Below are 57,671 nucleotides of genomic sequence, written 5' to 3'. Positions count from 1 at the left end.
TGATAGGGCCTAACACCAACCCATGTAGCCTAATAGACCATAATCCCGGTGAGCGCGGTACGGAAACAACCCGACCATCGCATTGGCTAGGGTAACTTACACCACTAAAGTCGTCTCTCGGCGCAAATCTGTCTTTACAGGGTTTTGCGTCTTTAAACTTACAACCGTTTAATTCCTCAGCCTTGGTTAGTCGTTCCTTATAGCTTAAGTTATGGAGGTAGTCTTTTGATAACGCATCATAAAAATTTCCCTCTCTAATATATTTTAACCTTCGTTCTGAGTACCTTTGCATTTCCTCCAATTCTTTTTTCTCAGCTTCACTAGCTTCTTCTTGATAATATCTCTCTCTTCTTTTGTCGCCTTCTTTGATGATTTCTTCAAGTTCTTCTTGAGTCATCTCTTCAATCTTTTTCATCACCAATTCCTTTTAGTCAACCACTAGAAAGCACTTGTAATGATTAACGCCCTACCACACTTCCATGCGATTAATTTGGCAGTCATCTGCATCAAAGTACTTTTTCATCACCTCTGGAAATGGGCCATTAAAGTGGGCATTCTTATCGAGCTTATAGTGATACTCCATGATTTCGTAGTAATATTCTTCTATCGGTTGGGTAGTGTCCATAAACCGATTTATCTGAGCCCAATCGTTTAGGTTTCCACCATCTCCGAGTCCAATCGCATGGCCAAACCAAAACTTTTCAGGATATTTTCTGCAACTTAGATAACCCGTTTGGAACGAGCCGCCACCTCTTGCGCTTTTCACCTCAACGCCCACCACATATTCAAGGTCTTCTATTGGGATATAAAATGGTTTTCTAAACAGGGTGTAAGGTGTTCTCACCAACCCGGTGTGACGATTAAACTCTATGTTATCAATAAACCGTAAAGCGTCAGAAAATTTAAACAACAAGAAAGGCGTGATGAAAAGACCTGCCAAACTCAAGTATAAATAGTCTACTGGAAATGTATGAACCAGTGTCAGTACAATCAACATAAACCCAGCAATTGCAGACAATATGGTTATTACCATTCGAAAAAGTATTAAGCTTGGGTGACGAACTACCGCAACTTTTTCACCGTCACAATTCCATGCACCAAAGAGACGTGCAGGACCATCAAAATCATCTCTCGGGGCAAACGCGTCTTTACAGGGTTTTGCGTCTTTAAACTTACAACCGTTTAATTCCTCAGCCTTGGTTAGTCGATCCTTATAGCTTAAGTTATGAAGATGATTTTTTGGTAGTTCTTCATAAAAAATACCGCTAAGACGGTAACCTGTTTCTCTATCTATATATGCGTCAGTTTTTGCAAAGTCTTCTTTTTCTTCTTCGGTAGCTTCTTCACGGTATTTTCTGTTTCTTTCTTTAGCCCTTTCTATTAAATAAATATCCCGCTCTTCTTGAGTCATCTCTTCAATCTTTTTCACTCTCCGTTTCCTTCTATCTTATTGGCGGCCTTTCAGGAAATCTGAACTTTTGATTTAATCTTGAAAGTTCTTTAATGTATCTAACCCCTTTAGTGATCAAATAACCATCGTCTTTTTTAGTCACTACCGTTGGTAAAGAGTACAACTCAGCTGCGCTCTCGATCACTTTTTTACCTTTACCATTGGGATAGCTTTCTACTTCAATGATTAACTCAATAGAGCTACCAACTTCTAGGTTTAACAGTTCACAGAGTTTTCCTTCAGTGAACTCAAAGTAATAACCGGTTCGATTAGGATATAGCTTCCAACCACTGCTAAGCTTGGCCAACTGATGATGATTTATCTCCTGTATTTTATCATCACCTTCTTTTGACCAATAGAAACGAGCAGAAAATCCTTCTAACTCATTGGTAAGGGGCGCGCTTACCTGCACTTTAAATACACTTAAAAATCTTTGAATGTTTATCGTAGGCGAGTACAACATACTATAAAAATCGGTTAACGCATTTTCCATTTTTTGCTGCCATGTTGACGCCCGTATAGCTGAAGACTTATTGCTATCGTCTTTATATTTTTGTTGGCGCTTTTTACTCCAAGGACAAGCATTTAGCCAAGCCTCAATTTCAGATTCATGAAAAATAAGCAGTAAACCAGCACCGATTAAAATTATTAGCAGACCCAATAACCCTAATACACTCGCGATCGCTCCAAGAGTTGCAATTGTACTCGCAGCCATGCCGAGAGTTAAAAAGGAGGCTAGAATTATAGAAGAAGACGCTGCAAGTGAAATAAAACCCACCATTAAAGTAATATTGGCGAAATATAGTTCTTTATCACCGCTTTCTTTTTCTGATAGTGCATCAGTAAAAGCTGCATATGCACTTACTGAGCTTGCAATTAAGGTAAGAGAGGTACCAGCAACAACTAACCAAGCGCGAGAAACTATTTTCGCCCCCACCCCTGCAGCCTTTTGAGTAGTAATTGAGTTAATTTGAACTGCCGTTGGCAGACCATGTTTTTTTTCCATAATATTTAAGCCAACATTAAAAATTATATCGGCAAGATCTAACACTGCTGATACTTTTGATAACCCACTAGCCTCAGCCTTAGCTAGCGTGCTAAAACAGTTATACACCTCAAGTACTGCAACAGTCCCTAATGTGCCATGTAGCGTAGTTTCAAACACTTTTGGGGGAACTTTAAATTTTGATAGTCGTTCCAAAGCATCCACTTCTTTTTTGAGACTATCCAGCTCCCAGGTATTTCTATTTATCCGTTTTGTATAATCTTGAACTTTTTTTCTTATATCCCCAACTTCGAAATTAAGTTTGGCAATCTTACTCGCATCCAACACCAATACTTTTTGTTGTAAGCGTTTTTGTGCAAATTCGGCTTTTATTTTTTGCCGCTCCAGTGTTTTTTCAATTTCACCCAAGGTACCATCCAGAGACAAAATATGATCTAACTGTTGCTGAACAATCTGTCCTCCACCTAACTCAGTTCTGACATAAGGGTGTGCTACAGGATTCTTCTGATGACTATCAGCAAACGCCTCTGCCGCTTTCTCCAGCTCATTCAGGCGCTTAGATGCTCGTTCAGCTTTTGACTGAAAGTCTAGTGGTAAAAATCCGTCAGGTAAATTGCCATCTAAATAGTCTGCAATAGACAGGTTAATCTCTTTTATCAAACCATTTGTCGAAACATCTACCAATTGCTTAAATCGACCAAAGAGATCCCCTCTGACACTGTTTTCAAATCTAGCTGATTTTGCATACTCTATCGAGCTTGACAATGCACTAAGCTCTCTCTTTGCATTCGTTAGTTGATATTGCACATTGGAGGCAGTTTTTTTGATATCACGTAATGCTTGCTCTTGGCGTTCTATTTGTAAGTCTAGCTGTGCCACTACTGAGTCTGGATTCATGCCTCCTGCAACAGCCGCACTTAAAATTTGGTTACGCGCTTTAATATAAGCACTAATTTCTGCTTGTTTAGCTTTAATAGAGCGCTCTAGTTCCACCTTTTCATCTTTTAGTGCATTTGTATCAAGCGCTAACGTTTCTGCTTTGGCTTTACGGTCTCCGTATACCGATTTGATATCCTGCCCTTGGGCTGCATTTAATCCAGTTGGCACCTCTAGACCAATCACCAAGAATCCCCACATCGCCTGTGAAGCTCTTCGGAGTACTTGTATTACCGCTTCTGTATATGATGAGTCTTGGTCATGCATGGGCTGCAAGTTATCTTGCATAAGCGTAAGATCAAAGCGCGTGTCAAATTCGTCGTTTGAACCTTTAAGACGGCACTCATACGCAGTCATCTCATCCTTTATCTTTTTAGGATAGAGCAGCTCAATTAATCTTAGCCTTTCAGTCGGATGCGTCCCCATCACTTTTAGCCAACACTCTTGCCCTACGTCATTCGCATCCAATTCATCTAACTTTTTGAAATCATCGTCTGACACCGCAAAATGACTGATCAGGGTAATGGTTAAGTCCTTTATTGGGCCGAGTACATCGGAGCATACTGCGTATAGTAAGCACCGGCGTATATCATCGTAGTAGGCATAGTCTTCAATGGAGTAATAAAAAGAATTGTTTTTTTGCTCGTCGCTCATAATCTCAAAGAGCTTCGCTTTTGATTGATTAATTTGCAGACCGAGTTCAAAGGCGCGGTCAGTGTGAAGATATTCTCTAAATTCAGTGGTGCTGAAGCTATCTTCTATATACTCCCGATACTGCTGTGCAAGATCCTCAGCGTCTTCATCAACTTCCACTCCGAGCGCCTTCTTCTTTTCTATTCCTTTTGGATAGTGAAAGAAAGTGCTCTGAATTGCAGTTGCTAACGAATGCTTTGCCAATTGGTTTGGACTAGGTTCGAAACGTTCAGTCTTAGACTCTGCTTTAAATTCAGGATCTTGTTGTATTGACGTTACGGGAAGGCTTAACAACTCCTTGCGATATATCGCAACCCTGGCGCTGGTGTCACGGGCTAACCCTATACTGTCGGCTAGTACCGGTACATACACACCTGACATATCTGGAACAGGTAAAACTAGGTGATCGGGTAATGTCGAATTATCGTAACCCTGCTTAAAACTTGCCAGTTTATCGAGTTTTTGCATTCTGTTGGCACGTCTGTTGGTCGCTTGGTCTCCGTTAAGACCGGGCTTTACACTTGGTCCATAATTTAAACGCGGATCCGTTTCAGCCATACCGCCAAATGCTTCAATTTGCTTCCAGCTCCATTGAGTTTCTGAATAAGCAATTTCAACACTACACTGTTGACCATACAACTTGTTTGGGACGATGATGGTACTGAGCTCTTCTGTAGTGGCTTTTCGCTCACCTTTGTCAACCATCTCAAGTGCTAATTCTGTATTGTCTACACTACACTCTTTGCCATAGTTATCTTTTTTATAAGAATATTCAGCAACACGAATAACTCTATGACCCTTTTGAAAGGCTAAATTGACATCTTTAAACGCGACACCTTCACCATTTTCCCTTGGAAGTACTTCCAGCTCTCGCCATAAGTGTCCGTCAACGTAAATATAGATAAATCCTTCTCTTAGCTGATCTTCTCCGTCTATCCCCATTCTCAACGGATAAATATGGACCAACTCCACTTCTGCATCTTGTGCAGTGTCATTCGCCGAAGAAGTACCAAGTGGTATTTTGTAGTATCCCGAGGTGCCAAGATCTGGGTTAGTATCAGCAACCATCAAAGACACTTTCTCTTGGTCGTTTGCTAGCCCTTCAAAAACTAGCTCTCTGTGAGCGGTTTCAAGATTCGTTAAGTCTGGTACTGTAAAATCACTCATCCTAGTTTCACTCCGTCCTTGTAATACTCTTTACCTGATACGCTTACTTTTAACTTTTTACTTCCTGATTTATCGGGGGTTGCATCTCTTTTCGCCACTGACAGTGAGCTAGGGGTCGCACCGCCCGGTTGATTCAAGGGAGAAGGTGGCGTGTTTTTACTGTTAGAGATCATAAGATCTCCTTGGCGCACGGCGGGTTTTCCTTCGATATACACATCAAAAGAGCTGGTAATAAACTCTGCTTTGCCTTTGATTGTGCCACTGGCAATGCCTTTCTTTTTACCGGGTTGGTCACCGGTGCTTTTTGAAAAGTTACTTTTGACGTTGGCTGCGGGATTGCCATTGATTTTTACTGAGCTTGCCGTGCTCGCTGCATCACCTGATTTGGCGAGATTGCTATAAGGAATTGGCACAACAACCTTACCAATCTTAGTCCAGCAAACATCTATGGTATTTAGCATGCCACCACTGTCTTTATGGACTGCGGTGCGACCATTAATTAATACGTTTTGGCCGCTCACGATGCCTACCTGCTGTGCTTCGCTATCTACATCTTTTTCAATTTGTTCCTCTGTGCCAGCTTGCCATCCTATTTTGCGCTCAACCAAATCTAAAAATGCCCGAGCGTTGTCAATGGGCATGTGCATATCCATGCCAGTCTCTGGCTCTTCATGAGGTAGAATTGGCTCGTTTTTTCCATCGTTCCACTTAGGCGGTGGGACAATATAGTCACTGGCAAACTCGGTTATCATTTCACCTAGCATCATATCGCCATATTTAGCGCGCGCAATCTCATCTATAAACGCGTTTTCACCGCTTGCTTTATCAGGAAATACGGCAATCCCATTTACACAGCCAATAGCACCATTATTTTTCGCTGCGATAGTAAGCTTTAGCAATGCGGGATTATTATGTCGCCACGACACACTCCCGCCTACTCGAAGCATTGCAGACATGGCATCTTGATCGTACTGAATTGAATCAGGCTCTTTTCCTTTTACTGCCGCGATAAAGCTCATAACACACTCCTTGTTACTGAGATTAATTGTGGTTTTTCTTGCTCTGTGATCAGCCACACTCTGTCAATATGGCGATTTAACGGGTTATGTAGATAACTACTAGCAACCGCAAGTCCTATTGCATTATGGCCAGCGCCAATATAACCAATGGTATTTGCCGTGTTGTTGAGTTCAATTAACGCGTCATGCTCTTGGTACAAGGCGCGGCTGGCATTAAGCCATTCTCTTTGCCACTGTTCACTGAGTAAGCGGGTTGAAATATAGGGCTCACTTACCTCTGCGTGCAGCTCTTTTAATAGCTCACCTAAGTCGCCCTGGTATGCTTTGGTTTGGCATGCATTTTTACTAGCGCTTGTACCAAGCAGTACGCAACCGCCTTCACTTAATATAACACCTTCGGGGCCGCCAACAACTTGTAGCTTGCCTACCCAGTTTGGTTTTGACGCTTCATCATAACCAACGCAACTATCTACAAATACATAGAGACTATTTGGCGAGAGCGAATCAATATCAAGCACTTGATACAACTGAATATAGTCAACGTTCAGATCAAGATGGTCACAAAGCGCCCTAACATCGGACAGTTCTATATATGGCTCTTCTGCTTTTGTGTTGGCAGTAACTAGATTAATGGTGCCATCCCACGCGTTGGCACTGCCATCAAACCGTTGCTTAGTCTGGCTTAATAAAGATTCTAGAATGGCTAAACAGCGGTCTTTACGCAGTGTGACCGAGATTTCTTCAATTTGTGCGCGCAAGTATGGTGCATCGAGGCTTCTATCGTATCTAACAATGGCTTTGCTTGGCGTGCAAAAGCGCATGTTGTTTGCGACCGCGGTATATAAAGCACTGGGGTGGTTACCGGCGGGGGTTTCTAGCGCGATTAATTCAAACTGCATGTGCCACTCCTTGCGCTTGCGCCTCTTCGACTAAGAACACACTGTTACTGCCTGTTTGGCTCTTTTTTACCCTTCCTCGCCAAATTAATGAAAACTGCTGTGTTTGCGAGTCAATTACCAGCGTATCACACTGCATATCAATAGGCGTGGCGTCTGGGCCATTAACTAAACGACAACGTGGCACAGCTCTTGGTAACGTCAGCTTCAGGCTTTGTCCATAAGGCAAATCTGGCGTCAAGCCCATCATATCAATCCACCAGCCATCACTAAATAGGTTTTGAGTTTGTTGGTCTTGCGGTGCGACTTGATAATGCGCAGCGGGGACTGCTGCTTTATATGGAAACTTGCCCGCTAAAGCTTGGGCTTCGTCAACCTCAGGAAGTTTATCCATCCTTGGCGACCAAAATGGCGGGATCGCTGCAAAGCTTGCAACCGCAGTGTCGTGGCTCGGCTTTTTTAATACCTGATTAGCATACTCCACTTGTGGCAATGGCTGGCCTTTCGCTTCTTTATTTTTGAGCTTATAACCACGACCAAGGGGATTTTGGGTAGAAACTTGTTCTTCATCCGACGGACTTGTGCCGCCATAGGCAAGTTGGTAATTTAATACACAGGACGATAATACTTGTGGATCGCTCGCCACAGGCCCGAATAGCGTTCGCTTCCACACACGCTCACCAGTAACTCGAAGTAATTTATCAACAAATACATTGTCGTTACAGCCGAGTTTTAGTCCAACTTCAATCACTCGCGCTTGCTTATCGGTTGGTGGAAAACAGGTCAATTCACCGTATACTTCAAAACCGGTTTTATAGGGCTGAACTTCGCTAACGGCGGTTAGGCAGGCTTCAAGCCCCTCACCGTCAAAGTCATCAGCAAGCACAACTGGCGCTCCAGTTGGATCGGGATACACATTACCCTTTACGTCGTATTCAAAGTTCTGCTTCACAGCGATGACTACGATGGGATCTTTTTCCTCATCCCAAGCCTCAACCGTGCTACTTTGCCACTCGGATTCATTCACTAGCATGGTTCAACTCCTGCTTTACTGATTGCCATTGAAGATAAGCCATCGGCATGTAAAAAAGCGCAGCGCCAAGTGCATACGAGGAAATTTTGGAAAGCTTGCGCTGTATAGCAAGGCCAGCCAATCCCTGTTGTAACCAAGCCGCTGGCTCAGAGACTTTACGCCCTGCGAGTTGATGTTGGATATTTGCTGTAATTAGGGCTTGGCGTTCGTATTCTGCTTGCTTAAAACTGGGTAATTTTTGCGATTTTTGAGACTTAACGCCAGTTTGTGCATCACTTATTGCAAATTCTTCAGGCAAGTCGAGAGCGGTGATTTGTTTCCACGCCTCGTAAGCTGGACGAGCGGTACTGGGGGCTTCGAGTAACTTAACTAGATTTTGTAACGAACGGGTATGAGAAAAGTACGGAAATACTTCTGCAATGTAGCTTGGATTATGCTGACAATAAAGTAAGCATGGTTCATCCCATTTTGGCTCATCGAGTAAACCTGCCAGCTGCAATAGTTTTGCTTTTAGCGCGGCATCATCGGTCATCGCAAACCGCTTAACTAAGTGCTCTGAAAGTTGCTCTGTATTACACAGCCACATATTCACCAATGCCGTGTAGGCAATTTCAGGGTTGCTATGTTCAAGTGCGGCCATGAGTTGGTGGCGCGACAAGTTAGCCGTACTAAATGCTAAATAGATAAGGCTCGTAGGCCAATTTTCATCTGTTGATAAAATTCGCTGTCTGAGTGCATCACCAAAATCAATGCGCCATGCTGACAAGTTATGAATGAGCAGCTCAGCAAGCGCAGGCTCGCTGTTAATCGCCGTGATGATCTCACTAGCTTGGGCTTCAAGCGCTCTTGTCCCAAAAAGATGGTTAATAAGTAACAACAGCTGTGGTGAATCAATCTCTTGGGTTAACGTAAATACATCGTCAATCGACCCATGCGCGATACAATCTAGTTGTGAGCGGTTTATCCAGTGTTCTTCGTCCGTCGCAGCTAAGGTATACACATGATTTAATAGTTGTTTTTCAAGGGCATGTAAACGCCCAGTCTCAACTACTTGGCATGCATTAAACTTTTGGTAATGACGCCAAAGCGACTTGAGTTGCTGACGGTGAACGGCCAATTTGGTTGCAGCTAAAAACATAGTCACACCGTATCAGCTTAATTTAATCGAATTGGCCAGCCTTGGAGGCTGAGATCTTGCTCAATATCGGCGTTTAGCAGTTTACCTTCAAGCTGTATCTCACCATTGCCGTTGATCGCAATGCTGCCATTTTTGGTTTTGACACAGACTTTTTGCTCGCCATTTAACACCACAGTGCCGTTGTTATTTGTCACCGACGCCGCCGGAAAGTCTTGCGGTGCAGCTAAGCGACCAATAACGATAGGCATTGCCACGCTATGTAGCAACACTTCGTCGTCAATACTTACGCGTGTCACACTGTCTAATTGACCTTTAACCTTCATTTCTACATTAGATCCGTCACACTTCACTCGTAACACTTTGCCTAATTTATCAATGGCAGATACACGCCATACGATGTTACTCAACGATGGTGGAAATTGTACGACATTAGTTTTCATAGACTTTGCTCCCTGCTTAGTTATGGCTAATTGCAGAGCCAGACACTGAAATGTTGCTGGCGCTTAAGTTCAAGTTGTTCGCATCAATGGTAATATTACCTGCCGCATCGATTTCTATTTTTCCGCCGCCTTGAGAGAGCTGAATTGAGCCGCTACCTTGGCCAACGATAGAAATGTTTCTATCGGCATTGATAGTGAAGTTACCATTATGCGCCGCAAGCTCGACGTTACCGTCAACACTGAAGTAACTGATGTCTTGCGCGGCCTCTAGATTAATGGATTGCTGCGCTTCGAATTGAATATTGCTATCAGCAGACTGAATTTTAATGTCGGTATCTGCGGTGAGTTGAATAGCCTCTTTGGCATTGATCTCAATATTGGACTCAATACTTTGGATATAAACAGCATCTTCTGCGCGAATGCTTATTTCTTTGTCGGCTTGTGCCACAATATTCGCTTGTGATTGCAACGTCATCGCTTCTTTCGATTTAATATCGATGTAACCTTTTTTGGTTTCAAGCTTGATAAATTCGCTACCTTCGGTGGCATTAAATTCGAGTATATTTTCTTGCGATTTGGTGAACAATTGGATTTTCTCTTCGCCTTCTTTGTCATCCATCAACAAAGTGTTTGACGCTCTTGTCACCAATTTGTTTTCGCTGGAATTCTCAAAAGTTACAGGGCTTAGTGCCTCCTCGTTAAATAGCGCACCGAGAATAATTGGCCTGTCTAAATCACCATTTTCACCCGCCACCATGACCTCAGTTCCTTTGTTTAAGGGAAAATGCATGCCGTATCCACCCGGTCCACCATAGTGCTGCATAAGTCGAGTCGGTTTACTCTCTTCCCCTTCACCATCTTGGTTAAATGGCAACTTGACTTTATACCGTCCTTTGTTATCCACTTCTTGTTCGATCGTGGCGTTAAACGATGCAAAGACCTTTTTGCGTTTTATGACAGGCGCTTTAAACTGCACATCAATTGGGATGATCGTCGCTTGGTTTTTATAGGTTAAGCCTTTTACCTTGGAGCCATATTCAACGCTGCCACCTTGACAGCCTTTATGGGCAACGGACACCACTAAGTAACGACCGCTGTAATTAGGGTGATCGGTTATGGTTAAAGCTACACCTGGACGAAGAGCTCGACAGTCGGTATCAATAACAAAAAGATTTCGCTGACAATCAATGCTTTGCTGGTGTACTTTGGTAAGCGCGTCGCCATCACCTTCAGTCATGAAGTTTTCAGCAAATATACTGTCTTCACCAAAGCCACCAACCTCTGTTTGATTGTTACTATTAACAGACAACGCACAGCATTTTTCATAGTCTTCGTCGTACAGCCTAAAGCCACTATTGAGTAGGCTCGCTTTTTTAGAAAAGGCAAAGACAGACTCACTTGGCCTAACTTGTCCGGTAGGTGACGCATAAGGCAAGGTGATCTCTTCCATCTCTGCAGAAAAATCACTGCTGCTGCCAAACACTGACAGATTGGCTTGACTGCCCGTTGACTCTGTGCTGCCGTAAACAAAACCGTAGCGGCGCATGAGACGCGTTACAAAGTCAAAATCACTTTCATCGTACTGCACAGTCATAGCAAGGGATGGTGATGATGCCTTTAGTTGCAATTTTCCTGACGGGAACCCTGCCTTGTCTAACACACTTTTAACGATGGCATCCGCAGACATGTCGGTAAAAACGCGATTAGATCGTTGATGTTTGAGTAACACCAAAAGTGATTGAAAGGATAAGGTATACACGTAGCCTTGATGACTGCGACCATGGCAAACATATTCGGTAATAATTCCCGAAACCGTTCTGTCAGACATCGCCCACGTAATGGAAAATGTAACATCCTTACCAATCACCAGATCAGGCTCAATTAGTTCCTCACTTAACACCTCAATATCAAAGCGATAGTCACTACATAAGCTGTCATTCTGTGATTCAAAACTCAATACTTTAAATAAACTCCCAGACAACCCCGCAATTTCGATTGCAAAGTGACTTTCGTTTGCCTTAGGCAGTTTATCGGCAAGTGATGCGAACATTTCCATTTTTGTCTCCTTACTCGTATCTACCGTTAACTTAAGTCGGCGAATACGGCTTCAATTTCACCATTTTCATCCAGTGTCAGCGTCAGCAGATCTGGCATATCTTCTTCGCTCATAAAGCCCAAAATGGAGCGAGCGATCCCAGGTAAAATTTGTTGTTCAATTGTTGCGTTAACCAATCGTGCGCCGCTATCAGACATAGCGCATTTATCGGCTAGATAATCTAGCGCCGTTTGATCTACGCGCAGTTGTATAGCGTGATTGTCACGAAGTCGCGCCGCGACCTTCTCAAGCTTTAGTGCCACGATATGTTTTAATACATCAGTATCAAGCGGGAAGAAAGGCACAACCTGCATCCGTGCTAAAAGCGCAGGTGCAAAATGCGCGAGCAAGTTTGGCTTAATTAAGCTGACTAGCTGCTGAAAGCTCGGTCTCTCAAACGGTGTTTCTTCTTCGTTGTTGTCTTGTGCTTCTTCGTCTTCAGGTACACCCTGCTGAATGATCCCATCCACCATTTGCTGCATGGCCTGTTGCTCGGTTTCCGGTGTACAAGCATTGATGATTTGCTCAGCCCCTAAATTAGAAGTCATGATGATAACCGTGTTTCTAAAATCGATTTCACGCCCTTCACCATCACGCATTACACCCATTTCAAACACTTGGTAGAACATATTCATGACATCTGCGTGGGCTTTTTCCACTTCGTCAAGTAACACCACAGAATATGGACGTTGGCGCACAGCTTCGGTTAACACCCCACCTTCACCATAACCCACATAACCCGGTGGTGAGCCTTTGAGTTGTGATACCGTGTGTGCTTCTTGATATTCACTCATGTTTATCGTGGTTAAGAACTTCTCGCCACCAAATAGTAGTTCGGCTATGTGTTTTGCAGTTTCGGTTTTACCAACCCCTGAAGGACCTGCTAATAAGAATACGCCCAGTGGGCCAGATGAGGCCGATACACCTGCTTTTGCTACCCGTAAGGTTTGTGCAATCGCAGTCAATCCAGCATTTTGCCCCACAACACTTTGTGCCAGTGATTGCTCAAGCTTAAGTAAGTTCTCCAGCTCGTCTTTCACCATGTTACCTACAGGGATCCCAGTCCAACTTGCGATCACTTGCGCTACCGTATCACTGGTCACTTCGGAGAAAATCGCATTGTCATCTTGATTTAATGCAGCAAGCGCTTGTCTAATCGCAGGTTTCTCTTCGTCACTTGCACCGTGTAGGGCATTATAAGTATCAATTTGCAGATCACGGCTTTGCTCAAGCTCAGCAAGCTGCTCTTGGGCTTGTGTAAGCGCATCGGTGAGACTTTGAATACAGGTTTGATCTGCAATCCCAAGTTTTGATTCGATTGCCAAGCGTTCAATTCTGCTTTGATAGTAACGGATCTGCTCTTTGGCTTTATCAATCACCACAGGCGACGTTGCCGGTCCCATTCTCACCATAGCAGCGGCGGTATCTAGTACATCAATGGCTTTGTCAGGCAATTGTCTACCTGTAATATATCGAGCAGACAACGTAACCGCGGCTTCAATTGCACTGTCTGTGATTTGAATTTGGTGGTGCTTTTCGTATTTATCTTTCAGCCCCGTGAGCATGAGCTTTGCGGCTTGCTCGGTTGGTTCATCGACTTTTATTAATTGAAAGCGGCGTTCAAGCGCAGCATCGCGCTCAAAATATTTTTTATATTCGCTCCATGTCGTTGCAGCAAGTGTTCTTACTTCTCCACGTGCAAGCGCTGGTTTTAGTAGGTTTGCGGCATCTCCCATGCCAGCGTCGCCACCAGCACCAATCAAGGTATGCGCTTCGTCAATAAACAAGATAACGGGGGTAGCTGAGCTCTTTACTTCATCAATGACTTGTTTAAGACGACGCTCAAATTCACCTTTTACACCTGCTCCGGCTTGTAGCAGACCCATATCCAATACGCAGATCTTAACTTCTTTAAGTTCTGGCGGAACTTGCCCTTCAACAACGCGCTGAGCAAGTCCTTCTACCACTGCCGTTTTACCAACACCAGGTTCACCGACAAAGATTGGATTATTTTTACGGCGACGACACAACACATCGATTGCGAGACGGATCTCCTCGTTACGCCCAAGGACTGGGTCAATTGCACCAGAACGTGCTTTTTCAGTGAGGTCTTCACAAAATGCTTCTAGCGCACTTTCACCTTGTGAGCGGCTATTCGACACAGTGTTGTCAGCATTTGGCTTACTGAATACTTGACGCTCAGTCGAGCCTTTACAGATCTTGTTTAAATTCTGCTTTAAGAAGTGCGTATCAATCTTGTCGAACTCGCGTGCCAGTCCAAATGCAGGGCTATATATCGCCATGTCTTTGAACGAGTCAATCAGCGCAGCGCCTGTGATCCAATCATTTTGATGGCGCATGTTTGCGCTGAGCCATGCTTTTTCTAACCACTCATAGAGGCGACGGGAGAAAACCGGCTTGCTCGGGTTACCAGCATCTTGTTGATTGATAAATTCGAGCGCACTATTCCACAATGCGTCTTGATCAACTTCGAAGAAAGGTAAAATCTTCGCAACATCGCCGTCATTGTGCTCTTCCATTAACTTTAATAAGTAATGCTCTGGTAGCACTTCAAAATGCTTTCGACTCGCTGCGAATCCAGCCGCGGCTTCTAACGCTGTCGCGCTGTGATGATTGAGTTTGTCTATGAGATTCTTTATGCCTGTTGCGTCCATCTTTTAATCCTTGCTATTCCCGTTCGCATTAAAACTGTGATTGTGAATATATTTTCTTCTCTACGCGTGCGTTAACTTTACCTATCGCACAACTTACCCCAAGCTTGCCAGCCCCTAACCGAGTGCCCTCGCGCGCTTGGCGATTGATCTGCACTAACAGTTGCCAATTCATTTTGGTTGAGGTGTGCCAATTTAATAATTGTGATAAACGTTTAGCCTTTACACCACCTGGCTCATATAGCTGCGCCTCAGCCTCGTCCATTGGACCAAGCTCAATGCAAATACGATTGCCGGTGACCAATACACGTTTACCCAATACGCCATTACCACCCAACGAAAAGCCGCTTTGTTTTGACCCTAACTTACCCGCTTCGGTAATTCCTTCCCACTCAACGATATTATCTTTAATCGTTAAGCTTTCGTCTTGTAGCGCTTGCTTTAATACTTGCTCAAGCCCAGCTGCGCTGGTTTGTTTGGCACTAATTAGGTTTAATTTGCTCTTATCTGACTGGTTATTTTCAAATACTGCAGCAACTATTTGATCAAATTGCTGCGCACCTATGCCCGCAAGGTTTATCTGAGATTTCTTCCAACTTTGAAATAACTGGCAATACAGCACATGATTAAAGAGATCTAAAAATGCACGTGTTCTTGCACCTATCTCCTCGTCTCCTACGGCTTGCTCTAACAAGTAGTGCGGCATCGCAGCATCAACGCCATACAAACCGAGGAATGAAGTTTCGAGCCTCAGCTTGCCTCGTTGCCTTACTTGTAATTCGCAGCGTCTAACATCCGATGCTGGAAATCCAAGTTCTTTATACGGTGCAATTTCAACGCGATGACTATGGCCACTTTGTAACTCGTTATTGCTAGCCCAGTGCTGTTCAATAAGCGTTAGCGCCTTGTACAAGCTAAAACGCCAAGGTGTGGCCATCAATTTAGCTATCGGCTCTGGCAATTTTGCCCAAATGGGTTGGTTTTGCTGCTCCATCAATTACACCTGATAACTGTCGCCTGCCGTCACATCCCATTCCCACTCGTGGTAACTTGGCAGCAGCGTCACTCGGGTTTTTAAACATTCGTTAATTGGCGCATATAATTTAAAGAACTGATGCAACACATCACAAAAATGATACGCATCAGCCGTACAAACAAAGCTCTTTTCGTTTAGGGTTAAATGGATCTCTATCCCTTTAACGAACACGCCCTTTTGTAGCAATGAGATAGGTTTAGATTCAGCGCCTTGGATACTCTCAATACGGTTTCGATTTTCAGAGCGCTCCGACCAATCAAACAGTGCCAATAGCTTTTTCAGCTGGGTTGGCTCCGCAAGCTGAGAAAAACGCATGTTCAACAAGCTAATGAGCTGCCAATGTAAAGCCAAATCAGGAGAATTAAGCAACTTGCTCGGTCTTACGACATTTTTAACACTAAGTACCGACGGCACATCAGCGCTTTGTGCATTGATATCGCCTTCTTGCAGTGTTTGCCTTGGCCACGCCGCGTTATGTGCCAACAGATCCGTCGATAAAGTGGTAATATCACCTACTTCTTGCATTGAAAGCTGAATGTAAGTCTGTGGCGATACCCCGCCAATGTCGCGGCTTATCAGTGAATACAAATGGGCGTTATCTTCATATACCGTGCTATACCGAGAAACAAAGTCGATGGCTTCCCCGGTGCTACTGCTTGCGCCTTGTACCGACTTCACGCTATAACAAAAACTCTCTCCAAGCTTATTTTGCACTGGATGTAGTTGGTATTCGGTTTGGTTTTCACTGACTCGGATAGGCTCGGCATCTACCGGGTAGATATTTACCGCAGGTACACAATTAAGCAGGATATTATCCGCATTTACTTTGTTACCGGGTGGTAATTTAATATCACTGGCTATTTTGATGCTGATGGTATTAGTATCTGGATCAATATTTAGTGTATTCAGTCCCGTTAGTTCAACAAAATAGAACTTTTCACGAGAGTTAAAGTAATCAAGCAGCAACGCATAAGCGGGATGACTCTGTTCGCTGTTCGGCAGCATTCCGGTGCTGTCTTTATGAAAAGCGGCATCTATTTTTGATTTGCTCAAGGTATATTGCGTCGTACTACCAAGCTTTCCTGTCTCAACCCCTATCGCTGCGTTTGGATTCTTCATCATTTGATAAAGGCTGGCACAAAGCGGCGTGTCACCACGTAAATACACCCGCAATTTAGAGAGATCGTAATCATCTAAACTGCCTTGGCCTAACCGCTTGAGGTGCAAGTTTAACGTCGCACCAGTGTGGATCTCATGATAGTCCACAGAGTAGATCTCAAACGGCAGCACTTTCGTTTCTGCGGTGGTAGTAAAGTGACAAGCCACAGGCGCGTTGTCACTTTTATGGGAAGATATTTTCGCGCCTTTTGGCACACTCACCAGTCCTTGCATGGTGAGTTTTGGCGCAAACTCTAGCACCGTCGTAGACGGATAGTAGTTTAATAATATTGGGCAAATCTGTCTGAGTACCTGCTCAGACACTTCAGGTAGCGTTTCGTCCAATCGCTTTTGCGTAAATGCTGTTAAGTAAGCGACTCCTTCGAGCAAGCGCTCAACATGAGGATCTCTATCCTTTAATGCGTCAATATTTAAAAAGCCGGCGTGTTCGGGATACTGCTGAGCAAATTGTTTACCTGCTTGTGTTAACAGCCTCATTTGCGCATCAAAATATTGCTGCATATCCATTAGTCTGCTCCTCCTGCATTGACGTTTGCTTTACCACCTGATGCAAACTTAGTATTCAATCTGATTATCTCGCCGGTTTTTAATTGCGCTCTTATCTCAAATCGAATCACACAGTTTTCCTCTTTTATGTCGATGGGCCGAACGATGAGGTTGGTAATTCTTGGTTCGTACTTTTCTATGGTTCTTTTTACTTCATTGGCAAGTGTTTGCTGTGAATAAGGTAGCCCTTCATATAAATCTTCCACATCCGGTAAACCATAATCGCTTAAGTGCTCAAGCACTCCCCTACGCGCATTCAACAGTTGCGTTAGGTGTTTACATACGCTGTCGCTTAGATGCGATAAATTGTTATCGCTATAGGCTTGGCGTGATGGTTGAGCTAGCAAATCAAATAAGGCCATAGAAAAATACGCTCTCTATTCATTGCGCGAACTAGTGTAAGCTTGAAAAGGAGGCCAATAGGCCTCCAACACTCGAAATTAACGACCTTCAGTCCATGAGTCAGAGAACTCAATGTTACCGTCTAGGTACGTCCAAGTGATGCGCTTGTAACGCATGTGCACTGTTTCAAGGTGAGGATAACGCTCTTTATCCAAATCTTTAACGTTGTGCATTGTTGGCGTGATTGAAGTGATTTTCACGTCTTCAAGCGTATGGCGGAAGTACTCACGCTCAGTACCGGTGTCATCAATACGGTACCATTTAAGCTCAAGTTGCTTTAATGTTTGACCGTTTGAACACGCTTTGTACATGTACGGAGTAGCAGCATCCACAGCTTTTGTGATAACAAAAGGCTCGTGCTTACGAGTACCTGTTAGCTCGCCCGTGTCGTTATCAGTTGGGATACGCAATTCGTGATCGAAATGCAAAATCTCAATTGAACCTTCACGCTCAGCTACAGTTACTGAACCTTTAACGTCGTTACCTTGGTCGTCCTTTAACCACATATACGCTGGAATTGCCATTTTTAATTTCTCCTTTTAAGATAAGATGTTTCCTAATTATTAAAGGCATTGATCAAACGCATGTTTTTCACGTTTGATCCCCAAACAAAGCGCCACGCTTTATGCCAATTTGGGAACATGTCCCAAGTTGGTGGCAGCCAACTTGGGGCAATCTTTCACTACATGTTATAAGTCACCACATAATTCCATCACTAACGTCGCCGCATCAAATGGCGTTTTTAGTATGTCCAGCTGCAAAAAGTGCTGCTGAACTGCTTCGGGTAACTGTTTAAATTCGAATTCAGCTCTAAGCTCTTCATTCCATCTAAGCGTCACAAAACTGTCTACCGTGATCACTTCATCCTTTGGCGCCGTCTGATTGTAGTGCTCAACTGCTTTTAAAAAATTTACATCATGGTCTTGCATACAATCATTAAGCGCCACGTAATGCAGGTAATTTACTGCCTCTACGACTAATTCTATCTCTAGTTTGTCTGTCTCTAGCTCGCTTGGGCGAACGCGTGGAGTATGCTCAAAACACGTTTCCATCGCCGCGGTATGAGAGATAGCAGCTTCTTGTAATTTCTTTTTTGCAAAAAAGAGCTCTGGTGTCATCTCCTGGCTATATGACAAGTTAGTCACCAAGACTGTACTTAGTACCATCAACCAGTTACAAACTTTTCGTTTAAACATGACAATCCTTTGCCTCATCGCTTCTTGCCTAAAGCTACCTTCTCAGCCTTAGATAGGTTTATTCACTTATATTGGCGGTCTTTATCTATCGCTAGGTTGTTGACTAACGAGCTCAAGGCGCACGTCACTTCCACCGTTTAACGCATGCACTAAAGTGCATCATGGAAGTGTAAATCGTTTTAGCTTTATTCAGCTTTACTAAGATTTCCTACAAAGTTTCCGTACTTAAATACAGGAAAGGAAAATAAAATTAAAAGCCAGATTATATTTCCAAAGAACAACATTTCAGACGAGGTATAACCGCCCAAATAAAACTCATTTAGTAAGCTGTAAATATTTAAAAACCACCATAGCCAAGCTATAAAAAACCATACTTTTCGACTTAGAACACGCACTTGTAAAATCAGAAAAAGGTTTGCTGCCAAAATTAAACTATCAGCAACAAAAAGAACTCCCCCAATAAATGTAGCTCTGAGCTCTGAAAGAGCTGAAGCTTGATTTTCGTATATTGAAAGCAGTGTCACAGATAGTTGCACCAAAAATATAACTTTCCAAATGATATGGTCTGCTTTTATGTTCATAAATACACCATTTAATACCAGTATCCATACGAAAGCTGATTCGGGTCTGCTGGTAACTGCTTCCAACCATCAGGTTTATCAACATAACGCCGCTTGAAGTTTCTTCTTTTTGCGCCAAAAGGTGCAAGATCAGCTAGTAACTCTAAAGCTCCTATTGCTACTTCTGAATCCCGACCATGAGTTTTTATAGCATCCTTAACTAAAGGCAGCATTTTAAGATAAGCTTCATTTGCATCTTTGCCATTTTTATAAAATTGCCTATAAACAAGCTCCAGAACAGCATAGGCCCTTCCTAAATGACCTGCTTTTTTTATCAAATTTGCCATAAAATATTCCTTTAAACTTTCACCGATATAAAAATGATTAAAAGCATTTTTAAGTTGTCACAAATCCCCATGATACAACTAACTAAACAACGTGTTTTTACCTTTATATTTACAAGGCACATTGTAAAGCTATTTTGTTTTTTTAATTTAAATGTAAATTTTAATAATGGGCAGCATTCACTGCCCTATATACGCTTCATTGGTTCTTCAGGTGGCCTTCATTTTTCACCAGGCATTTGCCCAACGAGTGCGAGGCGTACGTCGATACCTTCCACTTGGAAATGTGGAACCACATACGTATTCACACGGTAATAACCAGGATTACCCGGGATCTCCGACACAGTCACGTTGGCATCTTTTAACGGGTGCGTAGCAATTAGAGACTCGTCTGGATTATTCATCTTAGTAACTAATGCACCTAACCAATCATTAAGTTGCTGTTCTAGCTCGTGACGAGGCTTGCTTGAACCGATATTTTCACGTTGGATCACCTTCATATAGTGTGCAATACGCGATACCAAATAGATGTAAGGTAATCTTGCATTGATCCGCGAGTTAGAGGTGGCTTCCGGCGTCTCAAAAATTTGTGGCTTTTGCGCACTGTTTGCAGAGAAAAAACACGCAAAGTCACTGTTTTTGTAATAGCTCAGAGGGATAAACCCTTGGTTTGCAAACTCAAGCTCTTTGGTTTCAGAAATAAGTACTTCCGTTGGGATCTTAGTTTCTTGACCGCGACCTGCCTCAAAAGAATGCAGAGGTAGATTTTCAACGCGACCACCAGATTGTGGACCACGAATATTTACCGCCCAACCATTTTGGTGGAAGCTACGGACGATATTTGCCGCGAACGCAAATGTCGCGTTACCCCATAGATAACGTTCGTGATGCTCACTGCTAACGTCTTCTTGATAGTTAAAATGGCGAATTGGGTTTAAGTCACCATATGGTAAACGCAGTAAGAAGCGTGGGAACGCTAAGCCAATATAACGTGCATCTTCTGATTCACGGAAGTTCTTCCAACGTAAAAACTCAGCACGCTCCATGTAAGAGCCCAAATCCTGAATTTTTGACACTTCTTCAAGCGAATCTTTTAAGAAGAACTTGGCACCAACACTACCCAAGAAAGGACAATGGGCTGCTGCAGAAACCCTTGAAATTTCTTGCAATAACGATATATCAGGCGCTGAACAATCAAATTCAAAGTTTGACACCATAGTCGAAATTGGCTCGCCCCCTGGCGTGTCATATTCAGCTGTATACACTTGCTTATAAAGCGCAGATTGCGTGGTATCTGGTGCTTCTTCAAAGTCATCACGTAGTGTTTCTTTATCAACATCAAGTAGCTCAAGCTTTACGTTTGAGTTATTTGGACAACGAGTTACCAAATAACGTAATGAACGCCACGCTGACTCTACTTTTTGAAACTGTGGATGATGTAAAATTTCATCCAGCTGTTCAGAAATAATTTTGTCGACTTTAGCGATGTAGTCATCAAGTAATAGCTTGTCGATACGCGACACTTCTTTGCTGTCATTAGTAGCCATGTCTAAAAAGACATTGATAGCAGCCGTTAAGCGCTCATTGGTGTCTGTTTCCGCAAGATTATTAGCATCACGGAAGTTATCAATGCTGATTTCGCTTGAAACCGGCTCAATAGACACAAGATTACAGATTGTTTCGTAAGCTGAAGCAGTCAAAGTCTCTTCTTTACGCGCTTCAACGTTTAACGTTTCTTGCATATTCATCGGTCGTGTCCTTACTCTTGCGGTTGTTTTTCTTGCTCAGATAAAAGCGGCGCCAGCTCATTAAGGCGTGCTTTTAACTCATCTAGCTCTGGTTTATTTTGTAAAATACGCTCCAGTTCTTTTCTCAGTGTTGAGTTATCAAGCAAGTTAGATTTTAGATCACGTAACAAGTTACGCATCGACATCATCTTGTTAAGCTCTGGTACTTGCGCTGCAACCTGCTCTGGGTCGAATGACTTAAAATCATCAAACGTCAGGTTGATACCAATATCACCGTCACCCGCAATCTTGTTCGATACTTGGAACTTTGCTTTTGGTGACATGTCTTTAAGCACTTGCTCTAAATTATTTTTGTTAATAGCAATGCGCTCACGCTCAGCGAGGTCACTGTCGTTTTGGCCGTTGGAATAGTCACCCACAACCAAAACTTTCATCGGTAGTTCGCTCTTTTGCGTTGCACCTTCGGTTTCCAGCTCAAGCGCTATATTAATCCGCGCTCTTGGGATCTCTTTTTGAAACGTATCAGACATAGTCTTTCCTTATTTAATCAGTCGTTGCGCCTGCCGTTACAAGCCCAGCGGTTAACAATCAAACCCAGTCAATCGCTGAGCTTACTTTGGTTACGAGCATCTGCTGCTTTATCGCGGTTGCTCGTAGGTCAAATTCATCTCCTTGCTCCGTAGATACTGCTTCATTGCATTGCTTAGCGTAACGCCAAGCCTCCAGAGCAAACGATTCGTGCCATAAATCCAGTCGATACTGTTCTATGTCTTTTAACAGCTGCTCAAACATCGGATAGGCAAGATCAGCGCGCTCACTACGCATCAATAAACGCGCTTGATATAATTTTTGCTTCGCAAAATCGAACTTGTCTTGGGCAAACCCTTCCATTAGCTGCAGTGCTTGCGCAAGCTTGTTTTGGTCAACAAGCGCCTGCGCTTCTTTAAATTTATCTAACCAAACCTTCTGATTATCGTCTGTGTTCGCACCGTCACCTTGGCTTAGTAATTTATGTTCGCCAATTCGTTCCCGATTTGCTGCTGAGCAAAACTCACTTCCGTCTTCATATTTAAGGCTGAGCAGCGTTGGGTATTGATCAGCGATTGCCGCTAACTCTAATTCTATCCACTGTGCTTCTTTAAATAACTTGAGCCCTTCAAGTGCAGCGATGGTTAGCCTTTGTAAATTCAGGTTAAAATGCATCGCCCCTTCCATGAATAAGGCTTCTGCCTTTTCTAACGCTTGGGCAAAGTTTTGTGCAGTTAAGGCGTTTTCAATAGGCACAAATGCCGCTTGCCTTGGGGCTGGTAAGCGCGTTTTCAACTCATTATCGTGTGGTGGTAATGCAAGCGCCCCCCACCTCACTGCACGTGCCAAGCGAATCGCTCGCATCCAATTTTGGCTTTCTTTGTCATACGCCAATAGTTTGCGAACTTGCTCTGTATAAGCCGAGTCTGAGTGCGGTGCTTCCACAGCAATAGCAAGTGTAGAAACTGGCTTTGAAGCAACAGCTGTAGGCTGTGAAGTCGCCGCTACAGAATGCTGTACTTGAGGCTGTTCAGCGGTTGCCACTTCAGGCTTTTCAACAGGCTCTTGTACCGTCGCAACAGTTTGTACAGGAACTGGTTGCGACACCAAACCTTGCTCACACCAGTGTTTTAAATCGGCAAGCGGCCCTGAGTCTGCATCAAGTATCGCCACCGAGTCTGTTGCATACTGTTCGAGTACACGCTTTAATTCTGGCCACTGCTCCGGCATTGTCGCGCTGTGCGCTGTAGCAACACCAAGTAAGCGCTGTTGTTGTTGTAAGAACCAAGTATGAACCGATGCTCTCGCACGTTCTTTCACAGGGTGGATCTGCGCCTGATACTGTTGCAAAAGCTGATTAAACAAATCTAACGAGTGGATCAAACCCTCTAGCCCAAACTCATTGGTAGCGGCCAACGCTAGATACGACGCAATGCGAATATCTTTGGTTTGTTTTTCTAACAGTTCTGATGCCAAAATAAAGTTGGCTTTGAAGTCTGGCTCGGCAACACCAGATGAAGAACCTTTTAGTAATTTAAATGACTCTTCGTATTTTAAATCGTCACCGCATGGCATACCGCCTAAAGGCGCCAATAAGTTTTCATGCCACTGCTGCCAGCTCTGATACTTATGTGGTTGACTCATAACTTACTCCAACTCCTTAACGCATCGAAAACACTCATATTTGATGCTTTTGCCAATTCATACATATGCGGTGTCACCGGATGTTGAGGCAAAGTCCCTGTTAGATTAATGGTCGTTGACAAGCTATTGTGCTCAAGCCAAACAGACGCAAAATACGAGGCTGGCATAGGTCTGCAATAGACCACCAGCGAAGCTTTCTGGCTCAATTGACCATAGTTGTAAAAACACCAAGGCTGCCAGTGATGATCGGCCACCATATTGGTAATTAGATGTAGCCAAAATGCACCTAACAGCTGAGTATCTTCACCCACTTGTGGCATCGGTAACTTCAACCCAAACTGACAACGCAAACAGCCTTGTGTTTTGATCATTTTGAGCGCAGACATCACTTGGCTTATTAATTGTGCTCGCTGGTCAAGATCTTCTAGTTCAAGTGCATCCCATACACGCTGTATCGGTGAAGCTCGTAATGAAGACATCGCCTTATCGAAATCAATCGGTTGCGAAACCAGCTCACTTACCTGCTTAAGCTCCTGCGCGCTATGACGCATTTGCTCGACACTACTGCAGTTTCTGATCAGCTCATGGCTTAAGCTTAATGATTTAAACGCACTACCACATTCACTAAATAAAAATGCAGGGTTTTGTTTGTAGTCCGCATTACTCGATAACACGAACGAACAAAATGGATATTGTCTTCCACTTTTATCTTCGCTTGGCTGTAATGTGCCTAATAAACAGTTTTCGTCTTGACCTGAGGCGATAAAGAATAGCGTTGACTGCTCTTTTTGAGAAGATACATCTTTTATCAACGCCTGTCGGCTCATGTCTGCATACCCTTCTTGAAGCCAGCGCTCAAGCGTAATCGCTTCTCTTGAATCAACGTTAAACTTAATGAAGTCTGCTTGGATTGGGTTCTTACCCATAAATCCAAATGGCTGAGTCGTTGGTACCTTGGCGACTTTCTTATTATTAAAAAAACCGAACATGCCTGTGTTACCTCAACGCCAAGTTTTCATTAGAGGCAACACTCACCTTGGTATCAAACAAAGACTCCGGCAGCGCAAATGACGTCATAAAATATTTACTGAATATGCCACTGTTTCTGCTCGACTTAAGTGCAACTTGAACTTGGATTGGCTCAACGCTTGCTTCCGCTTCTCGTTGTAATTGCCACGTTGCCAAAAACTCTGTACCACGGACCCACTGCACATTCGCTTCATTCAATACTTTTAGGAATGCCCAAGGTCCTGACTTTTCGATTTCGATTCTTCGGCCTTCACTATCTAAACCATATATCACTGCTTTTTCAGTTCCCGATCTTGCAGGCCAGTTAAAACGACGCCACTCTTCAGGTTCATTCCTATAACGGTAATTTTGGTCACTAAAACCGATATAAGTTTCTTTTAATCCTTTTTGCGCCACTGGCATCATTTGGAAGCTAATACCCACCTCAGAACCGTCTCGAGGAAATAGCGAACGCGTTACCTTTCTCGTCTTAGTTAACTTGTCTAGTACCCCGGGCTTAAAGCCAATGCCAATACCATTCCATGTTTTCTCTACCCACTCACCACGCTTTAAACGAAGGTAAGGAGATAGGTTCTCAGCCATAAATTGCCAAAAAACACCTGACTCTTGGTTCAGCAGTTCGCTAATATCTTCAACCGCTGCATCTGGCCCGTCGATATTAAACGGATATTTACCACGGATATTTTCTTTGTATGTTAAGAATACTTGATTAGACCAGCGCTCATTAAGCTGCACTTTTGCTTCGTTCATTACTGTCTGCACACTAGCTAAAAGTGGTGCTTTTAGTAGTTTTTCAAGTGCTTGCTTAGTATCTGGGTCAAGCGCTCTGACTTGGCTTTCTACGACCACCCAAGCACTTTGCAGCGCATGGTTTTTGCTATCACCGTTTAACAGCGTTTGAGTAAAAGACATGGCCATATAGTCGTCATTGTTACTCGCAGCAATCGTTTTGATGTCTGAATGAAATGCACTCAAAGCACCGAGATATTGCTCTAAGTAATCAGAGCGTGCGTTCTCTTCTCCTTTTGCGGTATAGCGACGAAGATCGGCAAAACGGCTCGACAGTTCAGGGACACGCTTTCTCGCAGCGGTTTCTATCTTTGCACCTTTAACCTTTCTATTTTTAGACTTTGCTAGTAACGCATTTGCTTGCTCAGTTAATTTTTCTGTTTCCACCATTTTGTTTGGCGAATCAATTAGGTTCACGTTGTTGTCGATTGAAGCCATTAAATCAACCAATGGACCTTCAGGTGATGACAACTGAGCGAGCGTTAAACTTGCTGCATTGCTAGTATTAAATGGACTTATCTCTACTGAATTTAAGAACTCAAACCACACATTGGCATAGTCTCTGAAGTACAGCGCACGGATAGATTTAACCAAAGCGTTTGCTTTTGCTTCATCAACAGAACCTTGGCTTTCTGCGTTGTCTGTGCCCATCACCCAGTCGCCAGAGAATGCTTTGCTCGCAATGACCTTAATGGCGTCGTATACTTCATTTTCCCAAGCTTCTTTGGTGTAAACGTATGGAATACTGATCTTGGACTGCAAAAAGGTCTTGTTGTTTTGCTGCATCATTTGATCAAGCGTTAGTGCGGCTTTCGATACCGTTACTTTTGCTTTGATCTGCTCATATAACGCAGTCGGTTCTGGCGCACTCATTAAGTCTGAACGAGCCTGACTCACTAAGAAATCATTACTTTGCCAAATCGCAAGCTGCTGCGGTGCAGGCTCAACCGCTAATTGGGCTAAATAAAAATCAATCAGTCCTGACAGTTGTTCTGTTAATACTTGCGTGTCTTCGTTTAGCGTTAGCTCTAAGCGGTCCGCCGTGTAATCTAATAGCTCAGACTTAGCATAGTCTTTGTTTAAACGCTCAAACTCATTACTCATCATGAGTTGCAGCTTAAGTGCTTGATAGTACTTATCACGTAGCTTTGGCTCGATACGTTTAGCAACCTGCTCTTCTGTACTTAGCAGTGCAATCCAGTTTTGATGGCTTTCAAACAGCGCTTGTTGCACAAGCTCCGAACTTGGTTCACCAATGAGCGATTGTACACGCTGACGTAATACCTGTTCTATTGGCTTTATGGTGTTGTCAGCACTGTAAACACCAAGTAAGAAATACCAAGGCAGCTTTTTCTCATAGCCTATTAGCTCTTGATAGTGTGCAAAAAGAGACAAGGTAGAGTTAAATTGCTCGGCCAACGGCTGGTTTTCAACTCGTGTATTAACAACAGCAGTCGTTAGTTTATCACTGGTTGTTAAAAGCTGCTGATTGTGGGTATAAGAGTTAACCAACAAGCCCGCTAGAGCAAATACCGACGTCACACATAAGCATACAGCAAAGCCTTTTAGCCATTTTTGTACGCGGCGCTTTTTCCGGTTACCCCGAGTGAGGTCTTGCAATTTAAACAACACATCTTTGAATACTTGGTTGATAAAAAATGCGGAGGTAATGCTTTCTTGGCGATACTCAAACAATACTGATCTAAACGTAGATAGTTTACTCGTTGCGCTACGCTCGATAGGCGTACCTTCTTGTGTACCAGAGGTAAAATACACACCAGCAAACCACGGTACTTCTTGGTATGGATTTTCTTTAAATAATGTGTCAATAAACTCTTCGACTTTAGCTGACGCCGCTTTAAACTGATTAGGAAAATCATAAATCAATTGTTTCCGTTGAGCGTTACGCTCACGCGTCATTTTAACTAGGCGCTGATCACACAGTCGCTCATACAGGCCAGTAAGGTGCTTTGAAAAGTTTTCGCTCGCCACTTCACCGGTATTGGTGCCATCTTCTTCAAGTAAATACGCGCCCCAGGGTTGCTTACGCTCATCTTCACTTAGTTCATTAAAGAAAGGCTCAAAGCCGCTGATCAAATCACACTTGGTAAATACCACATATACTGGAAAGATAAGTCCAAGTTGATTGATTAACTCATCAATACGAGCGCGGATCTGTTTAACGTGGTCACGGATCTGTTCGCTGTCTGAAGTCAAGATATCAGCAACGCTAATAGCAACCATCACTCCATTGATTGGTTGTTTAGAACGGTATTTACGTAACAGCTTTAAGAATGACAACCATTGATCGTTATCTGATTCTTCAGTGGTATAACGACCTGCGGTATCAATCAAAACGGCTTGATCTGAAAACCACCAGTCACAATTACGCGTACCACCAAAACCTTGGATATGCAGTTGATTAGATTTTGAATAAGGGAAATGCAGTCCTGAATTTGCAAATAATGTGCTCTTACCCGCAGCCGACGGACCAATGATCATATACCAAGGCAAGGCATACAGCGCAGCGTTACCACGATACCCAGCCCCCAAATGAGAAGCTTTTAATGCAGACAGCGCTTCTTCCATTTTGGCTTTGATTTCTTCAACTTCGGCTTCTGTTCCCGCATGATTGTTGGCAATTTCTTTCGCTAACTTGTCACCAGAGCGCTTCACCCATAACCATCGAACTAATAAAGTAAGACAAAACAGACCAAATACAGCACCCATCACCATTAAACGATGATTTTGATCTTCAAGACCAATAAACCGGCCTGCAAACCAAATTAGCGTCAAAATTGCGAATATGCCGACCCAATGAGCCGTCGCACGAGATGACAAAAATCCTAAGACTAGGTGCACTAGTCCACTACGATTCACTCCTGACATGATGTTACCTCGCTTTCCCTGTTTTCTCTAACTGCGTTAGTACTTCAATATGCTTATCAATTTGCACGACTTGCTGGTTCGCGCGATTCTCAATGAAATACGTTGAACCAACATACATACTGGCAAGTAAGGCGAGCGTTACTGACAAAATAACCCAGTACGGTAGATTTCTTCCCACCTTAGTAACCATACTTTCTTGTGGTTTTGCATTATCAGAAAGCTGTAATTTTGCAGGTCCAGCAAGCTCTTCTAATTGCGCTCTAACATCCAACATCAACGCTTTGAGTTGCTCGACCCCTTTTATCTTATAGATCCCTTCGAAACCCAGTTGTAAACAAACAAAATAGACTTCTAGTAATGTACGTTGCTGCGCCGCTGCACGGCGGATATTTTCAAGCTTTTCAAAAAAAGCTTCTCCCCCACGCATATTGCCAAATAATTCTAATTGTAAAGGTCGCGCCATCCATTCCATACTATACGGCTTCTGTGCCGTCATGATTTGCTCATCAACCAAAGCAGTTAGTGCAAATTTGGCTTCTTGCATGTCTGACGCACTGATCCGTGCGTCATAACAGCTCTTTTCATATTCATCAAAAGCATCCATGACTTTACTGCGTAGACCGTCAACTCCTTGATGATCAGACCCGCCCTGGCGAATTGAAGTAAGCACTTCAAGCACCGGTGAAATGCAGGCGACTAGTTCAGATTTATTTTTCGACGCTTCCATGACCTTTACCTACTAACTATTTACTCGCCACTGAAACCACTTCAAGTTTCACGCCTTGAAGGCTAAATGGCACAAAGATTCTTAACGCTAGTTCCTGTACAACTTGTTCCCAAGCAGCGCCATGTGGCTCCACTTTAAAATACTCATACCCACCTTTAACTGACACTCTATTCGGTGGGCGCTGGCAATGCGTTAGCTTCACACCGCCAAGTGCTGAAGCAATTAAGATTTCCAACTGACTTGGCGCAGCCAGCTTAACCTGTTCTGCGAACAACTCGATCCATTGCGTAGATTCGTTTTCATAGAAAGCCGCAATGTACAACTCGCCTCGAGTCAAGGTACTGCTTTCTATGTCTTTAACCTCAAAAATAGACTGGGAGATTGCGCTGAGTACTAAATCAGACGAGCGTGCTGCGCTTATCGAACCAATAAGAGTGTGAATATGAGATTCGATTAAACCAAAGCTGCGCGTTAAGTCTTGATGGTCATAAACAGGTAACTCAAACTTAGTCGCTTCGGGTTCGAAATTTATCAGTTGGCAAACCAGCTTATTTAGCGCCATAAACAGTGCATCAGGACTAGTTTTAGCTGTAGTACTTAACTGCTTAATCTCAGGAAAAACAGAGCTAAATGTTTGTAATAGCAAAAAGTGTTTGAGTTCTGTTGGACCAAAATCTTCCACAATCCCCATACCTGCGCGGTTTGTAAACATCGCGGTGTACTTAGCTTCAACCATGTTGACTAGTTTATTTACACGCTCGGCTAAATAGCCATGGGCTTTGATGTTTAACAGTGGTGGAATATAGCTTGAATCAATTTCAAACTGCCCATGCTCACCACGTGTCACTTTTATACAAGGCAATTGCTCGATAAAACTGTTACTTGCGCTGAACTCAACCAGCATAAGTTTAGGCTTAGCAACCATCACTTCAGCTTTTCGGTTTGGATCATGTGCATCTTGAAGCTCAACAAAATCACAGTCATAAGCACTAAGTTGCCCTGTTTGGGGGTAACCTTGGATATTGCTTACCGAATGATTGTTCGCAAGCGCTACACTGATAATGTATTCGCTTTTGTTATCTTCAAGCTCAAACATAGGTGCTTCGTTATCAGCAAAAACATGATGTATATGACGACCACTTTTGAAGATTGCCGTAATACTTTGCAGTTTGACTACACCTTTGGCCAATGCTGATTCGTCAAATACAATGCGATCTAAACCATATGTATTGTCTCTAAGGCATTGCTGTACACCAGCTAGTTGCGATTGCAGATATTGATCGAACAGTTGTAAATGCTGCTGACTTAGCATTAAACCTTCAGCCCAAACTGGTTTGTATACGTTGTTGTGCTGCATTACTTATCCTCCTCAACTTCAGGTAGGCGAAGCGAGTTACTTGTAATTTCAATATCTAGAGAAGTAGATAAGGGCACCGGCCAATCATTTAAGTCATAAAATGCGCGCCAGTTACCGCCTGTTCTGTCTCTAAATAGAGCAACAAAAGCCACGTACTTTGCAGATTCAGCTTGTTCAAACTCAATTTTTATACGATCTGAGGGGTTTACGGTGCGTTCTTCCACCGTAACTAAGGTGTTAGCCAGAATTGATTTATCGGACTTCCAAAGCTGTTCAAATGTAGAATTTTTAAACGCTTGAATATCAGTAAGTTGATATACTTTTAATACCACAGGTAGTGGCTCGTTAAACTGGTTTAAATTTATGTTATCAGTAGCAGTTACATCTAACTTAACGTAAGTAGACATACAACCAGTCAAAAACAAAACCATTATAAATAAAGCATTCCTAGCCATATCCGCCTCAATTATAAGACATCCAAATTAGATTATTGGAAACAATTAATCTTTTTAATTTCCCGTACAATAGTGAAAATACATTTGATTTAACTATTTAACAAGAAATTACAGAGCACAAGTATGCAGTTTGTAACTGAATACTAAGTTAACATTCAGAAATCTTCTTAAAAAATATTTAACCAATTGTTTTTGTGGTGATTTTTGTTTTTATTCGGCATTCAGGTAGGAAGTCACGAGACTTAATGAGCAATTCAGTTTGCATTAAGCTTTCTTACAACTTGTTGAGATAGACACTTCCCTGAAAACAAAAACCACACTAAACATCTGGACTTTTGATGTACATTCTCGAACGGCGCATAAGATACACAAACGCTTTTTACAGATCAACCTTAATATCAAACTAATATTATCAACCACCAAAAACACACTTGCACTCCACTAAAACCATGTAATAACCTCCATTATTATATTAAATTAATTTAATAACAGATAATTACACATAAAAACCATATTTACACCACATTAACCAAGCTTTATGGATTGTTGTGAGAGTTTTCAAATCAACCAAGGCTAAATATCATGCACACAAAGGTGGTCATTCACGACACAATCCAAAGTACTAAGGTCATTAGTTCTGAACTAACCACTTGTATAAATGAAAGTTTTGTTTTCCATAGTACTTTAGAACCAGGTTCCGATATTCATGACAAACTTTCGACTGGGAATGATGTAACTTTTGAAACAATCAAGCCAGATCAAATAATCACTTTTTCCACGGATACCTCTTTTTTAAATTCGTGCAAGGATGACTTCAGAGCGTACCTATTCTTATAAATTAACCTTAAAGCCAAGGATAGAACCACTTAAACAAACAGAAAAAAGCCAAGCTTTTGTAAAAATCAATGTACAATCTTTGAACAACCCTCTTATTTTAATAGCCGGCTATTTACAAAACCGTATAAAGTGGCGAGTCACTAAAGATCTACCCACGCTATCACAGTGTGTACAGCACTAGAAAACGACTCACTGATCTGATCCAAAACTTTTGGACACCTCATTAAGTGAGTAAACTAACTCGTAGAGGTGAAAAATAACGCCCCCAAAGAAAACCAGAAAAACTTATTCAGCCGAATTTAAATAAGAAGCCTTGAAGCTGGCGACCAAAATTGGAATTGCGCAGGCTGCACGAGACCTCACTGTTTATGAATCTCGGATCTATGCTTGGCGTAATGTCGCGAGCGCAGAGAGTGCCAAGTTAAGACGCCAGTTGGCTGAGCAAGCTAAGGAATTAGAAATCTTAAAAAAGGCGGCCACCTACTTCGCAAAAAACCAAAAGTAACTCGATTGGAGTTTATGAAAGACAACTGCGGGTCATTCTCAATACACAGGATGGCCTATATATTGTCCGTGTCGCCAAGTGGGTATTATTTATGGCTAAAATCGTGCCAGCAGCTGAGTAAGCGCAAGCAAGCCCGCGATACAAAAATTAAAGATGAGTTGAGCGGGACAGTGCTCGACGCATTCCAGCTGAGCTTGAAGAGCAAGGTGAGAAGTATGATATTAAAACCATTATGTGCAGCATGGAGCGCTAAGGGCTTGTAGCCAAAGCGGCCCGCAAGTTTAAAGCTACAAAGTACAGTAAACATTCATGGCCTGTTGCACCGAATTTGCTTGAGCAAGACTTTATCACTGATGGGCCAAATCAAAAATGGGCTGGCGACATCACCTATGTAATAACGAGCGAAGGTTGGCTCTATTTAATTTAGCTTTCATCACCGATTTATATTCACGGTCAGTAGTTAGTTGGTCGATGAGTAAGCGCATCACATCAATCTTGGTGTGATGCTCTAAAAATGGCGCTTTGGCGACGCGACAAGCCCAAGGAGTTATTGTTCACAGTGACCGTGGCAGCCAGTATTGCTCTCATGCTTATCGGAATATGATTGAGCAGTACGGATTAACTCATAGCATGAGCCGCAAAGGTAACTGCTGGGAGCGTCAACGCTTGTGTTGAGAGCCTCTTCCATTCACTGAAAGTTGAGGCGGTTCAATACGAACTAATTATGGATCGTTAAGCGATGTTTCAGCAAATACTTGAGTACCTAGAAATTGATTACAACAAAAAGAGAAGGCATAGTGTCATTGGCTATCTAAGCCCTGAAAGATTTGAATAACTGAAAGTAGCTTAATGAAGTGTCCTGTTTTACTGGATCAGATCATTTTTTTAGTTATGAGTTTAACGTTGCAGAGACAGACCAAATACTGAGGAAGAGCTAGGTACCACAGCCGTTTTCATATATGTGGCGAAAGATCTTACTGAACTTATCGCAAGCAAAATTAAGAGATTAAGAATCTGTTCTTACGGAAACATTCAGCGTTTCTTGAAAGCGACAGAAAATAAATAAAATAATTTACACATCAATTAATAAGAAAATACAATGATCACGATGGAACAATATTTTATTGGCTTTTTAGTTTCTTTGATCAGTTTTATCGTTGCTGTATCGATTAGCAAACAGGGACATAAGCTAGTTCAACCTTGGATAAAAGCCATCGTGTTACTAACATCAGTACTTTCGTTTTTTATCTGTATGTCTATACTATCAAACCTATTCTCAAATGCGGTTATGATAAGTAAAGCCGCGGATCAGGCGATCATATTTATACTATTCGGTTTTGGGATCTACAAATTTATAGCACATACTAAAGCCAAAAGTCGCCAGTAAAATCAGATCAACATTTATCGCTGAACATAACAAGGAGTTGGAATGCGTGAAGAAAACCGACAAGTCCCACAACAATTGGGTCAATATCTGTATCAACAAATTAAAGAGCCGTGGAGCGAAGCGCGACTCGTATTGGACTATCATGACGACAATATGCCGAGGTGTTCCGCTTTCTACTATGACACCAGCACTCCCAAACAAGCACATGTCATACCTGTAAGTGATGAAATTTCCGTCCTTTTTCTAAGCTTGTTCGAAAATGCGACAGCAAATCAAGAAGAGAACTGGCAAAAGGCTATTTTCTCAGTACAGCGCAGTGGTCAATTTAGTTTGAACTTTGAAACTACGGAAAATGAAGATTAAGTTAAAATCTAACGCTTCGATTAAACTGGTCTCGTAAATTGAAAGAGGCCAACAATAATGTTGGCCTCTCATGTTTAAAGCGAAGCAATACTTTGGTTAATTGCTTCCAGAGCTCCTGCTGGATTGTCAGCTTTAGTGATCGGACGCCCTATCACTAGATAATCACTACCCGCTTTCACTGCTTTTTCAGGGGTCATAATACGTTTTTGATCGCCAGCATCAGCACCTGCTGGTCGGATACCTGGTGTCACAAGCTTAAATTCCTCACCGAGTTGAGCTTTTAAAAGTTCGGCTTCTTGCGCAGAACAAACCACGCCATCTAGACCTGATTCTTTCGCTAATTTTGCAAGATATAGCACTTGCTCTTGAGGTGTCTTTTCAATTCCAAGCTTTAGTAGCTGACCTTGATCCATACTAGTTAATACGGTCACAGCAATAAGTAGCGGCGCTTTATCACCGTAAGCTGCCAACGCTTCTTTTGCTTTTGACATCATTTCATGGCCGCCGCTGGCGTGAACATTTACCATCCACACGCCAAGTTCAGCCGCAGCAGTTACCGCTTTTGCAACTGTGTTTGGAATATCGTGAAATTTTAGATCTAAAAATACATCAAAATTCATATCTACCAGTTTTTTTACAAACTGAGGGCCAAAATAGGTAAACATCTCTTTACCTACTTTCAATCGGCATTCGTCAGGTGAAAGCTGAGAAACAAATGATAATGCAGCTTCTTCATTATCATAATCAAGCGCAATCAAAACCTTTTTTAAATCTTGTGTCGACATAGTTACCCTATTTGGCCAAATTAAAAACCTAAAAACCGTCTAACCCACGGCTCGGAGCAAGTGACTCCCAATGTTTGCAGGAGGGACATAACCAGTACATTGTATGACTTGTAAACCCACAATGACCACATTGATAATTCGGCTTAGTTGCAATATAAGACTTTACCAACTTATCTATTTCTTGTAGTACGTGATCTATTTTAGCATCTTTGCCACTAATGAGTTGCAGCAAATAACTAAAGCCCCTAATTGATGGTTCACGCTTTAAACTATCAGTTAGAAACTCTATCGCCTCAGAAATATGACCTTTTTGGACTAATCCTTGGCAGAACTTAATTCTGATCAGCACTCCTCCTTTTTCTAATAGCTCGGAGACTAACTCAAAGAATTGCTCATGAATATTTAATTTAACATAACAAGATTCTAGGTCTTCTATTACTAGTGGCGCCATAAATACAAATTGGCTCACGAGCTTTCGCCAATAATATATACACTTCACGTAATCATCGTGTTTGTATGCATCTTTGCCCATTTCATACAAGGGTCTTACTGTTTCATGCGCGAGCGCTGTCGCTTTTTCGAATAAGCTTGGATTCTTTTCTTGATTTGCAGCTTCACAATAGAAGTTTGCAATAGTCGCGCAATGAGACGACTTTTTAAAAAGCTCAGGATGCGCTTCATACATATGAACGCCTTTTCGCCAATCTCTAGTTTGAGAGTATAGGTTTAAAATTGGATCGAGTGCATCCTTAAACCCAAGCTTTACAAGAATGACTAAGTGTTCTTCAGCGCTATCCAATAGACCGGCTAAGACGTAATCTTGAGCAAGCTCTAGACGACAGGACTTCACCACTTCTTCGTCTAGATTAGGTTGTTTAAGTAGTAGCTCATGAATTTTTATCGCTCTATCTAACTCTCCCCGCTTTCTAAAGAGCGATGCGAGTGTTAAATAATGGTCGACGGAGTCTGCTGAGACTTCAAGTAATTTGGTGAGGTGTTCAAGACCCTGATCTTCTTCCCTATCTAGTAGGAATTTTAGGCCTTTACTGTATTCAGAGGTAATTTGTCTACTTTGCTCTAGGGCTTGATTCTTAGCACTATTTTTACCCATAACATAACCGTAAGCGGCAGCTACAGGTAGTAATAAAAACAGTAGCTCGATCATAACTAGCGTTCGGCTGCTTGACTAAGCTTACTATTACTTTTTTTTAGGCGATGATTTTGCCATTTAAGCTTAGATAAAACCGACGCTGTTACAAGTAAACCAATAATTATCCCAAGAGCTAAGCAAATACTCATTAAGGTTGCGAGTGGTAACTCTGCACTTGCAATTACAAAATTGACATTAACAACTTGTGGATTTTGTGTTCCAACTAAAAATGCAATCAGTATGGCAACAACAGCTAATCCCTTTTTCAATACTGCAACCAAGTTTAGCTCCGTTAGACTTAATTATTTAAGCTTTCGTTTACTCTATCGCGCAGCTCTTTGCCTGGCTTAAAGTGTGGTACGTATTTACCATCCAATTCTACTGTCTCGCCCGTTTTAGGATTACGACCAGTGCGAGGGGAACGGAAGTGAAGCGAGAAACTACCAAAGCCACGGATTTCGATACGTTCCGAGTCTGATAATGAGCCAGCCATTTGTTCAAGGATTTCTTTTACCGCATTCTCTACATCTTTAACAGGAACGTGAGCGTGCTGCAGTGCAAGTTGTTCTATCAATTCAGACTTTGTCATAATGTTTCCTTTAGTGTAAAAGGAAGGGCTGAGCGCCCTTCCTAGTTTAAAGACTGATTAATTAGTCTTTTTGAGCATTTTTGAAAGCTGCAGCCATTGCGTTTTCGAACGCAGGCTCATCTTTCTTAAGCTTCTCTAGTACTTCTTTTTCTTCAGCTTCGTAGATAGCTTTAACTGATAGGCTGATAGTACGGTTCTTACGATCAACACCTACAAATTTAGCTTCGATTTCGTCGCCTTCAGAAACAGCAGCAGTCGCATCTTCAACACGCTCTTGCGCGATGTCAGCTACACGGATGTAACCTTCAACGCCTTCGATTAGCTCAACAGTTGCGCCTTTAGCATCAACTTCAGTCACTTTACCTTTAACAATAGCACCTTTTTTGTTGGCGTCTAGGTAGTTAGTGAATGGATCAGCGTCGATTTGCTTAACGCCTAGAGAGATACGCTCACGCTCTGGGTCAACTTGTAGAACGATAGCTGTGATTTCGTCACCTTTCTTGTACTCACGTACAGCTTCTTCACCTGGAGTGTTCCAAGAGATGTCAGATAGGTGTACAAGACCATCGATACCGCCGTCAAGACCGATAAAGATACCGAAGTCAGTGATAGACTTGATCTTACCAGAAACTTGGTCGCCTTTGTTGTTAAGACGAGCAAATTCTTGCCAAGGGTTAGCTTTACACTGCTTAAGACCTAGAGAAATACGACGACGCTCTTCGTCGATTTCAAGAACCATAACTTCAACAGTATCACCTAGTGAAACTACTTTTGAAGGGTGGATGTTCTTGTTAGTCCAATCCATTTCTGAAACGTGTACTAGACCTTCAACGCCTTCTTCGATTTCAACGAAACAGCCGTAGTCAGTTAGGTTAGTTACACGACCAGTAAGCTTAGCACCTTCTGGGTAACGACCAGCGATAGCAGCCCATGGATCTTCGCCAAGTTGCTTAAGACCTAGAGAAACACGAGTCTTCTCTTTGTCGAACTTAAGTACTTTAACGTTGATTTCGTCACCTACGTTCACGATCTCTGAAGGGTGCTTAACACGCTTCCAAGCCATGTCAGTGATGTGTAGAAGACCGTCAACACCACCTAAGTCTACGAATGCACCGTAGTCAGTAAGGTTCTTAACGATACCCTTAACTTCTTGGCCTTCAACAAGGTTTTGAAGCAGCTCTTCACGCTCTTGTGAGTTCTCAGACTCGATAACAGCACGACGTGAAACAACAACGTTGTTGCGCTTCTGGTCTAGCTTGATTACTTTGAACTCTAACTCTTTACCTTCAAGGTGAGCTGTGTCGCGAACTGGACGTACATCAACAAGTGAACCAGGTAGGAATGCACGGATTGAATCAACTTCAACTGTGAAACCGCCTTTAACTTTACCGTTGATAACACCAGTAACAGTCTCTTGCTCTTCACAAGCTTTCTCAAGACGGATCCAAGCTTCGTGACGCTTAGCTTTTTCACGAGAAAGGATAGTCTCACCGAAACCGTCTTCGATTGCATCTAGTGCAACGTCTACTTCGTCGCCTACTGCAACTTCTAGTTCACCAGCAGCATTTTTGAATTGCTCTGCAGGGATTGCACTTTCAGACTTAAGGCCAGCATCAACAAGAACAACATTGTTCTCAATAGCGATTACTGTACCTTTAACGATTGAGCCTTGCTCAACTTCAAAACCCTGTAGGCTTTCTTCAAATAACTGCGCAAAATTTTCTGACATACTAAATACGTCTCTATAAAGTTAAATTACCAATTAGCAACCATGCTGCATGGGGTTATTAAATAAACACTAGCTTCCTGCCTGTGTCATTATAAATTACTTAGGTAAACAGCTTTTTGGAAGTTTACCGGCCACAATGGCGTCTTGAATAAAAGACATAACCTGTTTGAACACTTGCTCAGCATTATGCTCAGTTGTATCAACAACTACCGCATCGCTAGCAGGAACTAATGGGGCAACCTTGCGATTCATATCGCGATCATCGCGAGCTTTAATGTCTTCTAACAGACCACTTAGTGTAACATCATGGCCTTTCTCATTCAACTCAACAAATCGCCTGCGAGCACGCTCTTCTGCACTTGCAGTCAAATAAATTTTAAGTTCAGCATCAGGGAACACCACCGTTCCCATATCGCGTCCATCTGCAATTAAGCCAACTTCAGTTCTAAAAGCGCGCTGACGTCGTAATAATGCTTCTCTTACTCGAGGTAGCGCCGCAATTTTTGACGCAGCTGCGCCGACTTCTTCATTGCGAATGGTGTTAGTAACATCTTCACCTTCAAGTACAATTTTGCTTTTTTTAGTTTCTTTATCGATAGAAAACTGTACATCCAAATTGGCAGCGAGTGGGACTAAACCCTCTTCGTTATCAGTTGCAATTTGGTGGTGTAATGCCGCTAACGAAAGCACGCGATAAATCGCACCGCTATCCAACACTTCCCAATTTAATGTTTCAGCTAACAAGCGACAAACAGTTCCTTTGCCTGAACCACTTGGGCCGTCTACGGTGATAACTGGCATAGCTGCCTGCATTTAGACCTCCTAAAAATGCTCACCTGAATTTGACGGCGCATAGTATACGTCAATTTGCTGAATATATCCTTATTTACCTGTCATTTTTTGTTATATCTCAAATTATTAGTGCAACGCAAAATGCTATACGCCAGGTGCGAACTGGCTTTAATTGAAAGAAATTCAGTCAAACACCCGTGTATTTGACTTTGTTAAGATTGACTATTTTATAGAAGATTTTAAGGTGTTGAAGATCTTCAACACCTTGGATGAAATTAATACTGACTAATGCTTTCTAACACTGAAAAATAGGTTGGGAAAGTTTTTGCCGTACATTTAGGGTCGTTAATCGTGATAGCTTGACCACCCACAGCAACCATCGAGAAACACATCGCAATACGATGGTCATTATATGTGTCTACATCCGTGAAATTAAAATTAGCCGGTGGCTTAACTTCGATAAAGTCGTGCCCTTCTACCACTTCTGCGCCTACTTTTTTTAGCTCAGCCGCCATGGCAGCTAGCCTGTCGGTTTCTTTCACACGCCAATTGTAAATATTACGAATTGCCGTTTTACCTTTTGCAAATAGCGCTACGGTTGCAAGCGTCATCGCCGCATCAGGGATAGCATTGGCATCAATATCCACACCATTTAACTCACCTTTTCGGACAACGATACGCTCATCATGCCAATCAATGTTTGCACCGACTTGTTCCATCACTTTGGCAAAGCCAATATCACCTTGCACACTTTGTTTACCCACTCCCTTGATCTCAATTTCACCACCTGCAATTGCGGCTGCAGCAATGAAATAAGAAGCTGACGAGGCATCCCCTTCGACCATAAGTGTTCCAGGAGATTGATACTGCTGGCCTGCTTTTACCACAAAATGTTGGTAATCGTGGTTTTCGACATGAACCCCAAAGTGCGCCATCACGCCAATAGTAATATCAATATAAGGCTTTGAAACCAGTTCACCTTTAATCGCAATATTCGTATCGCCACTAAAAAGCGGTGCCGCCATCAATAATGCAGTTAAGAATTGGCTTGAGATACTGCCGTCAATCTCAACTTCACCACCAGCAAGTTGCTTACCTGCAACTTTTAACGGCGGGTAGTCTTTGTTTTTGAGATATTGAATATCGGCACCAAGCGTTTGCATGGCATCGACAAGATGGCCAATTGGGCGCTCTTCCATTCGTGGCTCACCAATCAGTTCATAATCACCGGGTATAGCTGCAAGCACTGCTGTTAATGGGCGATATGCTGTACCAGCATTGCCTAAAAATAGCGGCTCAACGGGGGTGTGAAAGTTGCCACCATTTCCTTTGACCAGTGCCACCGTATTATCGTCTTCTAACGTTACTTCAACGCCTAACTGGGATAGCGCACCTAACATATGGCGGATGTCATCGCTATCCAATAAGTTCGTCACTTTTGTCGTGCCTTCGCACAATGCTGCAAGCAACAAAATACGATTTGATAAGCTTTTAGAGCCAGGTAGCGTCACACTGCCACTGACTTTAGTAATAGGCTTGAGGGTCAATTGTTCCATCAACTGTTCTCCCGTGCGAATTTATCCATAAATGCAACTAACGCTTTGATCCCTTCAATTGGCATGGCGTTGTATATACTAGCTCGCATACCGCCAACAAAACGGTGGCCTTCAAGTGCAATTAAACCGTTTTGTTCTGCCTCTGCCAAGAATTTAGCATTTAGGCTGTCATCATTTAACCAAAATGGTACGTTCATCAATGAGCGACAATGTTTTGCAACTTTGTTTGAATAGAAGTTAGAGCCATCGATGTAATCGTATAAAATGGCTGCTTTTTCTTGATTGTGCGCTTCCATAGCTTTAACACCACCAATGCTTTCAAGATACTTGAATACCTCAAACGCAAGATACCATGCAAATGTCGGTGGTGTGTTGTACATGCTTTGCTGATCAGCCTCAATGGCGTAATCAAGGATAGCAGGTCTTGGCAGCCCTTCACGCTTCAATAACGTCTTACGTACAATGGCGATACTGAGACCCGAAGGACCGATATTTTTTTGCGCACCAGCATAGATCAAATCAAAGTCATCGACGTTAATTTCACGAGATAAAATATTGGAAGACATGTCCGCTACAATTGGTGCGGTTGCATGCTTTGGAACGTCAAATATTTCAATACCATCGATGGTTTCGTTTGGACAATAGTGAATATATGAAGCGTTTTCTGGTAGCTTCCACTCAGAGACAGGTAAAATATCGAATTGACCATTTTCGTCAGTACGAATATTAATCGCATGCGTTTGCGTGAATTTTTCACCTTCTTTCGTCGCACCGGTAGACCAGATCCCGTTCTCGATATATACGCCAGGTACACCATCAACATGTAGATTTAGCGGTACAGCTGCAAAGTGGCCTCGGCCACCACCATGCATAAACAGGACTTCAAATTCATCAGAGATGTTCATCAAACGACGTAAGCTGGCTTCACACTGCTTCGCCATCTCCAAGTAAGGCGCTGAACGATGGCTAACTTCCATCACCGACACGCCTAAATTTTGCCAATCTAAAAATTCTTTTTGCGCTTTTTTCATAACTTCAACAGGTAACATCGCAGGACCCGCGCAAAAATTATAAACCGTCATATTTTTCCTCATTCCAAATAATCTAGATCATCCAAAGAATAGCGTTATTCTCATGACTTTTTGGATGAACAGTGGGCTGCCCGACTAAAACGTCGGATTGTTGGTAGCCTTAATTTATCAGGCTTCAGGCTCTTGTCATAGAGGAACAGATTGAAAAAATTGACAGAAAGAAAAAAAGCGACCGAAGTCGCTTTTTTTTTGGATAGGGTTTTTTATTCCTCTGCGTCAGGTTCCGCAGCCGGTGTTGCTTCACCTTCAAACTCTGCAACATCACCTTCAGGCAACGCTTCCACTTCAATTTCTTCGATGCGTTGAAGACCAACTACCTTTTCTTCTTCCATCGTACGGATCAGAATAACACCTTGGGTGTTACGGCCTACCGTAGAAACTTCGTTTACACGCGTTCTAACTAGCGTACCACGGTTTGAAATCAGCATGATTTCATCGTTGTCATCAACTTGAACCGCACCAACCACAGAACCATTTCTTTCAGTTACTTTGATTGACACAACACCTTGTGTTGCACGGCTCTTCGCTGGGTACTCTTCAAGCGGTGTACGCTTACCATAACCATTTTCAGTTACGGTCAAGATTGCACCATCGCCTTGTGGTACGATTAGTGATACCACTTTCACGTCATCTGGCATCTTGATACCACGAACACCTGTTGCTGTACGGCCCATCGGACGTAAAGCCAACATTTCTTCGCCAGTTTCAGGATCACGCTTCACTTCACCTGTTTCAGAATCTCGCTGCTTCTCGTTAAAGCGTACAACTTTACCATGCTCAGTAAATAGCATGATGTCATTTTCACCTGTGGTGATGTTAGCACCGATCAGGCTATCGCCTTCGTTCAAGTTGATAGCAATAATGCCACTTGCACGCTGACGGCTGTATGCAGTCAGCGGTGTTTTCTTAACGATACCACTTGCCGTCGCCATGACGATAAACTTATCTTCTTCGTATTCACGAACCGGTAAAATTGTCGTAATACGCTCATCAGCTTCGAGTGGTAACAAGTTAACAATTGGCTTTCCGCGCGCAGCACGTGATGCAAGCGGCAGCTGGTAAACTTTCAACCAATACAAGCGGCCAGAAGTGGAGAAACAAAGAATTGTATCGTGAGTATTTGCAACGAGTAGACGTTCGATAAAGTCTTCATCTTTCATCTTAGTTGCAGATCGCCCTTTACCACCACGACGCTGAGCTTCGTAATCGCTAAGAGGTTGATACTTCACATAGCCTTCGTGAGAAAGCGTCACTACAACGTCTTCTTCGTTGATCAAATCTTCTAAACTGATATCGTGCGCAGCAGCGGTGATCTCTGTGCGACGCTCATCACCATACGTTTCTTTGATTTCAACTAACTCATCGCGGATCACTTCCATCAAACGCTCTGGAGTAGAAAGGATGTACAGTAGCTCAGCGATAAGATCGAGTAGTTCTTTGTATTCTGCTAGAATTTTCTCGTGCTCAAGACCTGTTAATTTGTGTAGTCTTAAGTCTAGGATTGCTTGGGCTTGTTGCTCAGACAAATAGTACTGACCATCACGGATCCCTAATTCTTCCGCTAACCAATCTGGACGCGCAACATTTTCTTCGCCAGTGCGCTCAAGCATTGATTTAACGTTACCAAGATCCCAAGCTCGCGCAGTTAGCGCCGCTTTCGCTTCCGCTGGTGTTGGTGACTTACGAATAAGCTCAATGATTGGGTCAATGTTAGCTAGCGCAATTGCGAGGCCTTCAAGCGTGTGCGCTCGGTCTCTTGCCTTACGCAGGTCAAATACAGTACGACGCGTTACAACTTCACGACGGTGAATAATAAACGCATCAAGCATTTCTTTCAGGTTGAAACACTTAGGCTGGTTGTTGTCTAGTGCAACCATATTGATGCCAAACACAGTTTGTAGTTGTGTTTGAGCATATAGGTTGTTTAGTACAACCTCACCGACTTCACCACGTTTGATTTCAATAACAATACGCATACCGTCTTTGTCCGACTCGTCGCGTAGTGCACTGATCCCTTCAACCTTTTTGTCTTTAACAAGTTCAGCAATTTTTTCGATTAGTCTTGCTTTGTTAACTTGGTAAGGAATTTCATGAACGATGATGGTTTCTTTGTTTGTTTTCTCATCGACTTCGATTTCAGCTTTCGCGCGGATATAGATCTTACCACGGCCTGTTTTATAGGCTTGTTCGATGCCGTTTTTACCGCTAATGATGGCGGCAGTCGGGAAATCAGGACCCGGAATATAGTCGATTAACTCTTCAATGGTGATGTCTGGATTCTGGATCACAGCCAAACAGCCATTGATCACCTCAGTTAAGTTGTGAGGTGGAATATTGGTCGCCATACCAACCGCAATACCAGATGAACCATTCACCAATAAGTTAGGCACTTTAGTTGGTAACACATCTGGAATTTGCTCTGTACCATCGTAGTTTGGTACATAATCAACGGTTTCTTTTTCAAGGTCAGCAAGTAACTCGTGAGCGACTTTCGCCATACGTACTTCGGTATAACGCATCGCAGCTGCAGAGTCACCATCGACAGAACCAAAGTTACCTTGTCCATCTACGAGCATATAGCGTAGAGAGAAAGGCTGAGCCATACGTACAATAGTATCGTAAACCGCGCTATCACCATGCGGGTGATATTTACCGATTACGTCACCAACTACACGAGCTGACTTTTTATAAGGTTTGTTCCAGTCATTTTTAAGTTCATTCATCGCGAACAATACACGACGGTGAACAGGCTTTAGGCCGTCACGTACGTCAGGTAATGCACGACCTACGATTACACTCATTGCATAATCTAGGTATGAATTTTTTAATTCATCTTCGATATTGACTGGCAGGATTTCATTGGCGAGATCAGACATTTGACTCCACTTTCCTTCAGTGTCCACCCCTTTTGTGTCACACTACAACTTGTGTTGAGATGCTATCTGAATAGCAAATTGCTTTTTCTGCTGAAGCGCCAATTAAACGCACTTCAAAAAATAGCCGAATTGCCTCAGAGTATCAGCGGGGGCTTTGTTTATTATAAAATTCGTCAAGCATGCTAACACACTTTTTACCGTTTTACAGGTGCTATTTTTATCTAATCCCCTTTATAATGCGCTCAATTCGACGAGGAAGTTTTTTATGACCGAACATCAAAATGTAGACCCTAATGAAATCGCTAAATTTGAAGAAATAGCAGAGCGCTGGTGGGACCGAGAGGGAGAATTTAAACCATTACACGACATTAACCCGTTGAGGTTGGACTTTATTAACGATAAGTGTGAAGGCCTATTCGCAAAAACAGTATTGGATGTCGGTTGTGGTGGCGGGATTTTAACAGAAAGCATGGCTAAGCTGGGTGCAAATGCAACCGGTATCGATATGGGGCAAGAGCCGCTTAACGTCGCAAAGCTCCACGCATTAGAGGTCGGCGTTAACGTAGACTATCAAAAAGTGCCAGCGGAAGAATTCGCAGCCATGCACCAAGGTGAGTTCGATGTAGTAACTTGCATGGAAATGCTAGAACACGTACCAGACCCAGAATCCATTATTCGTTCAGTCGCACAGCTAGTTAAGCCCGGCGGTCATGTATTTTTTTCTACCTTAAACAAAACTACAAAAGCGTATTTACTGGCTATCGTCGCCGCAGAAAAACTGCTTAAAATGGTTCCTGAAGGCACGCATGAGCATGATAAATTTATTCGCCCTTCGACCTTAATTGATTGGGCTGAAAAATACGACCTCAAAGTTAGGGCGGCGACAGGGATTAACTACAACCCTATCGGCAAAACATTTACCTTAACTAAAGACGTTTCAGTTAACTACATTCTACATTTTGAGAAGCTGGCATGATTCAGGCGGTACTATTTGATTTAGACGGCACCTTGCTGGATACCAGTGATGACTTGGGAGCCGCACTAAACCACGTTTTAGCTGCTAATAAAATGCCTACTGTCGGCAAACAGGTTTATAGCAGTGCGATTTCAAACGGCGTAGCAGCGATGTTGCAAGTAGGATTTGGTGAGTCATTAAAGCACTACGACATTCAAATATTACGGCAGGGTGTACTCGACTACTACCTGGCGAATTTATCAGTACATTCCCAATGCTTTGCGCAAATTGGTGAGTTATTAGCGGCACTTTTAGAAAAAGAGATTCAGGTTGGGATCATGACGAACAAACCTGAGTTTTTAACACTTCCGCTACTAAAACAGATCCCTGAACTTGCAAAGATCGAGACAGTAGTATGCGGAGATACACTGGCGGTGGCCAAGCCTCATCCAGAACCTTTGCTATTAGTGGCGTCAAAATTGGGGATTTCGCCAGAGCAGTGTATTTATGTTGGCGATGCTGAGCGAGACATTATTGCTGCAAAATCCGCAAAAATGATTAGTGCAGCAGCAATGTGGGGATTCATTCCATCTGAATCCGAAGCTAAGTCTTGGCATGCGGATCTCTATCTTACTAACCCATTAGACACGTTATCGCATATTTAGTGTCGATAAAAAAATAAAACACCATATATTGTGTTTTTGCTATAATAGATACGAATTTGTGTAGAAAAAAATCAGTTAGAATTTTTTTTTATTTTTGCTGAAAAGCATCATCTTTTTGTTGATTTTTCTTTGTGGGCAGATAAGTGGATTGTCATAGGTTAGTGGATACTTACATAAATAAATTATCCCAAACTTATCCACAATTCTGCCCGAGTTGTTCTCTTGCAAATTCACGTCAACCCCACTATCTTGTGATCCCTAGCCACTAGGGCACCATATATAGTGGTGGTTTGCTAAACAATTTTATATTCGTGCGATATCTAAAGCGCGTTCCTAAGGAATACAGGCACATAACATGAACCAACAGCTATCTGTATGCAAAAGAAACGGTCGCAAAGAACCGTTAGATCTAGATAAGATCCATCGTGTCATTACATGGGCGGCAGAAGGCCTAGATAACGTCTCAGTTTCTCAGGTTGAATTAAAGTCACACATCCAGTTTTATGACGGTATTCGTACTGGTGATATCCACGAAACGATTATTAAAGCTGCAGCCGATCTGATCTCAAAAGAGTCTCCAGATTATCAGTATCTAGCCGCTCGTTTGGCTATTTTCCACTTGCGTAAGAAAGCCTATGGCTGTTTTGAGCCGCCGCACTTACACGACCATGTGGTAAAGCTGGTTGAAGACAAGCGCTATGATCAGCACCTTCTCACTGACTACACAAAAGCAGAGTTTGATGAGCTAAACAGCTACATCGACCATAGCCGAGATATGAACTTCAGCTATGCAGCCGTTAAGCAGTTGGAAGGTAAGTACCTTGTACAAAATCGCGTAACGGGTGAGATCTATGAAAGTGCGCAGTTCTTATATGTTCTTGTTGCTGCAAGCCTGTTTGCAAACTACCCGAAAGAAACGCGTCTAGATTACATTAAGCGATTCTACGATGCGGTTTCAACATTCAAGATTTCATTACCAACGCCAATAATGGCTGGTGTTCGTACGCCGACACGTCAGTTTAGCTCATGCGTACTGATTGAATGTGCTGATAGCCTAGATTCAATCAACGCGACTTCTTCTGCGATTGTAAAATACGTCAGTCAGCGTGCCGGTATTGGTATTAACGCAGGCCGTATTCGTGCACTTGGTAGCCCAATCAGAAATGGGGAAGCGTACCACACTGGATGTATTCCGTTTTATAAGCACTTCCAAACGGCTGTTAAAAGCTGTTCTCAAGGCGGTGTACGTGGTGGCGCGGCGACCCTATTCTACCCGCTTTGGCATCTTGAAGTTGAAAACCTATTAGTACTGAAAAATAACCGTGGTGTTGAAGAGAACCGCGTACGCCATTTAGATTATGGCGTGCAGTTCAACAAAACCATGTATAGCCGCCTAATTAAAGACGACTATATTACGCTATTTAGTCCGTCAGATGTGCCAGGCCTTTACGACGCATTCTTTGAAGATCAAGATAAATTCGAAGAACTGTATGTTAAGTACGAGCAAGATGAGTCTATTCGTAAGAAACGCATTAAGGCGATTGAATTATTCTCAATGTTTGCGCAAGAACGTGCGAGCACCGGTCGTATTTATCTACAAAACGTTGACCACTGTAATACACACAGCCCGTTTGACTCTAAGGTTGCACCGATCCGCCAGTCAAACCTATGTCTTGAAATTGCACTACCAACGAAGCCGTTAAGCCATGTAAATGACCCTGAAGGTGAAATTGCACTTTGCACGCTTTCAGCGTTTAACTTAGGTGCTATCAAGTCTTTAGATGAGCTAGAAGAGTTAGCAGAGCTTGCGGTTCGCGCACTTGATAACCTATTAGACTATCAAGACTATCCTGTTCCTGCTGCGTACAATGCAACGATGGGACGCCGTACACTGGGTATCGGTGTGATTAACTTTGCTTATTATCTTGCAAAGAATGGTGTTAAGTACTCAGACGGTAGTGCTAACGGCCTAACACACAGAACATTTGAAGCGATCCAATACTATCTGATGAAAGCATCGAATGAACTGGCAAAAGAACGCGGCGCTTGTCCTAAGTTTAACGAGACGACCTACTCACAAGGTATCATGCCAATAGATACCTATAAGCGTGACCTTGATAAAGTCTGTGAAGAGCCATTACGCCTTGACTGGGATGCGTTAAGAGCAAGTATCCAAGAACACGGTATGCGTAACTCAACGTTGTCAGCCTTGATGCCATCTGAAACATCATCGCAAATTTCAAACGCGACAAACGGTATTGAACCACCTCGTGGTCATATCAGTGTTAAAGCAAGTAAAGATGGTATCTTGAAGCAAGTTGTACCTGAGTACGATCGCCTCAAGAACAACTATGAACTACTTTGGGATATTCCATCTAACGATGGTTACCTTGCGCTGGTTGGTATTATGCAGAAGTTCATCGATCAAACTATCTCTGCAAATACCAATTATGATCCAAGTAAGTTTGAAGCAGGTAAAGTTCCTATGAAGCTATTGCTAAAAGACTTACTCACCGCATACAAACTTGGTGTTAAAACACTTTATTACCATAACACCCGCGACGGTGCTTCTGATGCTCAAGATGAGATGAAACCAGAAGCAGAAGACGATGGTTGTGAAGGCGGCGCTTGTAAGATATAACTTTTTATGCGGGTGGTCATCACCCGCTTTTTTAGGTATTGAGTAACACATTTATGGCATATTCTACGTTTAGCAGAAATCATAACGACCAATTAAAAGAACCGATGTTTTTCGGACAAACTGTTAATGTATCTCGCTACGACCAACAGAAGTTCCCTATTTTCGAAAAGCTAATTGAAAAGCAATTATCGTTTTTCTGGCGTCCAGAAGAAGTAGACGTAAGTAAGGATAGATTGGACTTTCAGGCACTTCCTGAGCACGAAAGACATATCTTTTTGAGCAACCTAAAATATCAAACATTGCTAGACAGTGTGCAAGGTCGCTCTCCAAACGTTGCGCTTTTGCCGATCGTCTCCATCCCTGAGCTTGAAACTTGGATCGAAACTTGGGCATTTAGTGAAACTATTCACAGTCGCTCTTATACTCACATTATTCGTAATGTAACGCAAAACCCTGAGTTAATCTTTGATGACATCGTGGGCAATGACAAAATTGTTGAACGTGCGGATGCAGTGACCAAGTATTATGACGAACTGATTGAAAAGGTAAGCCTTTATAATCAATACGGTGAAGGCAAGCATGAAATTAACGGCACAACGGTCGTCATAAACTTGTTTGAACTGAAAAAGCTTCTGTACCTTTGCATCATGTCAGTAAACATCTTAGAAGCTATTCGCTTCTACGTGAGTTTTGCCTGCTCGTTTGCTTTTGCTGAGCGAGAGCTTATGGAAGGTAATGCAAAGATCATCAAGCTAATTGCTCGTGATGAAGCGCTTCATTTGTCTGGCACACAGCACATGCTGAATATCATGCAAGAAGGCAAAGATGACCCTGAAATGTCTATCGTGGCAGCACAATGCCGTGACGAAGCGATTAAGATGTTTGTTGAAGCAGCTGAGCAAGAAAAAGAATGGGCTGAGTATCTGTTTAAAGACGGTTCAATGATTGGACTAAACAAAGATATTTTGTGTCAATACGTTGAGTACATCACAAATATTCGTATGTCAGCGGTTGGTTTACCAACGCAATTTGAGACCAAATCGAATCCTATTCCGTGGATCAACGCTTGGCTTGTTTCTGACAATGTTCAGGTTGCACCACAGGAAGCTGAGATCAGCTCATATCTTGTTGGACAAATCGACTCTGAAGTCGATGCCTCTGACTTTGGCGATTTCGACCTGTAATGGTTGAAAAGCCATCCTTCCTAATTCAGGTTGAGAATATTGAGGAGCCACTGGAATATGTGGCTTCTTCGTCTTCGATACTCGAAACCCTTGAAGCAGCAAATATTGAAGTCCCCTATCAATGCCGCGAGGGTTTTTGCGGTGCTTGCCGCGCCAAGCTCATTGAAGGACAAACACAGTACGCGAACGAGCCACTTGCTTTTGTGAGAGATGGGGAAATTTTATTGTGCTGTAGCAGACCCACAAGCCATATTAAAATAGAGTTGCCGTAAATAACCAAAATCCGCGACATAACAACTTGTTCTCTAGCAGCCGTTATCCCGAGTTTAGGTTAACTAGTGCGTTAAATCAGCTTGGTAATTTGAGTACGAATGTAGTGTTCACTATCAGTAACACTCATCGCCCCATTTTCAAAAATCACGTCCCAATGTAAACTTCGCGTCAGCATTTCACACAATTCAACCACAAAGTCCGTGGGAATACTAAACACAGAGAAAGATCCAATAAACTGTAATTGCGCTCGACGCTCTTCAAACCATTGCTCACCGTCAGCACACAACACTACAACCTTAGCATAAAGCTTTTCATACTTGAGTATCTCATCGACCTCTAAGGTACCAATAAACAAAGCGACTTCAACCTGGTCGTTGTCGTCTTCTAGCCATACGTCCGGCCAATGTTTTTTCTCCGCCTTGCTCCACTTTGCCGGCTTATCAAAAGACAGTGCGCATATCCCAAGTAATTTCATAGCAAAGTGCTCACTACTTTCTTTTGACAACATGGCGGTGGTAAATGCTTCTTCATGGTGGCTATGGTGAAATAAGTCAGCAACCTTAATCCTTGCCTTGAAGACAAATGGCTTGTTCATTACGTTGTGCTCACTTTGACTTGTTCCTTAACTATAGTTGTAATTCTAATTTCAACAATAACTAAGTTATAGTATAACGTTATTGATCCTCCAAATTTGTAGTGTTATATTATCACTCTATTAGCCGAATAGGCTCACTCGTTCAATACATAATCTAACTCGTGGTAATAAAATATGTTTAAGCAGTCTCTTATCGCCAGCGCATTAATTTCAATAATCGGGGCAGCGCCAGCTTATGCTGCACAACTAACAGGTAAAGTTGTTGACGCAAACAATCAACCACTTAGTAATGTAACCATCCATCTTCATGGCAAAAGCAAGTCAGTTAAATCAGATAAGAATGGCCAATTTACCATTGAAATAGATGCTGATTCTCAATTACACGTTACTAAGCCTAATTATCTTGATAAACGTGTAGATGTAGATGAAGCCCAAGGATTTGTTCGAGTCGAACTAAAACCAACATCTGTAGAGAGCATTGTTGTTTACTCTTCGGCCCTACATAAAAATAGTATGGAAATGACCTCTCCGGTCAGTGTATTAAGTGGGGATGAGCTAAAAAACCGTGCCAAACCAACACTGGGTGAAACACTAAAAGGCCAACCAGGGATCAATGCTAGTTACTTTGGTCCGGTGAGTTCAAGCCCTATCATCCGTGGTTTAGATGGTCCTCGGGTTAAAATCACGCAAAACGGGTTAGACAGTAGCGATGCCTCGCGCGTTGGCCCAGATCACGCCAACACTAATGACTCGCTGGCTGCGCAGCAAATTGAAGTGCTAAGAGGTCCTGCAACCCTACTTTACGGCTCAGGTGCAATCGGTGGTGTGGTTAATGTTGTTGATAATCGTATTCCGACAGACGTGATCGATAGCCTTCAGGGCGCTGCCGACTATAGCCATGACACCAACTCAAATACCAATACCTTTGCGGTATTATTAGAATCCGGCTTTGACGGATTTAACTTCCATTTCGATGGCGTTAAGCGTAAAGGTGGTGATTATGAAACCCCTAATTTCGCGCTTCCACACGACGAACATGAAGAACACGAGCATGAACATGAAGGCGAAGATCATGCCCACGAAGCAGAAGAGCATAAAACAGAGTACGCCAATCGCGTCGACAATACCTTTATCGATTCTGAGCAATTTAACTTAGGTACAAGTTACGTTGGCGATCATCTGACCGTTGGTTTCTCTTATGGCCGTGTTGATACGGACTATGGCATTCCTGCTCACTCTCATATTGGTCATGACCATGATCACGAGCATGAAGAGGAAGGGCATGACCACGAAGAAGAATCCGTATTTGCTCGAGTAAAACAAGACCGTTGGCAAGGGCTTGTAAATTATGCAGTACACAGTGACTGGCTTGAATCTGTTGGCCTACGTGTCGGCTACACCGATTACGAACACGCTGAAATTGAAGATGGAAACATAGGTACTGTATTTGAAAATGATACAACTGAGTTACGCTTAACGGCAGAGCACCGCTTAGGAGAGTGGCACGGCACTGTTGGTTATCATTTCTCCGACAGCGATTACGCCGCAAACGGTGCAGAAGCTTTCACGCCATCGACCAATACCAAAACGCACGCACTTTATATCCTTGAAGAACGTCGTTTTGGAGACTTCACTCTTGAGTTAGGTGCTCGTATTGAAGACTACCAGTTATCAAGCAAAGGCAATCAACTGGAAGCGTACGAAGAAGATCATGACCATGAAGGTGAACACGACCATGATCACGACCATGGTGGTAACTTAGATAATGGGTTTATTTCTTATGACCTGGAAATGACCAATCTAAGCTTGTCTATTGGTGGCGTGTACGACTTTGCTGAAGGCCAAAACGTCGCTGTTTCGCTGTCTCGCTCGGAGCGCGCACCATTAACCGCCGAATTGCTTTCAAATGGCATTCATATCGCAACCAGCACCTATGAACTAGGGCTTGGTTATGAGCTAGAAGGTGATCATTTACACTTTGAGCCGCAAGATATCGAACAAGAAACATCAAACAACCTAGACATTAGCTTTAGAAAGTTCTCAGGTAACTTTGGCTATACCGTTAATTTCTTCTATAACGACATCGAAAACTTCTACTATCAGGCATTAACAGACTATATCTATAGTCCAGAGCACGGTTTAGAAGTGGCGGATCATGCACATGAAGGCGCTGTTCCGGTGTTTAAGTTTGAAAGCAGTGATGCCAAGCTATACGGCCTTGAGTTTGATGCCCATTACAAACTAAGCAACTTTGCACGCGTCAAAGTGTTTGGTGACTCGCTGACAGCGAAGTTAGATAACGACGAATATTTACCACGTATTCCAAGCAACAAGCTAGGTCTCGATTACGAACACAGTTACGAGAACCTAACAGCTAACTTCACGGTGACACATTACTTCAAGCAAGACAACATCGCGAGCTATGAAAGTGAAACTAAGGGCTATACGTTAGTGGATATGTCGTTTAACTATGACTTTGAGTTTATGGGCAGTGACATGGTTGGTTATGTTAACCTTGATAACCTAACAGATGAGCTAGGCTTTGTGCATAGCTCGTTTATCAAAGAGCAAGCCCCTCTTCCAGGTCGTAATATCAAGCTTGGTATCAGAGGCTACTTTTAATACCGATTCCTTTCTTTTATAGAAGCCAAAAAGCTACCTCTTGTGGGTAGCTTTTTTATTTGGATTATTTATATTTTACTACTTCTTATACTCAACGTGATGAAGTTCTCAAAGTTGGTAGCGTCTAAAATATCAAGCGTGAACCTATGGCTATTCACCCAACGAGATAATATCCAATCAATGTTAGGATCTTTCAAATCACGCAGTGCAAGGATAAAGTCGCCTGTTGATGCTCCGCTTTTAACATGTGCTGCATAAAAAGTACGTAGTAAATGATTAAACCTTTCCTCTCCTAGCTCATGATGCAAAAGCGCAAAAAATAGCGCCCCTACCGAATAGGCATTAAGCCCAGCTTTTCCATACTCTTCAAACGCAGTCGTTAAATATTTAGGCTGTTTAACGAACTGGTTTTTTGCTCGTTTTAGTACGTTTGTCATATGCGAGCTTAAAGACACCCTTTTATTCAGCCGTGAATCCGTTAAATATTCTAAAAAGGTAGCCTTACCTTCATTCCAGCGTGGTGAGTAGCTTTCATTCGAACGTGGGTCCCATAGATGACTCAGTTCGTGATACAAACGAGTTACCTCCACAAACCCCTCGCTGTCTTGAATAATTGCGGTAACATCAGCTTGAGCACCAAACCCCTTTGGGATCTCTATAAAGCTAAACTCACCAGTGCTTTGACGTTGACCAAACCAACTTTCATACAATGTTATGGTTTGTTTTGCCTTTTCCATATAGTCAGTTGCATATTTATTTCCCGGTAACGTAAATAGCTTAAAGCCATGCCCTTTTGTCACGGTATATGGTGCGACCATGAAGTCCATTCTCCATGAGGGTTTCTGGTTTTTGTATGAATAAACCTTTCGTCCTTGATCGGTTTCTGTTACGCCTAGTAAAATTCCACCATTTGCTACTACTAAGCCGCTATCCACTTCGATGCTAGCGGTGTAGTTATACAGCTTCTGCCAAAAGCGTGACGCGCGATTGACCCTATCATCAGGCACTGTGATGAGCGGATAAGCATATGCGTCCATACGAATAATAGAAAACAAAGGGGTGATGTCATCTTTAATATAAGCCATCCCAGTTTCTACATACCCCTTTATATGGCCAGAATAATTAACAGTAAAAGTTGTTTGTTGATCGGGTTGGAGCGCCTCAGATAACGATAATTTAATATAATTAGACTGAAATAGTGAGTCATCAATATTACTTACTACTCCTTGTGTATAGTTGAGGGACTTACCCGCTTCCGAAGTGATATCGACAACACTAAGCAAGCGATAAAGTCTTAATGGGATTACTCTAGTTGGTGTTGTTCCTTGATTTTTAACCGTTATCGTTGCGCTGCCAGATAGATTGCTTGTTTGTGTATGTATGTTGAGATTGAGATGATAGTTGGTTGCAAATGTTTCTATTTTTTCAATGCTGGGGAGCTCGCTTGCTGAAGCAGAAATGCAGCTTAGCCACAAAAAAATACGTAGCAAATACATCGTCTATCCTTAATATTATTTTGTTGTTTTAACAAAAATAGAGCGGAAGGCATGTTTTTACTACCATATTTTTTTGTATCATTGTTTTAGATCAAAAAACAAAATCTGTTAATCACTAAACCTGCTAGGTTCTCGTACCAAAGATTTTGTCACCGGCATCACCAAGCCCAGGGACTATATATCCTTTCTCATTTAAGTGGCTATCTAATGCTGCCGTGTATATTTCAACGTCAGGATGCGCTTCTTCCACCAACTTTACTCCCTCAGGCGCAGCTACCAGCACAATCGCTCTGATCTCTTTTGAACCGGCTTTTTTTAGCATGTCGATAGTGGCAATCAGTGAGCCACCCGTTGCCAGCATTGGATCAATAACCAAAGCGAGTCTAGCATCGATATTACCCACCAACTTCTCAAAATAAGGCACAGGCTCAAATGTTTCTTCGTTACGCTGTAAACCCACAACACTGACTTTAGCTGCTGGGATCAGCTGCAGTATGCCATCTAGCATTCCCAAACCAGCTCTTAAGATTGGCACTAAGGTGATCTTTTTGCCTGTCAGCCTTTTAACTGTTAACTCGTTACCGTCCCAAGCAGAGATGACCTGATCGCTCAACGTCAAATCTTTTGTTGCTTCGTAAGTGAGTAAGTTGCCAACTTCTGAGACAATTTCGCGAAAGTTTTTGGTTGATATCCCCTGCTCTCGCAAGAGTCCAAGTTTATGCTGAACTAATGGGTGATCAATTACATGTAGTGCCATGGCTGCGTATCCTTATAAACTGCTAAAGAAATCTTCTGGTTTATGCCTTACTGGCTTTGTACACTGCACCGTAGGCGTACCTAAATAAAGATAGCCAACGATCTCATCTTTTTCATCGAGACCAAGTTGCTTTTTCACTTCAGGGCTCTGGGCAAAGTAACCCGTTCGCCACACACCAGACAACCCCTGTGCAAAAGCGGCTTGCTGCATAGCAAGTACACTACAACCGGCACTTTGAATTTGCTCAATACGAGGCACTTTTGGATGTTCTTGATAAGGAGATACTGCGATGATCAACATAGGCGCGCGCTCTGGTAGCTCTCTCGCTCTATCTATCACCCGCTGCTCTTGCAGCTCTTTCACCGCCGCTTGATAATAGATTTCACCTAGCTTTTCGCGGCCTTTTTCTTCAACTGTAATAAATCTAAACGGTGTTAAGCCACCATGATCTGGCACTTTTAGTGCTGCTTTTTTAATGATTTCTAACTGAGCTGGATTAGGTCCAGGAAAAGACAGATTGCTATCTGACTGGCGTGTTAAGAGTAATTCTATGGCGTCCATTAACTCATCCCGTGTTGTGCCTTCAAAATGGCCGTGAATTATACCAATTTGACTTAATACGTGTCCCGAAATAGACCAAATACTTAAGCAAATTGGTATTACGTTGCTTGTAGTCTATCATTTTCCCTTAAATTCGACCACGTGACATCACGGATTTCTGGATAGCATCCTTGCAATATTTCGTTTTACTCTGGAAGTAAATTGCGTTGTTTCCTATCAATAAGTAGCCTCAACCAATAGTCAGCACTGACATAACGTCCACCACCGGTAAAAAATAGTGAAAGTAGTAATACAAAGTAAGTTGCCGCAAATTCAATTCCATTGTTTAAAATAACAATATTGCCTTTTTCATAGAGATAATTTGGTCTGCCATTTTCTTCGACTATCTCTTTAATTGAATCCAAACGTTGCTTCGCTGCTACGCTATTTTCTAAGCTCACTTTAGCTTCGTCAAAGCCAAGCCAGTCTAATACTTTAGCGGCGCTGGTGTCTGGGTTTGTTGGCGTTACCGAAAACCAGCCATGCTCCAAATGCACCGTCGTTGCAGCAACTACCATAGTCACCATGAGCGGTATAGACACTAAACGCGTAAGCAAGCCAAGCAAAATCAACCAACCACCTAAAAACTCTGTCCAAGCGGCAAGAAAGGCAAGTAAGTCAGGAAAAGGTAGACCTAAGCCCCATTCACTATTGCCAAACCATGCGACAATATCGGGATCGGCGAGGAGGCGTTGTAAAAATGTCGCGTCCGGATTAGCCAAATTTAATTTATTGTAACCTGCAATGATCATAACTGGCGCGAGAATAAGGCGCATGAGTAATGGCGCGATACCAGAAAAATGTTGAGATAAATGTTGTAGTTGCCGATACGGCTTTAGTAGGTTGGCAAGCATATGCGATCCATAGTTGATGTTTGAATTATCAGTATAGACCGCAGATTGGGTTGGGTTATTTCGTTAGGGCCTGTTAATCTTTCAAGTTTGTTTTTGCAGCAGTTTGATTGGTATTTATACAAGGCAGAGCCTGCGTAGCATAGTTGTTCTATGTGAGTCAGGCGATAAAGACTTTGTGCTCCTGCAAAGTCACCTTACCCCACATCCTTGTGGGGCAACACAGAAGAGATGCCAATCAAGCGCTGCCCTTTGGGTTCACCTGAGTGCGCTTTGTTCATTGTTGCTCAACTCTTGCTTAGATTACTAGGCGGCAAGTCGAGCGTCGCGACCAAAACACACTCAGGAGAACAAAAATCAAACAGCAAAGATCAACAGACCCTAGATCTTTCTTGCTA

At 42.7% G+C, this 57,671-nt stretch carries 47 protein-coding genes and 1 pseudogene (1 of these 48 running past the window's edge); 9 read left to right on the top strand and 39 right to left on the bottom strand.

Annotation, left to right across the window (positions count from 1 at the left end; translation table 11 throughout):
* The 25 genes from MHN32_RS10190 to tssJ form a co-directional block, all read right to left on the bottom strand.
* Positions 1-415, bottom strand: partial view of a hypothetical protein gene (locus MHN32_RS10190; RefSeq protein WP_239421650.1) — the start only. Its footprint begins 542 nt before the window's first position; the window shows 415 of its 957 coding nt (coding positions 1-415); it begins with the start codon at positions 413-415; its stop codon lies beyond the left edge, outside the window.
* Positions 416-466: 51 nt separating this feature from the next.
* Complete coding sequence (locus MHN32_RS10185; RefSeq protein ID WP_239421649.1) at positions 467-1,429, bottom strand: hypothetical protein; 963 nt, start codon at positions 1,427-1,429, stop codon at positions 467-469.
* 13 nt (positions 1,430-1,442) lie between these two features.
* Complete coding sequence (locus MHN32_RS10180; RefSeq protein WP_239421648.1) at positions 1,443-5,252, bottom strand: toxin VasX; 3,810 nt, start codon at positions 5,250-5,252, stop codon at positions 1,443-1,445.
* Positions 5,249-6,271 (bottom strand): DUF4150 domain-containing protein, encoded by a 1,023-nt coding sequence (locus MHN32_RS10175; protein ID WP_239421647.1) that lies wholly within the window; start codon positions 6,269-6,271, stop codon positions 5,249-5,251. Before MHN32_RS10175 ends, MHN32_RS10180 begins: the two co-directional genes overlap by 4 nt.
* Entirely contained in the window at positions 6,268-7,170 is a 903-nt protein-coding gene (locus MHN32_RS10170) for a hypothetical protein (protein ID WP_239421646.1), read from the bottom strand. Before MHN32_RS10170 ends, MHN32_RS10175 begins: the two co-directional genes overlap by 4 nt.
* Positions 7,160-8,200 carry a DUF2169 domain-containing protein gene (locus tag MHN32_RS10165; protein ID WP_239421645.1) on the bottom strand — a complete coding sequence of 347 codons (1,041 nt, stop codon included), beginning with the start codon at positions 8,198-8,200 and terminating at the stop codon, positions 7,160-7,162. Before MHN32_RS10165 ends, MHN32_RS10170 begins: the two co-directional genes overlap by 11 nt.
* A complete protein-coding gene (locus MHN32_RS10160; protein WP_010604817.1) occupies positions 8,187-9,338 on the bottom strand; it encodes a hypothetical protein in 1,152 nt (383 codons plus the stop codon). The genes MHN32_RS10165 and MHN32_RS10160 overlap by 14 nt, the downstream gene beginning before the upstream one ends.
* A gap of 17 nt (positions 9,339-9,355) precedes the next feature.
* Positions 9,356-9,778 (bottom strand): hypothetical protein, encoded by a 423-nt coding sequence (locus MHN32_RS10155; protein ID WP_010604818.1) that lies wholly within the window; start codon positions 9,776-9,778, stop codon positions 9,356-9,358.
* A 16-nt stretch (positions 9,779-9,794) separates the two neighbouring features.
* On the bottom strand, positions 9,795-11,834 hold the full coding sequence (tssI, locus tag MHN32_RS10150) for a type VI secretion system tip protein TssI/VgrG (RefSeq protein WP_102056849.1): 2,040 nt from the start codon (positions 11,832-11,834) through the stop codon (positions 9,795-9,797).
* A 26-nt stretch (positions 11,835-11,860) separates the two neighbouring features.
* Entirely contained in the window at positions 11,861-14,548 is a 2,688-nt protein-coding gene (gene tssH, locus MHN32_RS10145) for a type VI secretion system ATPase TssH (protein WP_239421644.1), read from the bottom strand.
* Between the two features lie 28 nt (positions 14,549-14,576).
* Complete coding sequence (tssG, locus tag MHN32_RS10140) at positions 14,577-15,539, bottom strand: type VI secretion system baseplate subunit TssG (protein ID WP_239421643.1); 963 nt, start codon at positions 15,537-15,539, stop codon at positions 14,577-14,579.
* A gap of 3 nt (positions 15,540-15,542) precedes the next feature.
* On the bottom strand, positions 15,543-17,267 hold the full coding sequence (tssF, locus tag MHN32_RS10135; protein WP_010604822.1) for a type VI secretion system baseplate subunit TssF: 1,725 nt from the start codon (positions 17,265-17,267) through the stop codon (positions 15,543-15,545).
* On the bottom strand, positions 17,267-17,668 hold the full coding sequence (tssE, locus tag MHN32_RS10130; protein ID WP_010604823.1) for a type VI secretion system baseplate subunit TssE: 402 nt from the start codon (positions 17,666-17,668) through the stop codon (positions 17,267-17,269). Before tssE ends, tssF begins: the two co-directional genes overlap by 1 nt.
* 78 nt (positions 17,669-17,746) lie before the next feature.
* Positions 17,747-18,232: an Hcp family type VI secretion system effector gene (locus tag MHN32_RS10125; RefSeq protein WP_010377064.1), complete on the bottom strand. Its 486-nt coding sequence runs from the start codon at positions 18,230-18,232 to the stop codon at positions 17,747-17,749.
* Positions 18,233-18,397: 165 nt separating this feature from the next.
* Positions 18,398-18,904 carry a hypothetical protein gene (locus tag MHN32_RS10120; RefSeq protein ID WP_239421642.1) on the bottom strand — a complete coding sequence of 169 codons (507 nt, stop codon included), beginning with the start codon at positions 18,902-18,904 and terminating at the stop codon, positions 18,398-18,400.
* Between the two features lie 185 nt (positions 18,905-19,089).
* Complete coding sequence (locus tag MHN32_RS10115; protein ID WP_239421641.1) at positions 19,090-19,485, bottom strand: hypothetical protein; 396 nt, start codon at positions 19,483-19,485, stop codon at positions 19,090-19,092.
* Positions 19,486-19,496: 11 nt separating this feature from the next.
* Entirely contained in the window at positions 19,497-19,811 is a 315-nt protein-coding gene (locus MHN32_RS10110; protein ID WP_211859817.1) for a hypothetical protein, read from the bottom strand.
* 218 nt (positions 19,812-20,029) lie between these two features.
* Positions 20,030-21,556: a type VI secretion system contractile sheath large subunit gene (gene tssC, locus MHN32_RS10105; RefSeq protein ID WP_010604826.1), complete on the bottom strand. Its 1,527-nt coding sequence runs from the start codon at positions 21,554-21,556 to the stop codon at positions 20,030-20,032.
* 11 nt (positions 21,557-21,567) lie between these two features.
* A complete protein-coding gene (gene tssB, locus MHN32_RS10100) occupies positions 21,568-22,086 on the bottom strand; it encodes a type VI secretion system contractile sheath small subunit (RefSeq protein WP_010604827.1) in 519 nt (172 codons plus the stop codon).
* A 58-nt stretch (positions 22,087-22,144) separates the two neighbouring features.
* Positions 22,145-23,728, bottom strand: coding sequence for a TssA family type VI secretion system protein (locus tag MHN32_RS10095; RefSeq protein WP_235368113.1), 1,584 nt, complete (start codon positions 23,726-23,728; stop codon positions 22,145-22,147).
* The gene (gene tagF / locus MHN32_RS10090; RefSeq protein WP_235368114.1) at positions 23,725-24,717 is read right to left on the bottom strand and encodes a type VI secretion system-associated protein TagF; all 993 of its coding nucleotides are present in this window, start codon (positions 24,715-24,717) and stop codon (positions 23,725-23,727) included. Before tagF ends, MHN32_RS10095 begins: the two co-directional genes overlap by 4 nt.
* Positions 24,718-24,724: 7 nt before the next feature.
* Positions 24,725-28,435, bottom strand: coding sequence for a type VI secretion system membrane subunit TssM (tssM, locus tag MHN32_RS10085; protein WP_239421640.1), 3,711 nt, complete (start codon positions 28,433-28,435; stop codon positions 24,725-24,727).
* Between the two features lie 4 nt (positions 28,436-28,439).
* Positions 28,440-29,162 (bottom strand): type IVB secretion system protein IcmH/DotU, encoded by a 723-nt coding sequence (icmH, locus tag MHN32_RS10080; RefSeq protein ID WP_010604831.1) that lies wholly within the window; start codon positions 29,160-29,162, stop codon positions 28,440-28,442.
* 16 nt (positions 29,163-29,178) lie between these two features.
* A complete protein-coding gene (gene tssK, locus MHN32_RS10075; protein WP_235368116.1) occupies positions 29,179-30,519 on the bottom strand; it encodes a type VI secretion system baseplate subunit TssK in 1,341 nt (446 codons plus the stop codon).
* Positions 30,519-30,950 carry a type VI secretion system lipoprotein TssJ gene (tssJ, locus tag MHN32_RS10070; RefSeq protein ID WP_010377046.1) on the bottom strand — a complete coding sequence of 144 codons (432 nt, stop codon included), beginning with the start codon at positions 30,948-30,950 and terminating at the stop codon, positions 30,519-30,521. The genes tssK and tssJ overlap by 1 nt, the downstream gene beginning before the upstream one ends.
* A gap of 1,174 nt (positions 30,951-32,124) precedes the next feature.
* Between tssJ and MHN32_RS10065 the strand changes: the two are divergent.
* From MHN32_RS10065 to MHN32_RS10055, 3 genes and pseudogenes are all read left to right on the top strand, one after another.
* A pseudogene (locus tag MHN32_RS10065) lies at positions 32,125-33,151 on the top strand (IS3 family transposase).
* Positions 33,152-33,415: 264 nt separating this feature from the next.
* Positions 33,416-33,703, top strand: coding sequence for a hypothetical protein (locus MHN32_RS10060; RefSeq protein ID WP_010604837.1), 288 nt, complete (start codon positions 33,416-33,418; stop codon positions 33,701-33,703).
* Between the two features lie 42 nt (positions 33,704-33,745).
* Entirely contained in the window at positions 33,746-34,066 is a 321-nt protein-coding gene (locus tag MHN32_RS10055; RefSeq protein WP_010604838.1) for a hypothetical protein, read from the top strand.
* 74 nt (positions 34,067-34,140) lie between these two features.
* Here MHN32_RS10055 and pyrF read toward each other — a convergent pair whose 3' ends face one another.
* The 9 genes from pyrF to gyrA form a co-directional block, all read right to left on the bottom strand.
* A complete protein-coding gene (pyrF, locus tag MHN32_RS10050) occupies positions 34,141-34,851 on the bottom strand; it encodes an orotidine-5'-phosphate decarboxylase (RefSeq protein ID WP_010604839.1) in 711 nt (236 codons plus the stop codon).
* A gap of 28 nt (positions 34,852-34,879) precedes the next feature.
* The gene (locus tag MHN32_RS10045; protein ID WP_010604840.1) at positions 34,880-36,016 is read right to left on the bottom strand and encodes a lipopolysaccharide assembly protein LapB; all 1,137 of its coding nucleotides are present in this window, start codon (positions 36,014-36,016) and stop codon (positions 34,880-34,882) included.
* Between the two features lie 2 nt (positions 36,017-36,018).
* A complete protein-coding gene (locus MHN32_RS10040) occupies positions 36,019-36,282 on the bottom strand; it encodes a LapA family protein (protein ID WP_010377035.1) in 264 nt (87 codons plus the stop codon).
* Positions 36,283-36,299: 17 nt separating this feature from the next.
* Entirely contained in the window at positions 36,300-36,590 is a 291-nt protein-coding gene (ihfB, locus tag MHN32_RS10035) for an integration host factor subunit beta (protein ID WP_010377033.1), read from the bottom strand.
* A 61-nt stretch (positions 36,591-36,651) separates the two neighbouring features.
* Positions 36,652-38,319: a 30S ribosomal protein S1 gene (gene rpsA, locus MHN32_RS10030; protein WP_010604841.1), complete on the bottom strand. Its 1,668-nt coding sequence runs from the start codon at positions 38,317-38,319 to the stop codon at positions 36,652-36,654.
* A gap of 96 nt (positions 38,320-38,415) precedes the next feature.
* Positions 38,416-39,132: a (d)CMP kinase gene (gene cmk, locus MHN32_RS10025; RefSeq protein ID WP_235368117.1), complete on the bottom strand. Its 717-nt coding sequence runs from the start codon at positions 39,130-39,132 to the stop codon at positions 38,416-38,418.
* A gap of 254 nt (positions 39,133-39,386) precedes the next feature.
* Complete coding sequence (gene aroA, locus MHN32_RS10020; RefSeq protein WP_239421639.1) at positions 39,387-40,667, bottom strand: 3-phosphoshikimate 1-carboxyvinyltransferase; 1,281 nt, start codon at positions 40,665-40,667, stop codon at positions 39,387-39,389.
* Positions 40,667-41,749 carry a 3-phosphoserine/phosphohydroxythreonine transaminase gene (gene serC / locus MHN32_RS10015; protein WP_045990772.1) on the bottom strand — a complete coding sequence of 361 codons (1,083 nt, stop codon included), beginning with the start codon at positions 41,747-41,749 and terminating at the stop codon, positions 40,667-40,669. Before serC ends, aroA begins: the two co-directional genes overlap by 1 nt.
* Positions 41,750-41,961: 212 nt before the next feature.
* Positions 41,962-44,634 carry a DNA gyrase subunit A gene (gyrA, locus tag MHN32_RS10010; RefSeq protein ID WP_235368119.1) on the bottom strand — a complete coding sequence of 891 codons (2,673 nt, stop codon included), beginning with the start codon at positions 44,632-44,634 and terminating at the stop codon, positions 41,962-41,964.
* Positions 44,635-44,899: 265 nt separating this feature from the next.
* On the opposite strand from gyrA, the gene ubiG reads away from it, so the two are divergent.
* The 5 genes from ubiG (at position 44,900) to yfaE (ending at position 50,351) form a co-directional block, all read left to right on the top strand.
* Positions 44,900-45,610, top strand: coding sequence for a bifunctional 2-polyprenyl-6-hydroxyphenol methylase/3-demethylubiquinol 3-O-methyltransferase UbiG (gene ubiG, locus MHN32_RS10005; RefSeq protein WP_010604847.1), 711 nt, complete (start codon positions 44,900-44,902; stop codon positions 45,608-45,610).
* Entirely contained in the window at positions 45,607-46,254 is a 648-nt protein-coding gene (locus MHN32_RS10000; RefSeq protein WP_174168817.1) for an HAD-IA family hydrolase, read from the top strand. Before ubiG ends, MHN32_RS10000 begins: the two co-directional genes overlap by 4 nt.
* A 355-nt stretch (positions 46,255-46,609) precedes the next feature.
* The gene (nrdA, locus tag MHN32_RS09995; protein WP_174168816.1) at positions 46,610-48,895 is read left to right on the top strand and encodes a class 1a ribonucleoside-diphosphate reductase subunit alpha; all 2,286 of its coding nucleotides are present in this window, start codon (positions 46,610-46,612) and stop codon (positions 48,893-48,895) included.
* A gap of 53 nt (positions 48,896-48,948) precedes the next feature.
* Positions 48,949-50,079 (top strand): class Ia ribonucleoside-diphosphate reductase subunit beta, encoded by a 1,131-nt coding sequence (gene nrdB / locus MHN32_RS09990; RefSeq protein WP_010604850.1) that lies wholly within the window; start codon positions 48,949-48,951, stop codon positions 50,077-50,079.
* A complete protein-coding gene (gene yfaE, locus MHN32_RS09985) occupies positions 50,079-50,351 on the top strand; it encodes a class I ribonucleotide reductase maintenance protein YfaE (protein WP_010604851.1) in 273 nt (90 codons plus the stop codon). The genes nrdB and yfaE overlap by 1 nt, the downstream gene beginning before the upstream one ends.
* A 71-nt stretch (positions 50,352-50,422) precedes the next feature.
* Here the strand turns inward: yfaE and MHN32_RS09980 are convergent, their stop codons facing one another.
* Entirely contained in the window at positions 50,423-50,947 is a 525-nt protein-coding gene (locus tag MHN32_RS09980; RefSeq protein ID WP_102056862.1) for a YaeQ family protein, read from the bottom strand.
* A 174-nt stretch (positions 50,948-51,121) separates the two neighbouring features.
* Between MHN32_RS09980 and MHN32_RS09975 the strand changes: the two genes are divergently transcribed.
* The gene (locus MHN32_RS09975) at positions 51,122-53,569 is read left to right on the top strand and encodes a TonB-dependent receptor (protein WP_239421638.1); all 2,448 of its coding nucleotides are present in this window, start codon (positions 51,122-51,124) and stop codon (positions 53,567-53,569) included.
* Positions 53,570-53,637: 68 nt separating this feature from the next.
* Here MHN32_RS09975 and MHN32_RS09970 read toward each other — a convergent pair whose 3' ends face one another.
* The 4 genes from MHN32_RS09970 to MHN32_RS09955 all read right to left on the bottom strand — a co-directional run bounded on the left by MHN32_RS09970 (position 53,638) and on the right by MHN32_RS09955 (position 57,276).
* Positions 53,638-55,065: a M1 family aminopeptidase gene (locus tag MHN32_RS09970; protein ID WP_235368123.1), complete on the bottom strand. Its 1,428-nt coding sequence runs from the start codon at positions 55,063-55,065 to the stop codon at positions 53,638-53,640.
* A gap of 124 nt (positions 55,066-55,189) precedes the next feature.
* A complete protein-coding gene (gene upp, locus MHN32_RS09965; protein ID WP_239421637.1) occupies positions 55,190-55,822 on the bottom strand; it encodes a uracil phosphoribosyltransferase in 633 nt (210 codons plus the stop codon).
* 12 nt (positions 55,823-55,834) lie between these two features.
* Complete coding sequence (locus MHN32_RS09960) at positions 55,835-56,383, bottom strand: NAD(P)H nitroreductase (protein WP_010604857.1); 549 nt, start codon at positions 56,381-56,383, stop codon at positions 55,835-55,837.
* Positions 56,384-56,568: 185 nt separating this feature from the next.
* A complete protein-coding gene (locus MHN32_RS09955; RefSeq protein ID WP_102056865.1) occupies positions 56,569-57,276 on the bottom strand; it encodes a DoxX family protein in 708 nt (235 codons plus the stop codon).
* Positions 57,277-57,671: the final 395 nt, after the last annotated feature.

Source organism: Pseudoalteromonas sp. Of11M-6 (genome assembly GCF_022347905.1).
Taxonomy (GTDB): Bacteria; Pseudomonadota; Gammaproteobacteria; order Enterobacterales; family Alteromonadaceae; genus Pseudoalteromonas.
This window is presented reverse-complemented; position numbering and strand designations above follow the sequence as displayed.

Coding starts and splice junctions, on each gene's coding strand:
- tssI (WP_102056849.1), bottom strand. CDS start 11,834: ATGGAAATGTTCGCATCACTTGCCGATAAACTGCCTAAGGCAAACGAA.
- MHN32_RS09970 (WP_235368123.1), bottom strand. CDS start 55,065: ATGTATTTGCTACGTATTTTTTTGTGGCTAAGCTGCATTTCTGCTTCA.
- tssF (WP_010604822.1), bottom strand. CDS start 17,267: ATGGATATGCAGCAATATTTTGATGCGCAAATGAGGCTGTTAACACAA.
- MHN32_RS10055 (WP_010604838.1), top strand. CDS start 33,746: ATGCGTGAAGAAAACCGACAAGTCCCACAACAATTGGGTCAATATCTG.
- tssJ (WP_010377046.1), bottom strand. CDS start 30,950: ATGGTTTTGTTTTTGACTGGTTGTATGTCTACTTACGTTAAGTTAGAT.
- nrdB (WP_010604850.1), top strand. CDS start 48,949: ATGGCATATTCTACGTTTAGCAGAAATCATAACGACCAATTAAAAGAA.
- ubiG (WP_010604847.1), top strand. CDS start 44,900: ATGACCGAACATCAAAATGTAGACCCTAATGAAATCGCTAAATTTGAA.
- MHN32_RS10155 (WP_010604818.1), bottom strand. CDS start 9,778: ATGAAAACTAATGTCGTACAATTTCCACCATCGTTGAGTAACATCGTA.
- tssH (WP_239421644.1), bottom strand. CDS start 14,548: ATGGACGCAACAGGCATAAAGAATCTCATAGACAAACTCAATCATCAC.
- MHN32_RS10110 (WP_211859817.1), bottom strand. CDS start 19,811: ATGGCAAATTTGATAAAAAAAGCAGGTCATTTAGGAAGGGCCTATGCT.
- icmH (WP_010604831.1), bottom strand. CDS start 29,162: ATGGAAGCGTCGAAAAATAAATCTGAACTAGTCGCCTGCATTTCACCG.
- cmk (WP_235368117.1), bottom strand. CDS start 39,132: ATGCAGGCAGCTATGCCAGTTATCACCGTAGACGGCCCAAGTGGTTCA.
- serC (WP_045990772.1), bottom strand. CDS start 41,749: ATGACGGTTTATAATTTTTGCGCGGGTCCTGCGATGTTACCTGTTGAA.
- MHN32_RS09980 (WP_102056862.1), bottom strand. CDS start 50,947: ATGAACAAGCCATTTGTCTTCAAGGCAAGGATTAAGGTTGCTGACTTA.
- MHN32_RS10175 (WP_239421647.1), bottom strand. CDS start 6,271: ATGAGCTTTATCGCGGCAGTAAAAGGAAAAGAGCCTGATTCAATTCAG.
- MHN32_RS10120 (WP_239421642.1), bottom strand. CDS start 18,904: ATGTTTAAACGAAAAGTTTGTAACTGGTTGATGGTACTAAGTACAGTC.
- tssC (WP_010604826.1), bottom strand. CDS start 21,556: ATGAATATGCAAGAAACGTTAAACGTTGAAGCGCGTAAAGAAGAGACT.
- MHN32_RS10095 (WP_235368113.1), bottom strand. CDS start 23,728: ATGAGTCAACCACATAAGTATCAGAGCTGGCAGCAGTGGCATGAAAAC.
- aroA (WP_239421639.1), bottom strand. CDS start 40,667: ATGGAACAATTGACCCTCAAGCCTATTACTAAAGTCAGTGGCAGTGTG.
- ihfB (WP_010377033.1), bottom strand. CDS start 36,590: ATGACAAAGTCTGAATTGATAGAACAACTTGCACTGCAGCACGCTCAC.
- MHN32_RS10165 (WP_239421645.1), bottom strand. CDS start 8,200: ATGCTAGTGAATGAATCCGAGTGGCAAAGTAGCACGGTTGAGGCTTGG.
- tssK (WP_235368116.1), bottom strand. CDS start 30,519: ATGCAGCACAACAACGTATACAAACCAGTTTGGGCTGAAGGTTTAATG.
- gyrA (WP_235368119.1), bottom strand. CDS start 44,634: ATGTCTGATCTCGCCAATGAAATCCTGCCAGTCAATATCGAAGATGAA.
- upp (WP_239421637.1), bottom strand. CDS start 55,822: ATGGCACTACATGTAATTGATCACCCATTAGTTCAGCATAAACTTGGA.
- tssE (WP_010604823.1), bottom strand. CDS start 17,668: ATGGCCTTATTTGATTTGCTAGCTCAACCATCACGCCAAGCCTATAGC.
- yfaE (WP_010604851.1), top strand. CDS start 50,079: ATGGTTGAAAAGCCATCCTTCCTAATTCAGGTTGAGAATATTGAGGAG.
- MHN32_RS10180 (WP_239421648.1), bottom strand. CDS start 5,252: ATGAGTGATTTTACAGTACCAGACTTAACGAATCTTGAAACCGCTCAC.
- pyrF (WP_010604839.1), bottom strand. CDS start 34,851: ATGTCGACACAAGATTTAAAAAAGGTTTTGATTGCGCTTGATTATGAT.
- tssB (WP_010604827.1), bottom strand. CDS start 22,086: ATGTCTGATACGTTTCAAAAAGAGATCCCAAGAGCGCGGATTAATATA.
- rpsA (WP_010604841.1), bottom strand. CDS start 38,319: ATGTCAGAAAATTTTGCGCAGTTATTTGAAGAAAGCCTACAGGGTTTT.
- MHN32_RS10045 (WP_010604840.1), bottom strand. CDS start 36,016: ATGATCGAGCTACTGTTTTTATTACTACCTGTAGCTGCCGCTTACGGT.
- MHN32_RS10125 (WP_010377064.1), bottom strand. CDS start 18,232: ATGGCAATTCCAGCGTATATGTGGTTAAAGGACGACCAAGGTAACGAC.
- MHN32_RS10000 (WP_174168817.1), top strand. CDS start 45,607: ATGATTCAGGCGGTACTATTTGATTTAGACGGCACCTTGCTGGATACC.
- MHN32_RS09975 (WP_239421638.1), top strand. CDS start 51,122: ATGTTTAAGCAGTCTCTTATCGCCAGCGCATTAATTTCAATAATCGGG.
- tssM (WP_239421640.1), bottom strand. CDS start 28,435: ATGTCAGGAGTGAATCGTAGTGGACTAGTGCACCTAGTCTTAGGATTT.
- MHN32_RS10170 (WP_239421646.1), bottom strand. CDS start 7,170: ATGCAGTTTGAATTAATCGCGCTAGAAACCCCCGCCGGTAACCACCCC.
- MHN32_RS09960 (WP_010604857.1), bottom strand. CDS start 56,383: ATGGACGCCATAGAATTACTCTTAACACGCCAGTCAGATAGCAATCTG.
- tssG (WP_239421643.1), bottom strand. CDS start 15,539: ATGGAGCAGCAAAACCAACCCATTTGGGCAAAATTGCCAGAGCCGATA.
- MHN32_RS10060 (WP_010604837.1), top strand. CDS start 33,416: ATGATCACGATGGAACAATATTTTATTGGCTTTTTAGTTTCTTTGATC.
- MHN32_RS10115 (WP_239421641.1), bottom strand. CDS start 19,485: ATGAACATAAAAGCAGACCATATCATTTGGAAAGTTATATTTTTGGTG.
- MHN32_RS10160 (WP_010604817.1), bottom strand. CDS start 9,338: ATGTTTTTAGCTGCAACCAAATTGGCCGTTCACCGTCAGCAACTCAAG.
- nrdA (WP_174168816.1), top strand. CDS start 46,610: ATGAACCAACAGCTATCTGTATGCAAAAGAAACGGTCGCAAAGAACCG.
- tagF (WP_235368114.1), bottom strand. CDS start 24,717: ATGTTCGGTTTTTTTAATAATAAGAAAGTCGCCAAGGTACCAACGACT.
- MHN32_RS09955 (WP_102056865.1), bottom strand. CDS start 57,276: ATGCTTGCCAACCTACTAAAGCCGTATCGGCAACTACAACATTTATCT.